The 53,924-nt window shown below is 39.9% G+C and carries 51 protein-coding genes and 2 rRNA genes; 27 read left to right on the top strand and 26 right to left on the bottom strand.

Annotation, left to right across the window (positions count from 1 at the left end; translation table 11 throughout):
* A partial coding sequence (locus tag ATS76_RS07640) for a transposase (RefSeq protein WP_152995632.1) occupies positions 1 to 604 on the top strand: 604 nt, incomplete at its 5' end.
* Positions 605 to 642: 38 nt separating this feature from the next.
* Here the strand turns inward: ATS76_RS07640 and ATS76_RS07635 are convergent.
* From ATS76_RS07635 to ATS76_RS07625, 3 genes are all read right to left on the bottom strand, one after another.
* Positions 643 to 1,095 (bottom strand): hypothetical protein, encoded by a 453-nt coding sequence (locus ATS76_RS07635; RefSeq protein ID WP_152995631.1) that lies wholly within the window; start codon positions 1,093 to 1,095, stop codon positions 643 to 645.
* Between the two features lie 351 nt (positions 1,096 to 1,446).
* Positions 1,447 to 1,698: a Rho-binding antiterminator gene (locus tag ATS76_RS07630; protein ID WP_058551669.1), complete on the bottom strand. Its 252-nt coding sequence runs from the start codon at positions 1,696 to 1,698 to the stop codon at positions 1,447 to 1,449.
* A 10-nt stretch (positions 1,699 to 1,708) separates the two neighbouring features.
* Positions 1,709 to 2,548, bottom strand: coding sequence for a DUF417 family protein (locus ATS76_RS07625; protein WP_058551668.1), 840 nt, complete (start codon positions 2,546 to 2,548; stop codon positions 1,709 to 1,711).
* A 474-nt stretch (positions 2,549 to 3,022) separates the two neighbouring features.
* On the opposite strand from ATS76_RS07625, the gene xdhA reads away from it, so the two are divergent.
* The 8 genes from xdhA to puuE are packed head-to-tail and all read left to right on the top strand — an operon-like array spanning position 3,023 to position 12,101.
* Positions 3,023 to 4,531, top strand: a complete 1,509-nt coding sequence (gene xdhA / locus ATS76_RS07620; RefSeq protein ID WP_058551667.1) for a xanthine dehydrogenase small subunit — start codon at positions 3,023 to 3,025, stop codon at positions 4,529 to 4,531.
* Positions 4,518 to 6,857 carry a xanthine dehydrogenase molybdopterin binding subunit gene (gene xdhB, locus ATS76_RS07615; protein ID WP_058551666.1) on the top strand — a complete coding sequence of 780 codons (2,340 nt, stop codon included), beginning with the start codon at positions 4,518 to 4,520 and terminating at the stop codon, positions 6,855 to 6,857. The genes xdhA and xdhB overlap by 14 nt, the downstream gene beginning before the upstream one ends.
* On the top strand, positions 6,850 to 7,740 hold the full coding sequence (gene xdhC, locus ATS76_RS07610; protein WP_058551665.1) for a xanthine dehydrogenase accessory protein XdhC: 891 nt from the start codon (positions 6,850 to 6,852) through the stop codon (positions 7,738 to 7,740). Before xdhB ends, xdhC begins: the two co-directional genes overlap by 8 nt.
* Entirely contained in the window at positions 7,737 to 8,237 is a 501-nt protein-coding gene (uraD, locus tag ATS76_RS07605) for a 2-oxo-4-hydroxy-4-carboxy-5-ureidoimidazoline decarboxylase (protein WP_058551664.1), read from the top strand. The genes xdhC and uraD overlap by 4 nt, the downstream gene beginning before the upstream one ends.
* Positions 8,234 to 8,584 (top strand): hydroxyisourate hydrolase, encoded by a 351-nt coding sequence (gene uraH, locus ATS76_RS07600; RefSeq protein WP_058551663.1) that lies wholly within the window; start codon positions 8,234 to 8,236, stop codon positions 8,582 to 8,584. Before uraD ends, uraH begins: the two co-directional genes overlap by 4 nt.
* Before the next feature lie 2 nt (positions 8,585 to 8,586).
* Positions 8,587 to 9,951, top strand: coding sequence for a guanine deaminase (guaD, locus tag ATS76_RS07595; RefSeq protein WP_058551662.1), 1,365 nt, complete (start codon positions 8,587 to 8,589; stop codon positions 9,949 to 9,951).
* Positions 9,952 to 9,955: 4 nt separating this feature from the next.
* Entirely contained in the window at positions 9,956 to 11,167 is a 1,212-nt protein-coding gene (locus tag ATS76_RS07590) for a urate hydroxylase PuuD (RefSeq protein ID WP_058551661.1), read from the top strand.
* 1 nt (position 11,168) lies between these two features.
* The gene (gene puuE, locus ATS76_RS07585; protein ID WP_058551660.1) at positions 11,169 to 12,101 is read left to right on the top strand and encodes an allantoinase PuuE; all 933 of its coding nucleotides are present in this window, start codon (positions 11,169 to 11,171) and stop codon (positions 12,099 to 12,101) included.
* Positions 12,102 to 12,188: 87 nt separating this feature from the next.
* On the opposite strand, the gene ATS76_RS07580 is transcribed toward puuE, so the two are convergent.
* Positions 12,189 to 14,690: a S8 family serine peptidase gene (locus ATS76_RS07580; protein ID WP_058551659.1), complete on the bottom strand. Its 2,502-nt coding sequence runs from the start codon at positions 14,688 to 14,690 to the stop codon at positions 12,189 to 12,191.
* A gap of 507 nt (positions 14,691 to 15,197) precedes the next feature.
* Here ATS76_RS07580 and ATS76_RS07575 point away from each other — a divergent pair.
* From ATS76_RS07575 to ATS76_RS07560, 4 genes are read left to right on the top strand one after another with little or no spacing between them, the layout of a single operon-like run.
* Positions 15,198 to 16,700 (top strand): curlin, encoded by a 1,503-nt coding sequence (locus tag ATS76_RS07575; RefSeq protein WP_058551658.1) that lies wholly within the window; start codon positions 15,198 to 15,200, stop codon positions 16,698 to 16,700.
* Positions 16,701 to 16,743: 43 nt separating this feature from the next.
* The gene (locus tag ATS76_RS07570) at positions 16,744 to 17,139 is read left to right on the top strand and encodes a curli production assembly/transport protein CsgE (protein WP_058551657.1); all 396 of its coding nucleotides are present in this window, start codon (positions 16,744 to 16,746) and stop codon (positions 17,137 to 17,139) included.
* On the top strand, positions 17,129 to 17,554 hold the full coding sequence (locus tag ATS76_RS07565; RefSeq protein ID WP_058551656.1) for a curli assembly protein CsgF: 426 nt from the start codon (positions 17,129 to 17,131) through the stop codon (positions 17,552 to 17,554). The genes ATS76_RS07570 and ATS76_RS07565 overlap by 11 nt, the downstream gene beginning before the upstream one ends.
* Positions 17,554 to 18,327, top strand: a complete 774-nt coding sequence (locus tag ATS76_RS07560) for a CsgG/HfaB family protein (protein ID WP_006792598.1) — start codon at positions 17,554 to 17,556, stop codon at positions 18,325 to 18,327. Before ATS76_RS07565 ends, ATS76_RS07560 begins: the two co-directional genes overlap by 1 nt.
* Before the next feature lie 79 nt (positions 18,328 to 18,406).
* Here ATS76_RS07560 and ATS76_RS07555 read toward each other — a convergent pair whose 3' ends face one another.
* From ATS76_RS07555 to ATS76_RS07530, 6 genes are all read right to left on the bottom strand, one after another.
* Positions 18,407 to 19,096: a helix-turn-helix transcriptional regulator gene (locus tag ATS76_RS07555; RefSeq protein ID WP_058404740.1), complete on the bottom strand. Its 690-nt coding sequence runs from the start codon at positions 19,094 to 19,096 to the stop codon at positions 18,407 to 18,409.
* Between the two features lie 274 nt (positions 19,097 to 19,370).
* Positions 19,371 to 19,889: a hypothetical protein gene (locus ATS76_RS07550; RefSeq protein WP_058551655.1), complete on the bottom strand. Its 519-nt coding sequence runs from the start codon at positions 19,887 to 19,889 to the stop codon at positions 19,371 to 19,373.
* Between the two features lie 67 nt (positions 19,890 to 19,956).
* Positions 19,957 to 21,513 carry an EAL domain-containing protein gene (locus tag ATS76_RS07545; RefSeq protein ID WP_058551654.1) on the bottom strand — a complete coding sequence of 519 codons (1,557 nt, stop codon included), beginning with the start codon at positions 21,511 to 21,513 and terminating at the stop codon, positions 19,957 to 19,959.
* Positions 21,514 to 21,643: 130 nt separating this feature from the next.
* Positions 21,644 to 22,264 (bottom strand): SGNH/GDSL hydrolase family protein, encoded by a 621-nt coding sequence (locus ATS76_RS07540; protein ID WP_058551653.1) that lies wholly within the window; start codon positions 22,262 to 22,264, stop codon positions 21,644 to 21,646.
* On the bottom strand, positions 22,264 to 22,773 hold the full coding sequence (locus tag ATS76_RS07535) for a DsrE family protein (protein ID WP_058551652.1): 510 nt from the start codon (positions 22,771 to 22,773) through the stop codon (positions 22,264 to 22,266). The genes ATS76_RS07540 and ATS76_RS07535 overlap by 1 nt, the downstream gene beginning before the upstream one ends.
* A 65-nt stretch (positions 22,774 to 22,838) precedes the next feature.
* Positions 22,839 to 23,312, bottom strand: coding sequence for a flavodoxin family protein (locus tag ATS76_RS07530; RefSeq protein ID WP_058551651.1), 474 nt, complete (start codon positions 23,310 to 23,312; stop codon positions 22,839 to 22,841).
* Positions 23,313 to 23,390: 78 nt separating this feature from the next.
* Between ATS76_RS07530 and soxR the strand changes: the two genes are divergently transcribed.
* The 3 genes from soxR (at position 23,391) to ATS76_RS07515 (ending at position 25,707) form a co-directional block, all read left to right on the top strand.
* Positions 23,391 to 23,852 (top strand): redox-sensitive transcriptional activator SoxR, encoded by a 462-nt coding sequence (gene soxR / locus ATS76_RS07525; protein WP_058551650.1) that lies wholly within the window; start codon positions 23,391 to 23,393, stop codon positions 23,850 to 23,852.
* A gap of 138 nt (positions 23,853 to 23,990) precedes the next feature.
* Complete coding sequence (locus tag ATS76_RS07520) at positions 23,991 to 24,632, top strand: hypothetical protein (protein ID WP_058551649.1); 642 nt, start codon at positions 23,991 to 23,993, stop codon at positions 24,630 to 24,632.
* A complete protein-coding gene (locus tag ATS76_RS07515) occupies positions 24,622 to 25,707 on the top strand; it encodes a rhomboid family intramembrane serine protease (protein ID WP_058551648.1) in 1,086 nt (361 codons plus the stop codon). Before ATS76_RS07520 ends, ATS76_RS07515 begins: the two co-directional genes overlap by 11 nt.
* A gap of 53 nt (positions 25,708 to 25,760) precedes the next feature.
* Here the strand turns inward: ATS76_RS07515 and ATS76_RS07510 are convergent, their stop codons facing one another.
* Complete coding sequence (locus ATS76_RS07510) at positions 25,761 to 26,147, bottom strand: DUF1294 domain-containing protein (RefSeq protein ID WP_058551647.1); 387 nt, start codon at positions 26,145 to 26,147, stop codon at positions 25,761 to 25,763.
* A 52-nt stretch (positions 26,148 to 26,199) separates the two neighbouring features.
* On the opposite strand from ATS76_RS07510, the gene ATS76_RS07505 reads away from it, so the two are divergent.
* On the top strand, positions 26,200 to 26,730 hold the full coding sequence (locus ATS76_RS07505) for a hypothetical protein (RefSeq protein WP_058551646.1): 531 nt from the start codon (positions 26,200 to 26,202) through the stop codon (positions 26,728 to 26,730).
* A 62-nt stretch (positions 26,731 to 26,792) separates the two neighbouring features.
* On the opposite strand, the gene ATS76_RS07500 is transcribed toward ATS76_RS07505, so the two are convergent.
* Positions 26,793 to 27,335, bottom strand: a complete 543-nt coding sequence (locus ATS76_RS07500) for a carboxymuconolactone decarboxylase family protein (RefSeq protein WP_058551645.1) — start codon at positions 27,333 to 27,335, stop codon at positions 26,793 to 26,795.
* A 111-nt stretch (positions 27,336 to 27,446) separates the two neighbouring features.
* Between ATS76_RS07500 and ATS76_RS07495 the strand changes: the two genes are divergently transcribed.
* Positions 27,447 to 28,034: a TetR/AcrR family transcriptional regulator gene (locus tag ATS76_RS07495; RefSeq protein WP_058551644.1), complete on the top strand. Its 588-nt coding sequence runs from the start codon at positions 27,447 to 27,449 to the stop codon at positions 28,032 to 28,034.
* 81 nt (positions 28,035 to 28,115) lie between these two features.
* Here ATS76_RS07495 and ATS76_RS07490 read toward each other — a convergent pair whose 3' ends face one another.
* The 5 genes from ATS76_RS07490 to ATS76_RS07470 form a co-directional block, all read right to left on the bottom strand.
* Complete coding sequence (locus ATS76_RS07490) at positions 28,116 to 30,236, bottom strand: methyl-accepting chemotaxis protein (protein WP_058551643.1); 2,121 nt, start codon at positions 30,234 to 30,236, stop codon at positions 28,116 to 28,118.
* A 103-nt stretch (positions 30,237 to 30,339) separates the two neighbouring features.
* Entirely contained in the window at positions 30,340 to 31,557 is a 1,218-nt protein-coding gene (gene arsJ, locus ATS76_RS07485; protein WP_058551642.1) for an organoarsenical effux MFS transporter ArsJ, read from the bottom strand.
* A gap of 29 nt (positions 31,558 to 31,586) precedes the next feature.
* Complete coding sequence (locus tag ATS76_RS07480) at positions 31,587 to 32,597, bottom strand: ArsJ-associated glyceraldehyde-3-phosphate dehydrogenase (RefSeq protein WP_058551641.1); 1,011 nt, start codon at positions 32,595 to 32,597, stop codon at positions 31,587 to 31,589.
* Positions 32,598 to 32,635: 38 nt separating this feature from the next.
* Positions 32,636 to 32,989: a metalloregulator ArsR/SmtB family transcription factor gene (locus ATS76_RS07475; protein WP_058551640.1), complete on the bottom strand. Its 354-nt coding sequence runs from the start codon at positions 32,987 to 32,989 to the stop codon at positions 32,636 to 32,638.
* 186 nt (positions 32,990 to 33,175) lie between these two features.
* Complete coding sequence (locus tag ATS76_RS07470; RefSeq protein WP_029773654.1) at positions 33,176 to 33,604, bottom strand: organic hydroperoxide resistance protein; 429 nt, start codon at positions 33,602 to 33,604, stop codon at positions 33,176 to 33,178.
* 135 nt (positions 33,605 to 33,739) lie between these two features.
* Here ATS76_RS07470 and ATS76_RS07465 point away from each other — a divergent pair, with 135 nt between their 5' ends.
* Positions 33,740 to 34,198: a MarR family winged helix-turn-helix transcriptional regulator gene (locus ATS76_RS07465; protein ID WP_058551639.1), complete on the top strand. Its 459-nt coding sequence runs from the start codon at positions 33,740 to 33,742 to the stop codon at positions 34,196 to 34,198.
* Here the strand turns inward: ATS76_RS07465 and ATS76_RS07460 are convergent.
* The gene (locus tag ATS76_RS07460) at positions 34,187 to 35,086 is read right to left on the bottom strand and encodes a LysR family transcriptional regulator (RefSeq protein WP_235590918.1); all 900 of its coding nucleotides are present in this window, start codon (positions 35,084 to 35,086) and stop codon (positions 34,187 to 34,189) included. The genes ATS76_RS07465 and ATS76_RS07460 overlap by 12 nt on opposite strands.
* A gap of 110 nt (positions 35,087 to 35,196) precedes the next feature.
* Here ATS76_RS07460 and ATS76_RS07455 point away from each other — a divergent pair, with 110 nt between their 5' ends.
* From ATS76_RS07455 to astB, 3 genes are all read left to right on the top strand, one after another.
* Positions 35,197 to 36,213 (top strand): zinc-binding alcohol dehydrogenase family protein, encoded by a 1,017-nt coding sequence (locus tag ATS76_RS07455; RefSeq protein WP_058551637.1) that lies wholly within the window; start codon positions 35,197 to 35,199, stop codon positions 36,211 to 36,213.
* Positions 36,210 to 37,313 carry an L-dopachrome tautomerase-related protein gene (locus ATS76_RS07450; RefSeq protein WP_058551636.1) on the top strand — a complete coding sequence of 368 codons (1,104 nt, stop codon included), beginning with the start codon at positions 36,210 to 36,212 and terminating at the stop codon, positions 37,311 to 37,313. Before ATS76_RS07455 ends, ATS76_RS07450 begins: the two co-directional genes overlap by 4 nt.
* A 576-nt stretch (positions 37,314 to 37,889) precedes the next feature.
* The gene (gene astB / locus ATS76_RS07445) at positions 37,890 to 39,236 is read left to right on the top strand and encodes an N-succinylarginine dihydrolase (RefSeq protein WP_058551635.1); all 1,347 of its coding nucleotides are present in this window, start codon (positions 37,890 to 37,892) and stop codon (positions 39,234 to 39,236) included.
* 65 nt (positions 39,237 to 39,301) lie between these two features.
* Here the strand turns inward: astB and ATS76_RS07440 are convergent, their stop codons facing one another.
* A complete protein-coding gene (locus ATS76_RS07440; RefSeq protein WP_058551634.1) occupies positions 39,302 to 40,156 on the bottom strand; it encodes a mechanosensitive ion channel family protein in 855 nt (284 codons plus the stop codon).
* A 367-nt stretch (positions 40,157 to 40,523) separates the two neighbouring features.
* Between ATS76_RS07440 and ATS76_RS07435 the strand changes: the two genes are divergently transcribed.
* Positions 40,524 to 41,204 carry an SDR family oxidoreductase gene (locus ATS76_RS07435; RefSeq protein ID WP_058551633.1) on the top strand — a complete coding sequence of 227 codons (681 nt, stop codon included), beginning with the start codon at positions 40,524 to 40,526 and terminating at the stop codon, positions 41,202 to 41,204.
* Between the two features lie 138 nt (positions 41,205 to 41,342).
* Here the strand turns inward: ATS76_RS07435 and ATS76_RS07430 are convergent, their stop codons facing one another.
* On the bottom strand, positions 41,343 to 42,494 hold the full coding sequence (locus ATS76_RS07430) for a DUF4062 domain-containing protein (RefSeq protein WP_160327115.1): 1,152 nt from the start codon (positions 42,492 to 42,494) through the stop codon (positions 41,343 to 41,345).
* A 237-nt stretch (positions 42,495 to 42,731) separates the two neighbouring features.
* Between ATS76_RS07430 and ATS76_RS07425 the strand changes: the two genes are divergently transcribed.
* Positions 42,732 to 44,045 (top strand): M20/M25/M40 family metallo-hydrolase, encoded by a 1,314-nt coding sequence (locus ATS76_RS07425; RefSeq protein WP_058551631.1) that lies wholly within the window; start codon positions 42,732 to 42,734, stop codon positions 44,043 to 44,045.
* 65 nt (positions 44,046 to 44,110) lie between these two features.
* Here ATS76_RS07425 and ATS76_RS07420 read toward each other — a convergent pair whose 3' ends face one another.
* The 3 genes from ATS76_RS07420 to ATS76_RS07410 all read right to left on the bottom strand — a co-directional run bounded on the left by ATS76_RS07420 (position 44,111) and on the right by ATS76_RS07410 (position 46,771).
* Entirely contained in the window at positions 44,111 to 44,908 is a 798-nt protein-coding gene (locus ATS76_RS07420; protein WP_058551630.1) for a response regulator transcription factor, read from the bottom strand.
* A gap of 133 nt (positions 44,909 to 45,041) precedes the next feature.
* On the bottom strand, positions 45,042 to 45,758 hold the full coding sequence (locus tag ATS76_RS07415; RefSeq protein ID WP_058551629.1) for an SIR2 family NAD-dependent protein deacylase: 717 nt from the start codon (positions 45,756 to 45,758) through the stop codon (positions 45,042 to 45,044).
* Positions 45,755 to 46,771 carry a Kelch repeat-containing protein gene (locus tag ATS76_RS07410; protein ID WP_058551628.1) on the bottom strand — a complete coding sequence of 339 codons (1,017 nt, stop codon included), beginning with the start codon at positions 46,769 to 46,771 and terminating at the stop codon, positions 45,755 to 45,757. The genes ATS76_RS07415 and ATS76_RS07410 overlap by 4 nt, the downstream gene beginning before the upstream one ends.
* 425 nt (positions 46,772 to 47,196) lie before the next feature.
* Between ATS76_RS07410 and ATS76_RS07405 the strand changes: the two genes are divergently transcribed.
* From ATS76_RS07405 to ATS76_RS07395, 3 genes are read left to right on the top strand one after another with little or no spacing between them, the layout of a single operon-like run.
* A complete protein-coding gene (locus tag ATS76_RS07405) occupies positions 47,197 to 49,257 on the top strand; it encodes a TonB-dependent receptor plug domain-containing protein (RefSeq protein WP_058551627.1) in 2,061 nt (686 codons plus the stop codon).
* Between the two features lie 9 nt (positions 49,258 to 49,266).
* Entirely contained in the window at positions 49,267 to 49,797 is a 531-nt protein-coding gene (locus tag ATS76_RS07400) for a YfiR family protein (RefSeq protein WP_082664330.1), read from the top strand.
* Position 49,798: 1 nt separating this feature from the next.
* On the top strand, positions 49,799 to 51,811 hold the full coding sequence (locus tag ATS76_RS07395) for a putative bifunctional diguanylate cyclase/phosphodiesterase (protein WP_058551626.1): 2,013 nt from the start codon (positions 49,799 to 49,801) through the stop codon (positions 51,809 to 51,811).
* 7 nt (positions 51,812 to 51,818) lie between these two features.
* Here the strand turns inward: ATS76_RS07395 and ATS76_RS07390 are convergent, their stop codons facing one another.
* From ATS76_RS07390 to ATS76_RS07380, 3 genes are all read right to left on the bottom strand, one after another.
* Positions 51,819 to 52,454: a methyltransferase family protein gene (locus ATS76_RS07390; RefSeq protein ID WP_058551625.1), complete on the bottom strand. Its 636-nt coding sequence runs from the start codon at positions 52,452 to 52,454 to the stop codon at positions 51,819 to 51,821.
* Positions 52,455 to 53,070: 616 nt separating this feature from the next.
* A 5S ribosomal RNA gene (gene rrf, locus ATS76_RS07385) occupies positions 53,071 to 53,185 on the bottom strand.
* A 201-nt stretch (positions 53,186 to 53,386) separates the two neighbouring features.
* A 23S ribosomal RNA gene (locus ATS76_RS07380) occupies positions 53,387 to 53,924 on the bottom strand; the annotation flags it as partial.

The raw sequence follows: 53,924 nt of genomic DNA, 5'->3' as shown, positions 1-53,924 counted from the left end.
TGCACGACTAGACAGTATTAAAAATGCGATGCCATTAACTTTGGACGAAGGAGTAATTGTACCTAATCAAATGCTCGTTGAAGTGCTTATCACGCAATTTAAAGTGTTATTAAAGGGCATTGAAAAGCTCGATAAAGCAATAAAATCGGCTTATAGAGCCCAGCAGGATAAAAAGATATTTGATAGCTTACCCGGCGCAGGTCCACAACTCGGCCCACGTTTACTTGTTGCTTTTGGAAGTAATCGTGCGCGTTACAATGATGCTGCAGAACTTCAAAAGTACGCGGGTATAGCGCCTGTTATTGAGCGCAGTGGTCAAAAAATGTGGACGCATTGGCGTTATAGTTGCCCCACTTTTTTAAGGCAAACATTTGTAGAATGGGCAGGCTTTTCTATTCGTTATTCATTTTGGGCTAAGGCGTATTATGAGCAACAAAAAGCCAAGGGTAAGCCGCATAATAGCATTATTAGATCACTGGCATTTAAATGGATAAGGATTGTATTTAGGTGTTGGAAAACGAATACACCCTACGATGAATCGACATATTTAGCAGCATTGAAACGCAGAGGCTCACCACTTTTAAAATTTGCAATTAATAGCTAAATTTTACTAGTCGTCCACCTCAGGGCGTGTTGTTATATTTACTTAATACCAATAAAAGTTAATTGAGAAACCTGACTACCGTTAAATAAAGTATCTGATGTTTCAAATGATAAGTTAATCAATTTATTACCTTTAAGGCGAACAAATACATAGCTACCATAGCCTTTTGGTGCACCGTCTACTTTATATATATAAAAATCGCAGCTATTTTCGTTGGGTTTGTATATACCTACTATTGCAATTTTTTTGTGAAGTTCATCAAGAGTAAAAGTATAAGCAGATATGTTTTTAGATATATCGCTTTCTTTAATACCGTTAGATTTTAACTCATTAGCCAGAAACTTTAGATTAAACAAAACAACAGTATCTATTTGTGACTTTAGATCAGAAACATAGTTTGGATATACTTGCGAATTAGCTGTATCACAAGTTTCAGCTATTACATTAAAAGCCATAAAGAAGGTAAATAAAAATGTGATCGATAGCTTCACTAAACTTCCTTGTAAATATAACATCTTATTGAACACCACTTTGGTGGGTTATAACATCCCAAAACGGCGCATATTACATCGCCCAATAATTCCACTAAATAACTGCAATGTAAACAAGCAATTAGGCATGCATTGAAAAAGCCTTTGTTACTTTGCACCAAAACGACTTTTAATAATGTTATTGGACAAAGTCAAAATAGCTGTTTATGTGAACAGTTTATTCTAAAGGTAAATTTTGGCTTTGGGCATTTAGCACGTATGAGTTAAAGCATTGGCTAGATAAGCGAGCCTTATCATATTGATGATACAGGCTCGCTGAGGTATTTATGATAAAACGAATAGGTAAGGTATTTACTGAAAATCAAAGTCAATGTGGTCAAAGTATGGATTACTCTCACGCGCTTTAAGAACGCTGATTGTAGTAAGCACAATAAGTTGCAGCTCGCTGTTTACGTTAACAACTATGCATTCGTCTCTATTAGCATTGCGTTTTGTATCAGTTGCTACCCCACACACAACATCGCCATTTTTTAATATAAGCTCAATGCTTAAATGGTGGATACAGGCAACTTCGATGTAGTCGTATTGATGGCAACTGATCATACAGTTCTCTTTATTTAGCTGGTTTAAATAGCATTAAAGTGGCAATAACCACTAAGTTGCCTACATACCATAAATCTTTAATTACAAATTGCCCTAAACGCCCTAATAACGTGCTTGAGCTAAACGCACCGTTTGCGGTAATTAAAAATGTTTGGGTCATTAAAAACACACTTAAACACGCTAAGCCACTAACAATAATGAGCTTTTTATTGTTAAGTAAAATGCCTATGCCAATTAGCACTGCAAATAACACATCAAACCCACCAATTACGTTTGATGCGCCTTGCACACTAAATACCGTGTATAACCACGACATAAACGGTGAGGTTTCTACCAGGCTTACAATGGCTTTGGCTTCAAACTCATAAAACTTCATGCCACCAATCCACAGTAAAACCATAGCAACCGGTATAAAGTTTAAAAGTACGTGTTGTTTGTCTGTTAGCTTATTTTTATAAAACAAAAATAAATACAAAGGGATGACTGCAAAGTATTTAATAATGCCTTGCCCACTGCCAATAATTGGAAAGCCGCCTAACTGGGCCATCCAACGGTTGCTGGCTAATAAAGTAAGTAAAGGCACTATGCTAACAATTAACGCGAGAACTAATGCTGGTGTAGGCTTTATTAATTTTAAATGCGCGGCTAGAGTGGCAAGTGCTAATGCAATCATAGTGCTTCCGGTTAGCAAGCCTATCATTTTATTATTTAGTGAAGTATCGAACCCATAAAATTCAAATGTTGCTACAAGTGCATTTGGGTTTGCACCCAAAGCAAACGATACGCCAAGCAATCCAAAACTAAGAGCAAGTAAAGTGGTGAGTGCGTTATTTGTGTGTGTTAAGTTCATTATGAGCCTATTAAATCTGTAATGGCTAACTAAGACCTCGTTTTTTCTAAAAAGCATTCAACCTAGCTAAAAAACATCTTCGCTTATGTAATTTTAAATAATTATATAAATGCACTTTTTAAAAGCACATAGCTTGCAAGAAAAAACATATCCTATTGGTCAAGTTAACACATAAAAGCGATTAAAAAGTCATGCAAAAAATAACAAATTAAAACTTAACTACTCGATAAAAACCAGATAATAGCAATTAAAATAAGTAACTTAAAACCTTTTTACAACTTTATAAACTTCATTTAAAACCTTATTTACTCTCTTCAAAAGTAAAAAGCTAACCGATCGGTCAGATTTGGCATATTAACTGCAAAGTACTCATTATAATAAAACAGCTTTTTTCTTACTTGCGCAATAACAATACGAAAAAGCAGACAATAAACCTTATTAAAAACAAGGTGTTAAAAAGCTAAGGGGGCCTGTGTGATTCAGTTTTTATTAAATGACACGCCAATAGAAGTACAAGAATGTTCGCCAAGTCTCACCATTTTGGACTGGCTACGCACCAAAAAAGGGAAAGTGGGCACCAAAGAAGGGTGTGCTACAGGCGATTGCGGCGCGTGCACAATTTTAGTCGGCGAAGAAAAAACAAACTCAAACGGTAACCCAGTTTGGCACTACCAAACCATGAACAGCTGCCTGCTTTTATTAGGCAATGCACACGCAAAACACATAGTAACCGTAGAGGCTATAACAACGGGGCTGTACCCAACTCTTGATGACTTACACCCAGTACAACGCGCATTAGTAGAGTGTCATGGTTCGCAATGCGGTTTTTGCACCCCAGGTATAATAATGAGCATGTTGGCGCTTTATATTAATAACCCGCGTTACCCCGGTAAAAAAGCCGCTATTCATGCTTTAGGTGGTAACTTGTGCCGTTGTACTGGTTACAGCCCTATTTTACTAGCGGTAGAAAAAGCCTACAGCTATGAGCGCAAAAATGAGCCTTACTCAGCCATGGCAGCTCAGTTTAAAGCCTCACTTAATACGCAATATGATGACGACGTTCCATTTTTAAAAAATGGTCCTCGCAAATTCTACTTGCCACAAAATGCTAAGCAGCTTGTTGAACTAAAAGCGCTTTACCCGCATGCACACTTGGTTGCTGGTGGCACCGATTTTGCCATTGAGCTTAGCCAAAATATGCTATTACCCGATGTAATAATATCCCTAAGCCAAGCTAAAGAGCTGTGCACATTAAGCGATAATAACGGAGAGCTACATATTGGTGCAGCACTCCCTTACAGCCAGTTTGTAGATACTTTTTACAATTACTACCCTGAGTCTAAAGAGCTGTTTGAACGCCTTGGCTCTAACCAAGTACGTAACAGTGGCACCTTAGGTGGCAGCATAGGAAATGCCTCTCCTATCGGCGATCCAGCCCCATTATTAATTGCACTTAATGCCACTCTAGATTTATTAAGCGCAGCAGGCACACGCACTATAAACGTGGCCGACTACTTTGTTGATTACAAAAAAACAGTAATTAAAAGCGATGAAGTCATTAGCAAAATTACAGTGCCAAAACGCCCAGACTCGTTAAAGCTTGCGTGCCATAAAATTTCAAAACGCTTTGAAGATGATATATCTACCGTGTGTTTAGTCCTAGCTATTGAGCAAGCACAAGGTGTAATTAGCAATGCCCGCTGCGCCATGGGCGGTATGGCTGCAATACCCAAACGCGCCACGCACATAGAGCAAAAGCTTAATGCTCAGCCCTTACAAGTAAGCACGTTTATAGATGCCGCTAATGCTATAAATGATGACTTTGCCCCCATGAGCGATGTTCGCAGCAGCGCACATTACCGCACTACGGTAAGCAAAAACTTGCTACAACGTATTGGTATTGAGTTTTGCGGTGCACAGCCTAGTAGCAATAAAAATAATAACAACATTGCCATTACGAGGATCTCACATGCGTCACTTTGAAATGGATAAACTAAAAGCCCAAGGCGGAAGTGTTGGCCAATCTAAGTATCACGAAAGCGCAATAAAACAAGTATGTGGTAATGCAAACTACGCCGACGATAACCCAGAGCCTCATGGCTGCTTACACGCCTATCCTGTACTTGCGCCCATTACCAGCGGCTTTATTAAATCAATTGATACAAGTAAAGCGCTTGAAATTGCAGGTGTTAAGCGTATTTTATCGGCCGATGATGTACCAGGTAAGCTTGATATTGGCCCAGTATTTCCAGGTGATGTACTGCTTACTAGCCATGAAATTCAATACCACGGGCAACCTGTGCTGGTAGTCGTTGCCGACAGCTACGCCATTGCGCGCCGCGCTGCTCGCTTAGTGATTATAGAGTGCGAGCAAACCACACCCATACTGGATATTAAAGAAGCGATAAAAAAAGAGCACTGGGTAAGGCCGCCACATTCACTACAGCGTGGTAATAGCGAGCAAGCCATAAATAATGCAGCCCACCAGCTTAAAGGCGAAATACACATAGGCGGGCAAGAACACTTTTACCTTGAGGGACAAATAGCACTTGCTCAGCCCGATAACGACGGCGGGATCCATGTTCAATGTTCTACGCAGCACCCAACAGAGGTGCAGCACTTAGTTGCCAAAATTTTAAAAAAGCCATTTAGCTTTGTAAACGTAGAAACTCGCCGTATGGGCGGTGCCTTTGGTGGTAAAGAAACCCAAGGTGCACCGTGGGCTTGCCTTGCAGCGCTTGCGGTTTATTACCTTGGCTGCGCAGTAAAAATGCGCCTAGCCCGCAGCGACGACTTTAAACTTACCGGTAAGCGCCACCCATTTTATAACCGATACCATGTAGGGTTTGACGAAAATGGCCTAATTGAAGGCGCTGATGTAACTGTAAATGGGTTTTGTGGTTATTCGCCTGACTTATCTGATGCCATTGTAGACCGCGCAATGTTTCATGCCGATAACGCGTATTACTACCCAGCCGCCACCATTAAAGGTAATCGTTGCAAAGTTAATACCGTAAGCCACACCGCATTTAGAGGATTTGGTGGCCCGCAAGGCATGATCATGGCAGAGCTAATAATGGACGATATTGCCGCTAAATTAGGTAAAGATCCGCTTGAGATCCGAAAACTTAATTTATACAAAAAAGGCCGCGACACCACGCCGTATCATCAAACAGTAGAGCAGCATATTTTAAAAGATATGATTGCCCAGCTTGAGGAATCGGGTGATTACTGGGCGCGAAAAAAGGCCATTAAAGCCTTTAACGCATCATCCCCTATTATCAAAAAAGGCCTTGCGATGACGCCGGTAAAATACGGTATATCGTTTACCGTACAGCACTTAAACCAGGCGGGAGCACTCGTGCATGTATATAGTGATGGCTCGATACATTTAAACCATGGCGGCACCGAAATGGGCCAAGGGTTAAACACTAAAATAGCGCAAATAGTAGCCCATGGGTTTGGTGTTGATTTTGACGCCATAAGCATAAGCGCAACCCGTACCGATAAAGTACCAAACACCTCGCCAACCGCTGCTTCAAGCGGTACCGACCTAAACGGCATGGCAGCGCTAAATGCTGTAAACACTATAAAAGAGCGCTTAACACACTTTATAAGCGAGCACTTTGAAGTAGACAGCCAAAGTGTTGTATTTAAAGATAACCTAATTACCTTTAACAAAGGTGAAATTAGCTTTAGCGAACTTGCAAACCTTGCTTACATGAACCGTATATCGCTTTCATCAACGGGTTATTACGCCACGCCTAAAATTCATTACGATAGAGCGAAAGGCGAAGGCCGCCCATTTTTTTACTACGCACACGGCGTAGCACTGAGTGAAGTAGAAGTAGATACGCTAACAGGCGAAAACACCGTAACCCGTGTTGATATTTTGCACGATGTGGGCAGCTCAATTAACCCAGCACTTGATATAGGGCAAATTGAAGGGGCTTTTGTGCAAGGTATGGGCTGGCTTACCACCGAAGACTTACAATGGAATGATAAAGGCCAGCTTGCAAGCTTTGGCCCTGCTAACTATAAAATTCCGGCTATTGGCGATACCCCTGCCGAATTTAACGTCAATTTATATAATTCGGCCAACCCAGAAACCACCGTATTTAGATCAAAAGCAGTTGGCGAGCCGCCGTTTATGCTGGCCTTTAGTGTGTGGAGTGCGATTCGTAATGCCATAAGCAGTGTGGCCGATTACAAATACACTGCCCCACTTGATACGCCTGCAACACCTGAGCGTGTATTAAACGCAATTGAGCAAACCGCTAGCTGGTTTAAGGAACGTCAACATGGCTAATTTAAATGAGTCGTTTCAGGGTTTTCATACTCAAAACTGGGCGCAAGCTATAAACGAGCACGAACAAAGCGGCACTAACTATGTTATTGCGACAGTGCTGGGAACCAATGGCTCAACCCCACGAGGCACAGGCTCTAAAATGGTAATAAGTGGCGAGCATATTTACGACACCCTTGGCGGTGGCCATCTTGAGTACGTAGTAATAGAAAAAGCCCGCGAACTGCTTGCCAAAGGTGAGGCGGCGCAAGTGATAGAGCAATTTAACCTAGGTGCAAATTTAGGCCAGTGCTGCGGCGGAGCTGCCACCGTGATGCTTGAGTGCATGCAATGCGCGCGCTTTACCCTCGACATATACGGCGCAGGCCATGTAGCACAGGCGCTTATTGGTATATTGGCGCAGTTACCTATGCGTATACGTTGGATAGATAGCCGCGCCGATGTATTCCCACAGAACATTCCTAATAACGTTATAAAAGTGGTTGATGAAGAACCAACAGAGCAAGTTAAACGCGCACCAAAGGCTAATAATTTCTTAATATTAACCCATAACCACCAGCTCGACTTTGCACTCACACAAGCCATTATTAAACGCGCTGATGCCAATTGGCTTGGCGTTATTGGCTCTGATACCAAAGCAAAACGCTTTAAGCAGCGCTTAGCTCATCGCGATTTTACCACCGAGCAAATAAAGCAAATGACCTGCCCTGTTGGGCTTGAAAATGTAACGGGTAAGCTCCCAATGGAAGTGGCAATTTCAATTAGTGGGCAGCTAATTGGTCTTTACCAGGCTATTCAAGCCCATGCGCCTAAACGCCAAGGTGTGCAATGGCGTTCACTTAAAAATGCCTTAATTAGCACCACGCAAGAGGAAGTAGATGCATGAGTAGCTTAAAAATTAATAACCTAAATGAAGCGCAAGCTTACCAAGCCTTAGAGCACTGTTGCGCCGCCCCTAACTGGGTAAGCGGTATGCTAAATACCATGCCATTTGAGAGTAAAGAGCACCTATACCAGAGCGCGCAAAGCGTATGGGAACATCTCGCTGAGAGCGATTATTTAGCCGCTTTTGAAGGCCACCCGCAAATTGGCGATTTATCAACATTAAGTAAAAAGTACGCCGCTACAGCGCAAAAAGCGGGGCACGAACAATCGGGAATGAGCAAAGCAAACGAGCAAACCCTTAAAAAAATGATTGCGCTAAATAAAGAATACCTCAGTAAATTTGGCTTTATATTTATTGTGTGTGCCAGCGGCAAAAGTGCTGAGCAAATGCTTGAACTTATTGAGCAGCGTATACACAACACTCGCAGCACAGAGCTTAATATAGCTGCGGGCGAACAAGCCAAAATAACAAAAATAAGATTGGAGTCCCTAATATGAATAAAAGTATGAACAAAAGCCCTATTACTACCCATATTCTCGATACCAGCACAGGTAAACCTGCAGCCGATGTAGCTGTACAATTGTTTGTATACACTAATAACAAGTGGGAATTAATTGCCCAAGGTAAAACAAATAGCGACGGGCGTATTACCGACTGGCTAAATACAGACGTAGAATTTGCAACCTATAAGTTGGTATTTGATTTAGATAGTTACTATAAAAACCAACCTACTCCAGCGTTTTACCCAGAGGCGCAAATTACCTTTAGATTACAAGATCAAAAACATCATCACATTCCATTATTACTTAGCCCATTTGGCTACTCTACGTACAGAGGTAGCTAACAATGAGCACGCAAAACAATAATAAATTAACCGTAATTTGTGCCAACATACTCGACTTTGTTGACGACCCAGCCATAGCGGGCGACACCGCCCATCGCTATTTTGAAAAAGGCGCGTTAGTTATTCAAAACGGCAAAGTGGTTGACCTTGGTTACGAGCAAGACATACTGCCAAGCTTAGATAAATCAGCCACTCTTATTCGCCACGATGGCAAATTGGTTATGCCCGGCATGATAGACACGCACATACATTTGCCGCAAACCGAAATGGTCGGCGCGTATGGCGAGCAGCTTTTAAGTTGGCTTACCGAGTACGCCTTCCCAACCGAAAAAAAGTTTGCCAGTGAAGTGTACTCAAGTGAGGTTTCAAACCGCTTTTTAGATGAGTTATTACGTAACGGCACCACCACCGCATTGGTATTTGGCACGGTGCACCCGCAATCGGTTGATGCCTTTTTTAGCGAATCTCAAAAACGTAATTTACGCATGATTGCCGGTAAGGTGATGATGGACAGAAACTGCCCTGACGATTTATCTGATTGCGCGCAAACCAGTTACGATCAATCAAAAACACTCATAGAAAAATGGCACAATGTTGATAGGTTAAGCTATGCGGTAACGCCACGTTTTGCGCCTACATCAACCCCTGAGCAACTTCAAAAATGTACTCAACTATTAGAAGAATACCCCGACACTTACCTACATACGCACTTATCTGAAAACAAAGACGAGTGCGAATGGGTAAAAGGGTTATTCCCCGACGCAGATGATTACTTGAGTGTTTACGAGCAAGCTAAAATGGTGCGTAAACGCTCGGTATTTGCTCATAGTATTCATTTATCTGAGCGCGAGCTTTGCTGCCTTGCAGATAACAACGCGGCTATTTCGCACTGCCCTACTTCTAACTTATTTTTAGGTTCGGGCCTTTTAAATTTAAAAGCCTGTGAAGAGCACGGTATTAACGTAGGTATGGGTACCGATGTAGGCGCAGGCACAAGTTTTTCTATGCTACAAACAGGTAATGAAGCGTACAAAATTCAACAGCTTCAAGGTCAAAAGTTCTCGGCTTTTAAAGGCCTATATTTAGCGACGCTTGGCGGCGCACGGGCGCTAGATTTAGAAGGCACCATAGGTAATTTTGCAACCGGTTGTGAAGCCGACTTTATAGTCATGGATTACGCGGCTACTTCATTTTTAAAATTTAGAATTGGCCATGCTAAAACACTACACGAGCAACTTTTTGCCATGATGATGCTAGGCGATGATCGCTGTATTGAGCAAACCTACATTATGGGTAAAAGCGTTTATAAACGCGATGATAAAAAACAGTTTACAACCACCCACACACCGCAATTAGAAGAGGCTTAACCTAATGGAAAACTATTTATTTGAGCTTGCTCATTTAGTCCTGCGTTATTTTCATGTAATTGCAGGCATTGCGTGGATTGGGGCGTCGTTTTATTTTGCGTGGCTTGATAATAACTTACAAACCCCGCCACAATGGAAACAAGACAAAGGCATAAAAGGCGATTTATGGGCCGTGCACGGCGGTGGCTTTTACGAAGTGGCTAAGTATCAAAATGGCCCTGAAAAAATGCCCCACACCCTGCATTGGTTTAAATGGGAAGCCTACACAACGTGGATCTCCGGTATTTTATTATTTAGCCTACTTTATTATGTTGGCGCCGATGTTTACCTAATCGATAACAGTAAAAGTGAGCTAAGTAAATTTGCCGCTATTGGCGCGTCGCTTGGCTTTATTGGCTTAGGTTATGGTGTTTATCGTTTATTGTGCAAAACCCCGCTCGTTGAAAACGGTAAAGCGTTTATTGCTGTGGTTATTGGCCTATTGGCCCTTTGGACTTACGGGGTTGACCAGCTATTTAGTGACCGCGCTGTGTATATTCATGTTGGTGCGCTTATTGGTACGTGTATGGTTGGCAATGTGTACCACATAATTATGCCAGGGCAGCGCTACATGGTAAGCGAAGTAGAAGCTGGCCGTATTCCCGACTCCGCACCGGGTTTAAAAGCAAAGCTGTGCTCTATTCATAACAACTATGCCACGTTACCAGTGGTATTTATTATGCTAAGCAACCACTTTCCATATACCTACAGCCACAACTTTGGCTGGCTTATATTAATTGCGTTATTTGGTATTGGCATGTGGATACGTCATTACTTTAACTTAAAGCACCAAGGTATTAATAAACCTTCAGTGCTTGTAAGCGGTATTGCCGCCTTTTTTGCCCTAATGCTGGCTATAGCTCCGTGGCCTAGCAGCCCAACAAATACAGGCGAAAGCGCGCCTTTACAAGCCAGCATTACCGACACTCAAGCGTGGGATATAATCAGCAAGCACTGCACACAGTGCCACAGTGAAACACCTACATCAAAGCTTTTTCAAACAGCGCCGCTTGGCTTTAAGCTCGACTCTATTAATGATGTAAAAAAAGCCAGCACGCTTATTCATACCCGCGCGGTTATAACCAAAGACATGCCATTGGCAAATATGACCAAAATGACTGATGCTGAACGCGAAACGCTAGGCTCTTGGCTCACAGCACTTAAAAAGGAGCAATAACATGAGCGAGCAATTTAAACACTACCCGCGCGATTTAATTGGTTATGGCTCACAAGTACCCCATGCAAATTGGCCTAATAAAGCCCGCATTGCTGTACAAGTGGTATTAAATTACGAAGAAGGCGGCGAAAACAGTGTATTACATGGGGATGCAGCGGCCGAAACATTTTTATCAGAAATAGTCAGTGCCCCGCATGTAGAAGACCGCCATATAAGCATGGAGTCCATTTACGAATATGGCTCCCGCGCGGGTGTATGGCGTTTACTTAAACTCTTTAAAAAATACGATATACCGGTCACCATTTTTGCTGTGGCAATGGCCCTTGAGCGCCATCCCGATATAGCTAAAGCCTTTGTTGAAGCTGGACACGAAATAGCAAGCCACGGCCTGCGCTGGATTAATTATCAACATATAGATAAGCAAACCGAGCGCGAGCACATGCAAAAATCCATTGAAATAATTCAAACGCTTACCGGTAAAAAACCCAAAGGCTGGTATACCGGGCGCACAAGCCCAAATACTGCAGCCCTTGTGGTAGAAAATGGCTCGTTTTTATATGACGCTGACGATTACAGCGACGATTTACCCTTTTACAGTATTAAAGAAGGTAAGCCACAGTTAATAGTGCCCTACACCCTTGATGTAAACGATATGCGCTTTGCTGCGGTGCAAGGCTTTAATGCCGGGGATCAATTTTATAACTATTTAAAAGATGCCTTTGATACGCTTTATGAAGAAGGCGACCCACAAGGTGAAAACGCCCCAAAAATGATGTCGATAGGGCTGCATTGTCGCTTAATTGGCCGCCCTGGGCGCATAAAAGCCCTCGCACGGTTTTTAGAGTATGCCAGCTCGCATGAGCAGGTATGGTTTGCCACGCGCGAGCAAATCGCCGAGCACTGGCTTAAAACCCACCCCTATAAAAAAGCCTAGTTGTAGTCTATTTAAAATTACACTTTAATAACTTAAAACAAAAAAGCCCAGCATAGCTGGGCTTTGTTTACTCTAAGGGGGTGTTACTTAATTAAATGTTACTGTTACGATGTTAGAACATACATTTTCAGAAACACACAATTGGTAATCGTAGCTTGATAGTGAAGCACCACGCTCATAATCACGGTAGCGGCCGTTATCCGACGTAGTATCAATTAGTTCACCATTACGGTAAACGTTCATCGATTCAGCTCCCACTGTGTCCCAGCTAAGATCTACACGCATAGTACCCAAGCGTGATTTATTAGCGCGTTTTAATGTAAGCTCAATATCTACATCACTAACAACAACCGTTTGCATATACGTACTCGTATTACCTTCGCTGTCTGTTACGGTTAATTCAACGTTGTAGCTGCCAGAGCCAGCATATACATGAGTTGGGTTTTGATCAGACGATGTTGCACCATCACCAAAGTTCCAGCTCCACTGCGTAATATCGTTATTAGCATCAGTGCTTGCATCTGTAAACATGGCCGTTAAGCCCTCTATTTCAGCGTCAAAATTAGCTTGTGGCGGCTGAGGAGTAACCTCTCCAATCGCAATAAAAGTAAGAGACCAGCCATTAATGTTACCAACATCAGCACCCGCAGTATCTACAACATGAAGTGTCCAATCCCCAGTTGCAACTTCGCCGTTAAAGGCGCTTGATGTGAATGTTTTAACAATATCATCGTCACTGCCACCTTCATTACTCTGTAAAGTAACTTCTGAACCTTGAGCTGATGTTAACGTTAATACCAAGTCACCAGACCAAGTGTGTGTAATGTTTACATCGGCAGAAGTACCAAAAATAGTTAAATCATCAGCAACGGTAATTACAGAGCTTGCACCTTGTGGATCGTTATCTGGAATAGATATGTTTTCATCACTGCTATATGTAAAATCGTTTAAGCCTGCAGGTTGTAGCATTAATGACACAGTTTGTGTTTTTAACTGCTGATCTGTACTTGCCTCAACAGTAAAGTCATAATTGCCCCAAGGCGTGTCATCAAACGTATTTACAGTTAACACAACCTCATCACCTGGGCGTGCCGTAGAAGCACTTAGTGAAGCCCCCTCCAAACTAGAACTAAGCAAAAGCGCTATATCGCCATCCCATTGCGCAATCGAACCAATCTCAAACGTGTAGGTAACTGTATCGCCTACGGTTGCTTGCTGAGTTGTAGGAGTAACCGATAATTTAAAGCCAGGTGTAGGATCAGCATCTAATAATGCCTGGTTTGCATTTAAACGCGTACCTGCAACTGTTTTACCTGTTAAAGCAGTATTAGCATCGCCGCTGCTCATTAGCAGCTCTTTTAACTCTACTGTTGTTAAATCTGGGTTTACTGAAAGAACAAGAGCAGCCACACCTGCAACATGTGGTGTTGCCATTGAAGTCCCAGAATAAGTAGCGTAACCGCCACCAGGAATAGTTGAAAGAATAGCGCTACCCGGCGCGCCCATATCAACACTTTCTAGGCCCCACTGCGAAAAACCAGACATATTATCACTGCTATCTGTACTTGCGATTGATAGCACACTGTCGTTTTCGTAGTTAGATGGGTAGTGCGGGTTTACATCGTTATCTACTGCGTCATTCCCTGCTGCTGCTACGAATAAAATGTCTGCGTCTTCACTGGCCGTTATTGCATCGGTTAAAGCTTGGCTATAACCGCCTCCACCCCAACTATTATTTAGTACGCGAAGGTTAACACCTGAGTTTTTAAGACCAACCATGTAGTCAATACATTTAATGGCATCTGACGTTGAACCACTACCTGAAGCATCTAAAAATTTACAACCAGCGATAGATACATCATGGTTTACACCCACAATACCTTCGTTATTGTTGCCACTTGCACCAATGGTTCCTGAAACATGCGTACCATGCCCTTGATCGTCCATTGGGTTGCCTGAGTTAGTAATTGCATTGATGCCATGAACATCATCAACATAACCGTTACCGTCGTTATCAATTCCATCGCCAGCAATCTCACCAGGGTTAACCCAAGCATTTGCTAAAAGATCGGGGTGACTGTAATCAACACCTGTATCAATCACACCAACAACCACATCTCTACTACCCGTAGAAATTGACCACGCTTCAGGTGCATCAATATCGGCGTCAGCTACACCACCGGTTTGACCTTCGTTATTTAAACCCCATAGGTCACCAAAACGCGGATCATTTGGCGTAGTGGCAATACTTACACGGTAGTCTGGTTCAACATATTCAATAGCCTGATGAGTTTTAAGGCGTTTTATTGCCTCTTTAGTACTCATACCCGTTACTTTAAATTTAGCTAAGCGGCCTGAAAGTAAAGACTTATAGTTATCATCAACCTCATCGCTGTTCATGTCAGAGATTTTAGCTCTCACTAACGAACGAGCTTGCTTACGCATTTTAGCTGACACATTTTTTTTGTATTTAACAATAAGCGAATCACTGCTTGCAGTTACTGATTGTTTAATACTTGTTTCAGGTAGTTGCGCAGCAGCCAAACAAGGAACAAGCGCAAGTGTAATAATAGATAATTTTGTTTTCATTGTTCTATCCATAGTTGATTGAGCTTAAAAAATTTTAAGCAAGTTTACCGACAACATTGAATAAGAAAGATCACATGGCATGTACCCAGCAAACTAACAAATCAAAAATTACTCAAGTATTTAAATTGGAAACAATAAAAAATCAACATTTTTGACCAGAGTCGTCATAAAAAAAACATTCAAGGCAGCCTTTTTTATGAACTTATTAATTACAAGCAGCCAGTCAAGTAGCTCAACAATTTTTACTGGTTTTTTAGCAAAATACTAAAAATAAAAATAAAAACAGCATAACTAATTGTATTTAATAGATATAAAAATCGGTAAAAAAAGATGATTTAAGAATTTATGATTCAAGAATACAGTGAATGTGCATTTAGAAAACGCGACACAACATTGAATAACGTTTGATCACAACATTATACCGGCACGGCATGCTGGAACTACGAATACTCTATAAAAACAAAATAACGTAGAGCATTCAGAATTTTTATTTCAAGGAGAATAATAATGAAGTTAAACAAATCACTTATAAGCTGTGCAGTAGCAATTGCAATGGGCACCAGCTTTACTTCTTTTGCAAATACAACAACTAAATCAGGGTCAGTATCTGATTTGAGTACAAAAGTGTCTGTACAAAGCACCAGCAATTCAATGGTCCTTGCACAAACCCAAGTAGGTAATACAGCATTACTTTTACAAGATGGTGATGGTAATACAATGCAAGTTACCACTATTGGCAACGACAACACGACCGAGGTGTCGCAATTCCAAACAGGTAACGTTGTAGAAGTAACCACCGTTGGCGACAACAATGTGCAAACATACTCACAAGATGGTTTATACAATGGGGCTTTAACTACGGTCACCGGCAACAATAATCAGCTTTATGTTTCACAAGAAGGCGAAGGTTTATTTTTTAACAATGAAGCAATCAATTCTATTGTGGGTGATGACAACACTGTTGATATTGAACAAGGTACAGGTGGTCATTGGTTTTACAACATGGACATGCAAGGCAGTGGCAATGAGGTAAGTGCATTACAAACTGGTGAATGGCATGAAGCTGTAATTACAAGCGCTACAGGCGACGATAATGCAGTAATGGTAGAGCAAAATGGCTTTTATAATACATTCAGAGTGTCCTCGCTACAGGGTAACGATAACGAGTTAGATATTGAGCAAGACGGCGATCAAAATGCTGTAACACTTACAGAGCTTTACGGTGACAATAATGAGTTTGGTGTTGAGCAAGAAGGCGCTGACAATACTGTTAATTTCACTGCTATTGTTGGTAACGATAACGAAGTAGGTATAGACCAAGAAGGCTTAGCTAATAATGTTGATTCAGCTTTATTTGAAGGCGAAAACAACGAAGTAATGGCGATGCAAAATGGTGACTTAAATACAACAACTGCTGAGTTAATTGGTAATGATAACGAACTTACAGCCATTCAAAATGGTAGCGAGAATGAAGCATACATGGGCGTGTTAGGCTCAGATAATGAATTTACAATTAGCCAATTTGGCGACGTTAACTCTGCTCATTTAGTAAACTTTAATGGCTTGGGTAATGATGTAAACCTTACCCAACTGGGTGAAGAAAACATCGCGGTTGTTGAATCGTCTTACCCTGACGTTTCGCTTACATCTAACGAAAACGACATCGAAATTACGCAAGACGGCCTGCAAAATGAAACCATGGTGACACTTGCAGGTATTCTTGATAGCAACTTCAACCAAATTGATATTGCGCAAAATGGCGACTTTAACCTTATCGACATGATGGTAGAAGGCAGTGGCCACAGCATAGATATTTCACAAGAAGGTGAAAATAACTGGGTTGTAGGTACTGAACAATCACCGTTTTTAGTGGGTGGTGAAAACGTCACATTCAATGTCACTCAGCTAGGCAATGACAATATTGTTGAAGGGGGTGTTATTGGTGTTAATAGTACCGTAACGGTTACTCAAATTGGTGACGGTAATACAGCCACAATTACACAAATGTAATTAATAACAATAAAGGGGAGCTTCAACTCCCCTATTTTAAACTATGAAAATAAATAAAAAAATAAATCTCCTGCTCTTACTCGCTTTGTATTTGGCCCCTCCAAGTGTTGCTGCAGATGAACTTGAAATTGACGGGTTATTACTTGATAGAAGCATTAGCCGATTTGGCCATCAATTTTACTATGAATTTTCAAATTACTGGCGAGACTTGCCTTCAACCGCTGGTTTTAACATTGAAATCAAAGAAACGGTAATACCCAAAGCAGGCACAAAGCTTACTCTTGTAATGAACAATCAAACTATATATGCAACCTATTTAGGACGCAGATTAGAGCCATTAGACGCACGCGTTGAACAAGCGGTCTATACGGTAATTGATGCAATGGCTCGCTCAAACATGGCTACATCTTCTAAGGATATGGCTTTAAATGGATGGTAAAATGAAAAAAATAGTATTTACAATAATAACAACATTATCCTTTTGCGCATCAGCAACTGAAATGGTTTACACCCCTATAAACCCTAGCTTTGGCGGCAACCCACTCAATGCCAATATGTTATTGAGTAAAGCGCAAGCTCAAAATAAACATAAAGCGCCTTCAATCGAAAAAGGCTACGCTGAACAATTTCAGGACTCGCTTGAGCGCACCTATCTAAACCGTATGGTTCGTGAAATAACAGACATGGCCTTTGGGGAAGACATAGAAGATAGTATTTTTGACCAAGACTCAATTTTTATGAGTGGCGATTATCAAATTGAAGTCATCACCAGCACCGCTGATACCATTACAGTCAAAATAACAAATATTATTGATGACACCGTCGTGATTATTGAAGTACCGAGGTTTGGATAATGAAAAAAATAATAACAATAGCAATACTATTACTGCTAAGCGGTTGCTCAACATTAGGCAAATTAATTCCACCGTCACAACAAAATGCAATGAGCCTTGAGCCGACAGAAATATTTAGCGACTTAAAAAACTTACCAAAACCAGCAGGCAGTATACCCGTATCAGTTTACTCATTTAGAGATCAAACAGGCCAATACAAACCACAAACAAATGTAAGCTCTTTTTCTACTGCCGTAACACAAGGGGCTAATTCTATTTTAGTGCAAGCGCTTCATGAGTCAGATTGGTTTACGCCGGTCGAACGTGAAGGTCTGCAAAATATATTAACAGAAAGAAAAATAATTAGAGCAGCCCAATCAGAAAACCCAAACAGTGTTGAACTCCCTCCATTAACCACCGCTAAAATAATTTTAGAAGGCGGTATCATTAGCTACGATACCAACGTAAAAACAGGTGGTTTAGGGATGGAATATTTTGGTATTGGTGCTTCTGAACTTTACAGAGAAGATGCTATATCAATATATTTACGTGCTGTAGACGTACGAACAGGGCAAGTACTCTTGAGCGTTGCCACCAGCAAAAAAGTACTAAGCCAAGAAATGAGAGCTGGCTTTTTTAGATATGTAAGTTACAAACGCCTAGCCGAAGCTGAGGGTGGCTTTAGTGACAACGAACCCATGAGTATATGCGTTACCCAAGCAATAGAAAAAGCATTGACTGACCTGGTTACAAAGGGAATTGATAAAGGCTTGTGGGCTCAAAAAGCAGCCTAATATTTTATTTTAAAAACTAAAAAGGCTACTTAATGTAGCCTTTTTTATTTAATGTTTACTGAATTTTTGCCGCAACTAGCTACTTTGCCATTGGCAATAATACTGCCACATACCGCTGGGCCCAATTTGCAAGCTCTACCCTATTGCGTGAATTTGTTTTTTTAAAAGCACTGTATAAATGCGTTTTAACAGTGTGATCACTTATATTAAGTTTATCCGCAATTATATTATTACTAGCCCCTTGAGCTATTAAATGAATAACCGATTTTTCTCGCTTAGTTAGATGAGCGTAATCATCCTGCTTTAAACTAATATCGTCTTGTAGAGAGTTAAAAGATGAAGCAACTAATAAAATATCGCTAAACGCTTTAGAAATTACTTTTCTGGTAAACCACAATTCATCCGATGTGACCCTAACTAACCCTTTAAAAATAACTTCTGGGGCGTCCGATTTATAAAAAACGCCATTTATGTGGTTCATTAATAAATTTTTTTCGCAAACGGCTTCTTGCTCAACATTAAATAAAACAACCTTATGTTTTTTAGCCAAACAGAGTAAATCAGCAGGAAGTAAATCTAACCAATTATTTTTAGCACCATCAATTAAATATAAATCAAACTTGTCGCGTGCGTCTTGTTTAGGTAATGCATCATCCATTTTTATGTCACCAAAAATAGCCTGCATTGTTTTTAGTATAATGGTATAGCTTTCACAGTGAAAAGAAGATTGAAAGGTTGTTTTTACAAATACGGTGTGAGGTTTGAGCATAAATTTCATCCTTGAAACATTTATACTAGGTTAACTAAAATACATAAATATTACAATGAGATTTTGGCATTAAAAACAAACAGGGATAAACCAATAACAAGTTAATACACCAACAATAACAGTGGGTTACAAAACAAACGCAAACATACTTCATATAATATACTGCTCTGATCTGTTAAAAGTATATAAGATCATTATTCAGTAACTGGAATGATATTTATATATGCCGTCACATAAATACTTTTATAAATAACGGCAAAGACTTTAAGTAAATCTAAATTTTTTCTTTAAGCTTATTAAGTGCGTCTACCGAAAAACCACGGTCGTAAAAGTATAATATTTTTCCTGTCTTATCTATGAGCATAACGCGAGAATTATTAGGGCTTTGGTTACCAGTAAACTTTTGCACCGCTTCACCGTCTTTATAAATCGTGATAACACCACCCCATAACTCTTTAGGAATACCTTTGCGCATACCATTATCAATAAACGTACTAAACATACGTGGTGCCATGCCCGCAATGGTAGGTAGTTCATAAGTAGGAAGCGTCACACCGGCCATATCTAGGCCAATTAACCAGCGATCAATATCAAATTGACTATCTTGTTTATAGCCTATTAACAGTAACGTTTTTTCAGCGTTAAAATCACTCGGAATAATAAATTCTTTTTTCTCTAAACTTTCGCCAGTGATTGTTGGAAATTGCTTTCCAACAACTTGCTGATTGGGATATTGCGATGCACAACCACTTATAAGTAGTAGCAAAAATACTGTTATTACTGGTTTAAACATTTTATTTGGCCTATTTTTACAATAAATTTAGTGACTTATACGCAAACAAAAAGAGCGTCGATCTTTTTTAAAGCGCATGCTGCGCAATATAATGTTTAAATTTATCGACCTTCATTGGCCGGCCATATTTCCACCCTTGACCGTAATGCACACCAGCTGTTTTTAACATAGTCTCTTGCTCTGTTGTTTCTATTCCTTCAGCTACACAGGTGTAGTTAAACTTACGCACTAACTCCATAATATTCGGGATCATAGACGCTTTTAAACCTTGCGTTGCTATATCTTGAACAAAGGTGCGGTCTATTTTTAACTGATGAAAACTTAAATTTTGTAAGTTTCTCAAATTGGAGTAACCCGTTCCAAAATCATCAAGCGACAAGTTAAAACCAGACTCAACCAATGTTCTAAAATGCGCATGGGCAATACTGGTATCGAGGTACTCGTCTTCAGTTATTTCTAAGCAAATAGTAAATCGCGAATTAATGAGTTCAGGCTCTTGTGTTAATAGGGATACATTGCCAAGTTCTACATCACAAGGAAATATATTAATAGACACTTTAAAACCCGTTGGTAAATCATCTAATACTGTAAGCTCTTCAATTACTTTTGCTACCATTGATTGGGTAAACGACCACGTTAAATTATTCTTACGTATCACCGGAATAAATTCATCAGGGTAAAGCGACCCGTATTTATCTTGAAAACGAGCTAGCACTTCACAGCCAACTACATTACCCGAATGCAAACAAATAATAGGTTGGTAAGTCCAATAAAATGAGCCTTTAGCTACCCCTTTGCGCACTCTGTTATTAATAGAACGCCGAGCGGCAATTTGGTAATCAACAATAAGAGCACTCGACACACCCGTTAGGCAAGTTAAAATGAGTGAAATAATCAGTAAAAACTGATTGTCGGCAAAAAATTGGCTCCAAGGAGTTCTAACTGCAACACAATACCCTTTATTTTTTTCACTGCACATAAATGCAGTTTCAAACGGTATTTGTTTGTTGCTTGCAAGCTCTTTACTTAATCCACTTTTACCCGCCAAATGAAATGCATCTGAACTCGACTTATAAGTAATTTCCCAATACGGGGCTGCAATATTGCTGCGACTGATAGCTGCGGTATCCATAATTAAATTATAGTTACCCTGCCTTACAATCACGACCTGCATTATTCGCTCTTTAAAAAGTAAAATTTTTAATTTAGGTTCGAATCGAACTCTAATGTTATTGTCGTTATTACTTTCGAGGTTGTTGCGAATGTAATCGGGGGTTCTATCGTTTATGGGGGTTTTTAGTACACCCGAGCCCGTGGTACAGACAAGCTGATTATTTTTAAAAAAGCCAATATCTACAACATACTTGGCATCAAAAAGTGCACGTCGCATTTCAAGGAGGTTTTCGTTGCTACATTCTGAGAAATTAAATGAATTTAAAGGAAAAAGAATTTGACGGCGCTCGCTTACAGCAGCATCTATGTGGCTAACAATTTGTTTTGCATCTTTTTGTATTGCAGCTGCTAATTTGTGCCCAGCAAAATACAATAAAACTAAGCTACCCAATACAAAAACCAAAACACCGGTTAAAACTGCAATTAATGACTTTTGTTGGTATTTTTTCATTATGTCCTTATTGCCTATAAAGCATTCACTATCAGTGTGTTCTCCATCATTACATAATCAGCCTTAAATGCAAATAAGCTCACAATATTCATAGTAAATAGCGTACTCATAATTTAAACGTTAGCGTTCATTACGCATAAGCTTCATTTATTAAATTACACATCAAAGCCGCTACTTTAGCGTGCCCATCAGCATCAATATGCACCCCATCAATAGCTGAAACAGTAATACTTTGCTGTAAGTCACAAAAGTAGTTCTTTTTAGCACGGGCAATATTTTCAAACTCTTTTTTTAATGCCACGTTTTTACTCGGTGCGCCCTCGTAAACATGTTTATATTGTCCTACACACTTTACATAAGCAGGGCTTAAAATTATAAGCTTGGGTTGTTTATTACCTTCATAAAACTCTTCAATACTGTCTAGTAAGTTTGTTAAGCCTTGACCTATTTGCTCAGGCGTTAATTTAAAGCGCTGTTTTAAATCGTTAGTACCCAAGGCAATAATTATAACAGCCAAAGAGTGCGCTTCTAAAAGCGGCTTTAAATAACTTACACCCGATAGCTCCCCAATAAATGGCGGGTTATTTACAAGCGTACGGTTAGGCTGCCCCGCCTCTATCACTGTAAATTGATCGCCCAACATTTCAGCTAACACCAACGGCCATCTAACCTTGCCCTCAAAACGCTTTCCCGTTACGGGGTTTAACCCACATGTATTTGAGTCACCAAAACATAAAATAGCTTTTTTCATTAAAATGGATTCAAAGTATAGCCTTGCTGCTGAAGTTGAGCATGCGCGGTCATAGCAGATAAAGACATGGTAACACCCTGTATAAGGTGTTTCGGCGCTACTTTAAAATGCGTAGCCGACTGCCCGCATACAAATACTTGCGTGTTGTTTGCCAATAATTGTTTAATTAAGCTCGTGTTTTTATTATTAACGTTAAAGCGTTTTTTATATTCATCGTTCGATAAAACATCTTCACTTGCACCACCATGAATAACTAACGCTAATTTAATGTTCTCTGGTTTAACGCCATGTGCTACATGCATATTTATAAAGCGAGCAAGTGAGTTCATTGCATTATTTTGCTCCCCTTTTTTAGCGGCATCGGCCACATCAAACGCTATTTTGAATTGAGTCGAATTATTAATTTGCGCATGTTCTGGCACGTTATAATAATAACCAAAACCACTAATAGGCTGCTCATTAGCGAAAGATAATGGGCTTAATATTAAAAATAACAGTAAGTATTTCATAAACAATCCGTTTGTTTTTTTGTTTATAAATAAAGTACCAGATGCGTTGAAAAAAAGGCAGTTATTCACGCTAAAGTGTGCGAACTTTTATGGTGGTGCGTTAAAAAGCGCATGCCTAAATAACTAAATGTATTTTTAAACATCGCAACAAAGGCATCTGGCGCCTCACTTGACGACGCATTAGACAACAGTGAAAAATCTTTACTGCGCAGTAAACGCAACTTTGGTTTTAAATGCTCGTCATCCATGTAGTCGGTAATTCTATCTATAAATGTTTTCATTTGTGTTGTGGTGCTATACCAATAAACTGGCGAGGCAAATACCCAATGGTCGTAATGTAAAAGTGACTCAAAAAGCGAGAAAAACTCATCATCACTGTAGTTTTTACTGTAACTGTAAGGCGGTATTTTAAATTTATCTAAACATACAACATGCACCTCATTTTGCTCTGCAAAACTATTAACATGTGCTGCTGTGTTACCATTTTGTCGTGCCGATGAATAAATAATAATGGTGTTACGGCTAAGTTTTTGTTGCATTTTTCCAGCTCCTTTTTTAATGTTGAAGAAAGCTTAAAACCTTAAGTTATATTGAGGTCAATACATGGAAAAAGATTAATGCCTGCTGAGCAAAAAAAATTGATCGACGCTACTTTAACAGTAGGCTACGTCGCAAAAAGAAGTGGTGTGAAGGTGTCTACATTACACTTTTACGAAACCAAACATTTAATAAAAAGCTGGCGAAACAGCGGCAACCAACGCCGCTACAAACCCGACGCACTTCGCCGAGTGGCCGTAATAAAAGCAGCACAAGCCATGGGCATTTCGCTAGACGATATAAAACAAACACTTGCCTCACTCCCCGATAACCGCACGCCCACTAAAAAAGATTGGTCTGCACTTTCTAAACGCTGGCAAGCTCAATTAGATAAACGCATAGCGTATATGCAACGTGTACGCGACCGCGTAGATGGCTGTATTGGCTGTGGGTGTTTATCACTTAAAAGCTGCCCTATTTATAATAAAGACGATCATTTAGGGAGTGAGCAAAGTGGAGCAGTATTGTTAAACAGCGGATAATTTAATCAAAAAATTATGATTGACCTATAAAATAATAAACCAGTAATAATTTTAATTAGCTAATACAATATTGATTATAGGCAGAGCATTCTTTAGAATGCACTGCTTAAAAAGGAAGCAATACAAAAGGATTTTGCAATGACCCCTACAACTCCCTCTACCCAGAGTGAAACAAAAAGCCCTGCAGCTACTCAAAAGTTAGCTCAGGCTCTCAGAACCGTTGATAATAAAGAACTAAAAAGTACAGGCTTTTGGTTAAATCAGTTTTTTATGGTGATCTCGACAATTTTTGGTGTTTATCTGGCCGCACAAAGTGGCTTAGAGCAAGCCTTAAAATTTGATTCATTTAGTAAAATAGAAGATAACTACTACCTCAGAACATCTTTATTTGATGAAGTTAATGATAATGTAAATACCGTTGCAGAGTACGCCGAACGCTTATCAAAAAGCCCACCAAAATCTGAAATGGAATTTTTTAAGCCTACCTTAGAGAAGTATATTTGGAAAACAATGCAGTTTTCGCCTACTACACTCGAAACACCCAGTGAATTTTTGACTAAAATTCGTAGGTTTTATTCTAGAGCCGAATTTCTAATTAACGCTGCCATTGAAAGAAAAATGTCAGCTAAACAAGCTGCAATAGAGCTAAAAAAAATAACTAATTTAATTAAAAATGAAACATTACCCGCCTTAAAACAAAACGCGGAACAATTAAAAATGGAATTAAAACAGAATAATATTTCTGTCGGATCACTAAAGGAATTAACAAATGCCAATTAAACATTGCCCTCATTGTAAAACCCATGCTTTAGAAGTCACAAATTATCAAGGTGAAGAAATAGATATATGCCGTGAATGTGGCGGCCTTTGGTTTGAAAAAAATGAAGTTAATCGTATGATTGACGAAATTAACGATGGTCCTGTAGGTGACAAATTTGAAACAAGCTTTGGGGACTCTTTAGGTATTTCAGAACTTGACTGCCCTGATTGTAATAAAAGTTTAGAACGTTTTCATTTACTTGAAGCTTTCCATACCGAAATTGATGTTTGTAGACACTGTGATGGTACGTGGATTGATAAAGATGAACTAGAAGGTGTTGAAAACAGCCCAGAATTAAAAGCGAGCCTAAGCGAATTAAATCAAAAAGTAAGCTGGAAAACATACTTGTTTCAATTTTTAACTCAAATGCCTGTTGAATATAATATAAAGCCCCAACAAAAGTCTTGGGTTACTTATGGTTTAATTGCACTAAATACATTGATTTTTGCTTTATATTTTTTCAATAAGGAAACATTTGGCATTGCTCTTGAACTTTTTGCCATGACGCCCGCAGATATAAGTCAAGGTAATAGGGTATGGACCCTACTAACTTGTGTGTTTCTGCATGGTTCAATAATGCACCTACTTGGTAACATGTACTTTTTATATGTTGTCGGTGACAACTTAGAAGATGTTTTAGGCCATAAGCGCTTTTTAATCTGGTTTTTAGTGTGTGGATTACTGGCGTCTATTACCAGCTATATTGTCAGCCCTTCGTCTGCAATACCAAGCGTGGGTGCAAGTGGCGCAATTGCTGGCCTTTTTGGCATGTACTTAATGTGGTTTAGACACGCAAGCCTGACATTTATGATAATTATATATCAAAAAAAGCTCTCTGCAGTTTGGTTTTTTGCAATTTGGTTAATTATGAATATATTTGGCGCATTAACAGGACCTGATGGTATTGATTATGGTGCACATATTGGTGGCTTTGTTGCCGGATTATTGATTGGCTATTTCTTAAAAAATACAATTTTAGAACAAAACCCTATAATTCGCTTACTCAATCAAAGCGAAGCACAGCTAAAACGCTAATATTGTGATTCAATCACCTCCCCACTGATTCAGTTGTTTCTCAGTGGGGGGGGTTAAAGGCTTAACTTAGCCATTTCCAAATACCCAAGAAACTCTAAAGCAAAAAAATATAAAACTATATTTAATAAAATGCACACCCAAAGTATAGTTATAAAACGCTTTTTTTGTGATTTATGACGTAATAATTGCTGAGCAATTAACGCCCCGGGCCACCCTCCACATAGTGCTAATAAATGAAGAGTTCGTTCGCTTGTACGAGTTACTTTTTTATTTACCGACTGCTTAGCTTTGTGTTTATCCCACGCATACATAATAAATGTAACGACACTAAGCGTACTTATGAAAGTTGGCGCAAAAATAGTTATGCCCCATTTAAAATGTGCAACCCATAATATGAATATAAAAAATAAGGATAGAATTATTAAGGTTTTCTTTATCAAGTAATTATCGCCTATACTGGTTTGTATCAGTTCAAATAATAAGAGAATAATTATGACATATTTTAAAGTGCTATTTTTTACTTTGTGCTTTTTAGCTTTTACAACCCACGCAAAAGAACAACCACTTAAACTTGATAAACACCTTAGTATATTTCAGCCTTATTTAGGGGCGTGGCAGGCCGATTTTGATGTTGCACCAGGCACTAAACCAGTTCAAGACGTAGGCTTATGGGAGCGTGCGCTTAATGGTAAGGCAATAAGAACAAAACACTCTATTAATGAGGGTGAATATGGTGGCGAGTCGATGATCTTTTACGATAGCAAAAAAGACTCATTAGTTTTTTATTATTTTACAACAGCCGGTTTTTATACAAAAGGCACTATAAAAGTACTCAGCCCTACGCAGTTTGTTGCTTACGAAGAGGTTACAGGTAGTAAAGAAGGCATTACTAAAGTGAAGTCGACCAGCGATTTAAAAGATGGGAAATTGGTTGTGTCTACCTCCTATTTAAAAAAAGGTGAATGGACCAAACCAGAGTCACGCATTTATACGCGTAGCAATCAAGCCGTTAAATTTAAATAGCGACCGTTGTTTACAGTACAAAAAAGGCAGCCTCGCTGCCTTTTTTGTTAATTAATACGCGATTATTTTGCGAATTTTTTAAATGGTTCGTCCACTGGCGTATTTGCTAGATGGTTAGTGTAGTTGCTCATTACCTTTTGCGATAAACCTACAATAATTTCTAGTAGTTGCTGTTGGCCGTAACCGGCTGCAAAAAACTTTTCAATTTGCTCATCGCTAATTACGCCACGTTCACGCGTCATAGCTAGTGTTGTTTCACGTAGTGTTTCTAGTTTTGCATCTGCAAGTGGTGTTTTGTTTACTAGTGCATCAACAATACCTTGGTCAACTTTCATTGAAGCGGCAATTGCGCTGTGCGCTGGTACACAGTAATGACACTCATGCTCAACGTTAATTGACTGCCATACTACTGTTAGCTCTTCTGCGTTAAACGAGGTGTTTTGAAATAAGTCGTGCAGTACTTGGTAACCTTTTAATAGCGTTGGTGCTTCAGCCATTACTGCGTGTAAATTAGGTAGCATGCCAAATGCAGCAACTGAATCGGCTAATAAAGGTTTTGATTCTTCAGGTGCGTTTTCTGCTGTGTATAAAGTAAATTCTGCCATTGTTAGCTCCAAAAATAAGTTGTTTTAGTAACGTCGAAGCACATATTATTTGATTTTGAGCGACTGCTCAAGTTAAAATTGAGCAAATGTTCAAATTAATTGAGAAACAGCATGGTCAACAAAGTTAAATTTGAGCGCGAGACTGTTGTCCGCCTTGCCAGTGAGCTTTTTTGGGAAAAGGGATTTAATGCCACTTCGACCCGCGATCTGCAAGATGCAATTAATATGCGTCCAGGTAGTATTTATTCTGCGTTTGGCTCAAAGGAAGGGTTATATATTGAGTCTTTAAAAAATTACACCATGCAAATAGAAGATCAAATAAAAACGTGTTTATTGGCTTCGCCTACTATTATTGGTGGTTTACAAACGTTTGTTGAAAATGTCATCATTAAAGATAAAAAAAATGCCCCGAGCGCCATTTGTATGCTAGTAAAAGCAAATTGTGAGTTTGCCGATGAAGACAGCTGTTTGTATTCATTAAGCCTTGATTTATCAGACAAGTTTGAAGATTATTTAAGCGATTTATTTGCACAAGCCATTGCGCGTGAAGAGCTAAAAGGCGAGGTTAGCCCAAAAGACTACGCCCGCTTTTTTAAAGTGCAATTTACAGGGCTACGCGGCTACTTTAACCGCCCGGGTGTTGAGGAGCTTGCACAACCTATGATCGATCAAATGTTTAAGATCATGAAAACGCTCTAAACCCCTTAGCTCAATTAATGGCACAAAAAAACGGCGGTAATGTAATTACCGCCGTTTTTACTTTTTAGGGCTTAGTATCTGTTAGGTTTTTAACTTATTGAGCTCGCTGTCTTGTTGAGCAACCAACTTATTGAGTACTTCGCTGCTGTCGCCAGCCTGCGAAGATAAACCAGATAACTGAGAAGCTGCATCAGAAATAAGCGTTAAATTACGGTTTATTTCCTCTGTTACTAGGCTTTGCTCTTCAGCGGCTGTTGCAATATGCGTAATTTGATTAGTTATTTCATCAACTTTTACAACCACACTGTGCAGCGCGTCAAAGGCAACCGATGTTTCGTCAACCGCGTTTTGTGCTCTTACAACGCCTTTTTCTATTACAGTGGAAGCATTACCAACCTCATGCAGTAGGCTGTCTATTAGATTGCTAATGTCATCGGTAGATGAACGGGTTTTAGAAGCAAGTGCGCGTACTTCATCAGCAACAACGGCAAAACCTCGACCGTGTTCGCCAGCACGTGCAGCTTCAATGGCTGCATTGAGTGCCAGTAGGTTAGTTTGCTCTGAAATAGTTCTGATCACATCTAAAATTTGCGTTATGTCTTTACTGCGCGTGGCTACTTTTTCAACCGCTTGGTTTGCCTCTTTTATTTCTTCTGACATGGTTTTAACTTGCGTCATAGCCGACGACAAGCTCGACTCACTGCTTACCACTAAGCCGTTAATTTCGTCAGCTTGCTGCGCCGATTGCTCAGACGCTCTTGCGACTTCAAGTGCCGTTGCGCTCATTTCGTTCATAGCGGTAACTACGCTTTCTATTTCTTTAAACTGCGCCTGCACATTATGTTTTGTGTCGATGGCTATATGCTGGGCAATTTCGCCTTGTTGTTTGGTTTGATCTGACACGGCCTTAAGCTCAGCAATTAGGTCGCGTAATTTAGTTAAAAAGCGGTTAAAACCACCAGCCAGTGCAATTAGTTCGGCATGGCTGTCTACATGTAAGGTGTGTGTTAAGTCGCCTTCTGAACTGGCTAGGTTATCAACGCGTTCTTGTATTTGTTCAAGCGGGGCTATAACACCTGCTACAACAAATTTCATAACCACAAAAGCAACACCCGCAATAATTAAGCCGGTTACTAAAATAATAGTGCCCAATGCTGCTGCGGTACTTTGCATATTTTCGCTCAAAGCTTGTGGGCCAGCCAGTGCTAAATTTGCAGGTACTTCAATAATAAGCGACCACTGAGTGTCTGCAAGCTTTATATTTATTGGGTAATTAACCAGGTAAGTGTCATCCGCTTTTAAAAGATTGTTTTCACCTCGTACCTTTTCAACTTTACTGGTAATTGTGGATGACATTGCTTCTTTGTAAGGTCGGCCAAGCTTGGTTTTGTAGTGGCTACTGCCTACGATTAAACCAAAATCACTTAATAATGTTACCTTGGCTTGACCGTTATAGAGCTCTTTTGAAAGCTGCTCTGTTAACTCTTGAAAAACCGGTAACGTTAAATCAACGCCAGATATACCAACAAACCGACCATCTCTGACAATAGGAACCGTAAGAGACGTCATCATTTCTGAATTGCCTGGCGTAATTTCGTATAGGTAGGGTTCCATAATACAGGGCTTAACGTTGTCTTTAGCACACAAATACCATTCAGACTCTCGCAGGCCAAATTCATTAAGCTTAGTGAAATATTTTTCGGCAGGGTCGTCTACAACTTGCTGCTCAACCACGCCTGCTTTACTGCGTGTAAAGTAAATTTCGAGTGTACCAGCACCATCAACAGAGTGACTGTAGCCGCTTGTAAATTGAGTATCTTTAGAATCATAACCGTTTACTTCAAACTGGGAGTAGATGGAAGAAAGCGATTCATTGTTATTTAATATGGATTGATTAAGATTAACAACGGATTCGCGACTAAGTGCATCATTACCCGCCGTGCCACTTAATATGGCAGCGAGTGAAAAAGGGACGCGGTATGCCTCGTTAATAAACCCTGCAATTCTTTCACCATAAACAGCCGCATTAGCACTTAGCTTTTCTTCAACTTCTGCCACTATGTATTTTTCTGACTGGGTTGATAGCTCATCGTTGCTTGATGATAGCTGCCACCACAAAACACTAGAAAGCACCAAAACTGTTATAAATATACTGCCTACTGTAATCCACAGTAGTTTTTTTGCTAACGATATTTCTCGCATTGACCCGCCCTTTGTTTAAACTTCACATACAGTTTAGACGATTTTACTAATCAAGCTATCGATAACTGCTAACAAAATTTAATTTAATACAATACGTTGAGTTTTAACGCTTGGCTAAAAAAGCAGTCGTCACTGAAGCAATTAGTAATAGCACCACACTCACCCACAAACAGGCACTTAATCCATAAACTTGGAATACCCAACCAGACAACACAGTCCCTAATAAACGCCCCACTGCATTGGCCATGTAATAAAAGCCCACATCTAACGACACCCCATCGTTTTTAGCAAAACTTACAATTAAAAAGCTGTGTAGCGATGAGTTAATTGCAAACACAGCCCCAAAAATAAGTAGCCCAACTATTAAGGTTATGTGTACCGCTATGTTAAGTTGCATTAAAACCGCTAATACTAAAGTAACCATGCTCAGTAACACCACCCACCAATATGCAGTGGCACTTGCTTGTTTATGAGATTGGCTGTGTCCTGTAATACGTGGTGCCTGAGATTGCACTAGTCCGTAAGCAATAACCCACGTTGCCATAAACCCACTTACCCACCAATGATCCCACTTAAACTGAGCCGCTAAATAAACCGGTAATGCAACCACAAACCACACATCACGCGCTGCAAATAAGCACAAACGCGCTGCACTGAGTAAATTAATTGCACGAGATTTTGAAAATAACTCTTTAAACTTAGGTTTAGTTTTAGCTTTACCAATATCGCCTTTTAAAAACACTAAACTTATTACCCACGCTATGCTGAGTAATACAATAAGCCCAACTAAAGCGCCAATAAACCCAAATAAACTTAATAGCAAGCCACCTAAAAAAAAGCCAACGCCTTTAAGTGCGTTTTTAGACCCCGTTAAAATAGCAACCCATTTATATAATTGCGCTTGCCCGCTGTCGCCTTGAGGAACTAAATACTTAATCGCGCTTTTGGCGCTCATTTTATTTAAGTCTTTTGCAATACCACTTAGTGCTTGCGCTACCATGACATACGCAACTGTGAGCCAATCACCCGGTACACACAGCATGCCTAAGGCAACAATTTGCACCCCTAAGCCTATATTCATAGTTTTATTTAACCCAAGTTTGGCACCTAACCAACCGCCCACTAAATTGGTGATCACACCAAAAATTTCGTAAAACAAAAACAGCATGGCAATGGCCAGTGCACCATACCCTAACTGATGAAAATGCAGTACTACCAGCATACGCAGTGCGCCATCGGTTAAGGTAAATGCCCAGTAATTACCGGTAATAATTAAATACTGTTTTATTGCTGTAGGTAAATTAGCAAATTGCTCAAACATGGTTAAAGCCCTTTAAACCTTATAAATGGTTAAACCAAGTCGCTTTTAGCAACTTTAAGCATTAGCTCGGCGGTACGATTAGCGTAGCCCCATTCGTTATCGTACCAAGCGTATAATTTAAGCTGGGTATTATTTATAACCATGGTAGAGAGCGCATCAATAATGCTACTACGTGGATCGGTTTTGTAATCAATCGATACCAGCGGTTTTTCTTCGTAACCTAATACACCTGCAAGCTCGTTTTTAGACGCCTGAGCAAACCATTCATTCACCTCTGTTGCAGTAACTCCACGCTCAAGCTCAAATACACAGTCGGTAATAGATGCGTTAGTTAACGGTACGCGCACGGCATGGCCATTTAACTTACCTTTTAGCTCAGGGAATATATGCGTAATGGCTGTTGCACTACCGGTTGTGGTAGGTATTAAACTTGTCCCGCACGAACGAGCACGGCGTAAGTCTTTATGTGGCGCATCAATAATAGTTTGGGTATTGGTAATATCGTGAATAGTGGTCATTGAGCCGTGCTTAATGCCTACTTTTTCTTGCAGTACTTTTACAATAGGCGCTAAACAGTTAGTCGTACACGAAGCCGCTGTCACAATTTTGTGCTCATCTGGGTTATATAAATCATCGTTAACGCCCATAACCACATTTAAAATACCGTCTTCTTTTACCGGAGCGGTTACCACAACGCGCTTAACACCTTGTGCTAAATATTGATTTAACAGCTCAGTGGTTTTCATTTTACCGCTGGCTTCTATCACTACATCGCAATCAGACCAATCAGTATCGCTAATGGTTTTGTTATTGGTAACGGCAATAGTATGTTTAGCCACACTAAAGCTATTCTCGTTTGCTGTAACGCTGTGCGCTAAACGCCCGTGCACTGAGTCAAACTCTAATAAATGGGCATGTGTTTTAGCATCGCCCGCTACATCGTTTACTTTAATAAATTCTACTTCTGGCCACTCTAGTGCTGCGCGCAGTGTTAAACGTCCCATACGGCCAAAGCCGTTAATACCTACTTTAATTGTCATAATAAATACCTTTAGTAAAGTTATACCAATTTGCTAAATTAACAGCAGCTTGCTGCACGCTCTGGGCGATTACCCATTGCATTGAGTCGATTTAAATCGTCGTTATAAAACGCAGAATTTTCGTTTTGTGTTTGTGTTATTACACTAAGAGCCCACTGTGGCAGGGCTTTATTAATGCTGTAGTACACCCATTGATTTTGCTTACGGTCGCTCAATAAGCCACATTGCCTAAGCTGCGCTAAATGGCGCGACACTTTAGGCTGACTAAGTTCAAGCGCGGCAACAAGCTCACACACACATAGCTCTTGCTCATGGCTAATTAATAACATGGCTTTTAAGCGCGTATCGTCGGCTAAGCATTTGTAAAATTGAAGTGGGTTGAGTTGTTCCATAGCATCCTCGTTTTGTTAGTGTGCATACAATAAAACAAAATCATAATATATGAAATAGTGAATATACGATTTTCCGTATATTTATTTAAAGCCCGCTTCAATTAATGTGACCTCTAGTAAATTGCAGCGCACAAAAAAGCCCAGTGGCAAACCACTGGGCTATTACAATGCTAAGTAATCAGTTAATTAAATAACCGAAAGCTCTACTTCAATGTTACCGCGTGTAGCGTTTGAGTATGGGCATACTTGGTGTGCTTTATTTACAAGTTCTTGCGCTGCTGCTTTATCCATATCACCTAGTGATACAGCTAATTTAACTGCAATGCCAAACCCGCCTTCAATCGCGCCAATAGATACTTCAGAGTTAATGTGTGTATCACTTGGTAGCGCAATTTTTTCGCTACCTGCTACAAATTTTAGTGCACCAATAAAGCACGCTGCATAACCAGCTGCAAATAATTGCTCTGGGTTAGTGCCTTGCCCGTCGTCGCCACCTAGCCCTTTTGGGGTTGATAAGTTTACATTTAAACGGCCATCGTCTGATTTAGCTACACCTTCACGGCCACCGGTTGCAGTTGCTTTTGCTGTGTAGGCAACGTTTTGTAATACATTCATAGTGAACTCCAAAGTTTATCAATTAATTTAGTTTGCATGCAAAATAATAGGCCAAGTAATTAGAGATTGCAAATACTTTGCATGCAAATTAAAATGTTTTTTGAGTTGAAGGTATTAACGCACTAGGAGTTGGGTATGTCATTTGAGCAATTAAAATTAAAAAATCAGCTGTGTCATAGGCTATATATGGCATCAAATAGCATTGCACGCGCTTACCGTGAGCCTTTAGCTGCACTTAATTTAACGTATCCGCAGTATGTAGTAATGATGGCGCTGTGGGAGCAAGACAAAATAACCATCGCGCAGCTAATAGATAAAACCGCTATTGATGGCGGCGCTATGACCCAAATACTCAAAAAAATGACCGAAAAGTCTCTGCTAGCAGTTATTAAAGACGAGCACGATAAGCGTAAACGCCTAATTCAGCTTACCCAAAGTGGGCAAGCCCTTAAAAACGACGCCGCTGATATTCCAAAAAATATATTATGTAAATTTGAAAGTGTAGATCCCACACAAGCCAAACAGCTTATGCAGCTGCTTGACTTAGTGGTAAACGATTTAAATACTAAAAGCGACGATGAGTTAGCCAACTAACGCGGTTATTTTTTGTTGAATAAACGCCCTAAATGCCGTGATCACCGGGGTCATTAGGCGCCGGTCGGCGTACATCATATAAAGCGGTAGCGGATCACTTTGCCAGTCAGGGCATAAATGAACGAGCTCCCCACTTGCTAAATCATCAATTACATCCAAGTACGATTTATACGCAATGCCTTTGCCCTCTAGTGCCCAGCGCCTAACCATTTCGCCATCGTTTACTATGTGTTGGCAATTTAGCTGCACTTTTTGTACCGCGCCATTTTTATAAAACCGCCATTCTTTAAATACTTCGCCAAAGCGCATAAACGTAATAGTGGTGTGCTGCGTTAAGTTTAGGGGGTGTGTAAGCAACCCATTGTTTGCTACATATTCAGGAGAGGCAACTAAAATACGCGCATTATTTAAAAAAAGTGGCGCTGCAATTAACTGCGAATCTTTTGGTACACCAAAGCGCAGTGCAATATCAATTGATTGGCTGTAAATGTCGCTTACTTCGTCACTTAAGTGCAGTTTAAGTTTTACATGCGGGTATTGCGCTAAAAACTCATTAAGCCATTCACTTAGTTTATTACGCCCTAAATCGCACGGGGCCGATACCTGTAGTGTCCCTGTTACTTCGCCCACAGCGGTTTGTACTGCAGCTACCCCTTGTTGAATAAGCGAAAGTGAATCTTTGGCGTAACTTAAAAACTGCTCCCCTGCCACACTTAATCGTAAACTGCGGGTAGAGCGAATAAACAGCACGTTTCCTAAATCTTTTTCTAGGCGCTTAATAGCCGCACTTACCGCCGCTGGGGTTTGCGCGTTTTGCCGTGCGGCTTCAGAAATACTGGCACAACTGGCTACATCTATAAAGGTTTGAATATCGTTAAATGATCGCATATTTTCAATTAAAATTTGAAAGTGCTTTAGTTTTTCATGTCTTTTTCTATTTTTCAACTGAGCTATAGTGCTTACAAATTAAAAAGTACTTAAAATCATCAGGAACCCACATGAAAGCATTTGGCTACAGCAAAAACTCTAAAACGCTTACACCCAGCTCCATACAAGCAATTGAACTTGATACCCCAACCGCCACCGGGCACGACCTACTTATTGAAGTAAATGCTATTTCAATAAACCCTGTAGATACAAAAATACGTGCCAATGTAGCGCCAGAGCAAGGCTACAAAGTATTAGGTTGGGACGGCGTAGGCGTTGTAAAAGCCGTTGGCGAGTCGGTTTCGTTATTTAATGTGGGGGATCGTGTATTTTACGCCGGCGATTTATCGCGCCAAGGCAGTAATGCGCAATTTCAATTAGTTGATGAGCGTATTGTAGGGCGCGCACCTAAAACATTAACCGACGCACAAGCCGCAGCGCTGCCACTAACCAGCATAACCGCCTACGAAATGCTGTTTGATCGCCTGCAAGTGCCTAAAAATAAGCAAAATACTCAGCAATCTATTTTAGTTATTGGCGCCGCTGGTGGCGTTGGCTCTATTTTAGTACAGCTTGCCAAGCAGCTTACTGGGCTAAACGTAGTAAGTACTGCATCACGCGAGCAAAGCGTAACCTGGCTTAAAGAGTTAGGAGCCGATCATGTACTCGATCATTCTAAAAACTTAAACGAGCAGCGCAAAGAACTGGGGTTAGCTGAGTTTGATTACGTTATTGGCTTAACCCATACCGACCAATACCAAGACCAAATAGTGGAGTGTATTAAACCTCAAGGTAAATTTGCGCTAATAGACGACCCTACATCGTTCGATATTTTAAAATTTAAGCAAAAATGTATTTCAGTGCATTGGGAGTTTATGTTTACCCGCTCGCTATTTACTACAGCTGATATAACAGCGCAGCACACCTTACTTAATGAAATTAGTGAGCTTATAGACTCAAGTACACTTAAAACCACGCTTGGGCAAAATTTAGGCCCAATAAACGCTGCTAATTTATATAAAGCGCACCAAATTTTAGAATCGCACACCTCACGCGGTAAACTTGTTTTAGAAGGCTTTGAAGCATGAATCAGATTAAAAAAATACTTTTAGCAGCAGCCTGTAGCACCGCGTTTTTAACAGGCAGTGCATTTGCTAATACCCTAAATACTAACACCGATTTAAACACAGTCGCCACATTCGACGCCCAGCACCCACCGGGGAATATTGCTATTACACCATCGGGTCGTAAGTTTTTATCGGTACATGGTTTTTACGGCCAAAAACAAAAAATTATGGAGCTATTAAGTGATGGCACCACCAAACCCTACCCTAATGAAGAATGGGCATATGCGTATAAAAACGGCAAAGGCTTTTACGATGTACTTGGCATAAATGTATCAGCCGATGGCGTGTTATGGATGCTTGATACATCAGGCCCTGATCATGCTGGGCGTTTAGTCGGTTGGGATACCAATAAAGAGCAGCTGCATAAAATAATTTACTTAGCTAAACCCACCATTACCGACACCTCGTTTTTAAACGATTTAGTCATCGATAATAAACACGGTGTTGTATACATCGCCGATACCGCACAAGGCAGCCAAGCCGCTATTCTTACCGTAAATTTAAAAACTGGTGAGGCGCGCAGAGTATTACAAAATAGCCAATACACCACAGCCGAAAACATCGATATGGTCATTGAAGGGCGCACCATGAAACTAGGTGGCCAACCAGCTCGTTTAGGCGTAAACCCAATCACACTCGACCCAAGTGAACAGTGGCTTTACTTTGGCTCTATGTCTGGCATGTCGGTTTACCGTATTGCCACAAGCGATATTAACAATAAAAACCTGAGCGCAAGCGCTCTTGAGAGTAAAGTTAAACGTTACGGCACCAAGCCAATTTCCGACGGTATTATTGTTGATGGCGGCGGCAATGTGTATGTTACCGACATTACCAACGGCGCAATTGGCGTAGTAAAACCAAGCGGTAAATACCATGTATTATTTAAAGACGAGCGCTTAAGCTGGCCAGATGGCTTTAGTTATGGCGCCGATCATAAAATATATTTTACCGTTAACGACCTACACCATTCGCCAGTATTAAATAATGGTCAAAACGAGAGCCACGGTAAATTTAAAGTCATGTCGTTCAAACCAATAGTAAAAGGGCAAGTTAGTCGTTAAACAGGCTTATGCTTGTATTTTACTTCAACCAGCCCCGCTTATTTTTTGCTGGGCTGAGTTGTTTTTATGATCCAAAAAAGTGCAAATATTGACTATTCTTACCTATTTTGGTACTAGTTTAATTGCACAAAATAAAGCAAATAAATTAAATAGCTGATTTATATTCATAAAATATTCAACTTAACATTGGCACAATTCTCCCTTAATTAAACACGTGTTTAGTGATTCAATAAGGAATAACCATGATCAGTTTTTACCATACCCTCTATCTTTTGTGGCGTTTAGACATTAGCGTTTGGCAGGTAAACGAGCCAACCAATACACATACTACTGCCGACAAAGAACGTGCCTATGTTAAGTAACACGGTAATGTACAAAAACGCAGCGTAAGCTGTGCAAATAAGCCCAACTGCATTTTTGTACATTATTTAATTTTACACCCTGCCTATAAAATAAAACCTTCCTACTAAATAAAACGTATTAGATTAAATATTTAAAACCAATGACTATACGCTTTGCAAGCGCAGCTATTGCATTGTATTGTTGTTATATATTAATTATTTTTTTGGAAAAAGTATGCGCGCCTTAGAAGTGAATTTTGATGGATTAGTGGGCCCAACCCATAACTATGCCGGTTTATCGTATGGTAATGTTGCCTCATTAAATAACGCGACAAGCTTTTCAAACCCGCAAGAGGCCGTATTACAGGGCCTAGAAAAAATGAAAGCCATGCACGATAAAGGCCTAACACAAGGTGTGTTTGCGCCCCACGCTCGCCCCGATTTAAACGTGCTTCGTCGTTTAGGCTTTACCGGTAACGACGCACAAGTCATTCATAAAGCATTTAAAGCCGACCCTATTTTATTACGTGCATGTTATTCCGCCTCTGCAATGTGGACTGCAAACGCAGCAACTGTTTCACCTTCGCCAGATACACTCGATGGCAAAGTGCATTTTACGTCGGCTAATTTAAATAATAAGTTTCATCGCTCGCTAGAGCCTGCTACAACTACCCGCTTATTAAAAGCCATGTTTAATAACGATAGTTATTTTACACACCATACTCATTTACCTGATCAAGGCTTTTTTGGCGACGAAGGCGCTGCAAATCACACCCGTTTTTGCGACAGCCATGGTGAGCAAGGCCTAGAAATGTTTGTATTTGGCGCTAGCGCCTTTAACAGCCAATTACCTAAGCCGGTTAAGTTTCCTGCAAGGCAAACACTAGAAGCCTCAGAAGCTATTTGTCGTTTGCATAATTTAAAAGAATCGAGCCAAATTTTGCTTCAGCAAAACCCCGACGTAATAGACCAAGGTGTGTTTCATAACGATGTAATTGCCGTTGGCAACGCAAATGTATTACTTTGCCACCAGCAAGCATTTTTAAACCAAGAGCAAGCACTTCAAGACGTAAAAGCTGCGTACGTTGGTAATAAAGAATTTTATATAATTGAAGTACCATCAAATAAAGTTAGCATCAACGGCGCAGTAAGCAGTTACTTATTTAACAGCCAGCTAGTTAGCTTAGATGATGGTTCAATGCTGTTAGTTGCCCCGCAAGAGTGTCAACGTAATAGTGCAGTAAATGCCTACATTGAAGAAATGATTATGGCCGATAACCCAGTAAACCAAGTACAGTTTTTTGACCTGCGCCAAAGTATGCAAAATGGTGGTGGTCCTGCCTGCTTGCGTTTACGTGTAGCTCTTAACGAGCAAGAACTTGCTGCGGTAAACCCAGAGGTTATTTTAACCGATACTAAATACACTCAGCTTTGTGATTGGGCTAAACGCAACTACCGCGATAAATTAGGTGCAAACGACTTCGCTGACCCTGCTTTACTCAACGAAAGTTACCAAGCGCTAGATGAGTTAACCCAACTGCTTAATTTGGGTTCAGTATACGACTTTCAATTAGCGCGTTAAATTTTTTGAAACCAAAATAGCGAGCCTTGGCTCGCTATTTTTATTTGTTTTTGTGCTAATAGAGTTTAAGTTTCTTTACTTACTGTTATTGCCGATGCCATCGACTCAGATATATGCAGCGTTCGCTGCGGAAACGGAATACTCAACCCCGCGCCTTCTATGGCCTCTTTAACGCGTTTATTTAAATCCCACACGGTTTGCCAGTAATCGCCATTTACAGCCCATGCACGTAATTGAATATTTACTGCGCTTTCGCCTATTGAAGTAACCATTACTTTAGGCGCTGGCTCTGCCAGTAGTCGGCTCTCTGATTCGGCGAGTTCTTTAAGTACATTTAAGCCCACATCAATAGAGTCGGCGTACGAAATACCCACCACTATATCCATGCGCCTTTTACCGTTACGGGTAAAGTTTTTAATGTTGCCGCCCCATACTTTACCGTTAGGTGATGCGATATAAAGGCCGTCGGTGGTTTTAAAAATGGTCGTAAATAAGTTTATTTCTTTTACTGTGCCAAGTGTGCCGCTTGCATCTACAAAATCGCCTATTTTAAATGGCCTAAGTATTAATAACATAATTCCTGCAGCAATATTACTTAAGGTGTTTTTAAGCGCCAAACCAATCGCTAAACCCGCCGCGCCCATTAGCGCTATTAAGCTTGCCGTATTAACGCCAAAAATATCTAAAATAAACAGCCCAGCAATTATGTAAACTAAATACCCCGCAATGCTCGATAAAAGCGGCAGTAGCGTTTCGTCTACTTTTTTTAATGGCGACTTAGAATTTTTAATCGCTTTTTTTACCGAGCGCGCAATAAGTGCACTCGCAACTAAAATAGCCAAAGCTAATACCACTTTGTAACCTAAAGTGATGATAGTTTCTGAATGGCTTTGCCAAAACACAATAAGTTTATCTTTCATATTTGTTCCGATAAAAAAGCTGTCACACAGCAAAATTTAAATGAGCCAAGTTAGTTTTAACTCATAATTTAACGTTAACGACCAAGTAACTGTTGACCCTACAGGATTATTTTCACTCTATTTAGTGCCGATTTAATCCAACGCAAGAACAAAAAACAAACGCGCTAACAAAAAGCCGCGCGAGTATATAGCCATAAATAAAATTAACCTATATTTTTTATACACACGGCAAAATAAAATTATTAAATGAGCCGCTGTATGTTCAATTTAGGTTAACCTCAACCTGCTATGGTAAATCTTACTCAATGCATTATTTAACTAATCGAATTTCTATAATTTTGAATAGGTAACCATAGGAGAAGTAATAATGGCGAAAGAAAAAATAGTCCTCATTACAGGTGCTTCAAGTGGCATAGGTGAAGCAACCGCCAAAACGCTCGTTAATAACGGCCACAAAGTAATACTTACAGCCAGAAGCGAAGACAAATTAACTAAATTAGTACAATCATTAGGTGAAGATAACGCACTGAGTGTTCCCGCAGATGCCACCGACTTTACCGAGCTTGAAAATGTAGTAACAAAAGGGCTTAAAAAATTTGGCCGACTAGATGCCGCATTTGCCAATGCAGGTATGGGCGTTTCAACAGCAGGTACCGAAAAAGGCGATCCTAATGAATGGTCAACCATGGTAGACATAAACATTAAAGCCCTGCTGTGGACGGCAAAAGCAACCTTGCCACATTTACGCCAAAACAAAGGCCACTTTATATTAACCAGCTCAGCCGCTGGTCGTAAGCCTATTAAAGGATCTATTTACGGTGCAACTAAATGGTTTGCTTACGGGTTTGGACAAAACTTAGCTGAGGAAATGAGCGAGTGGAATGGCCGCTGTACCACCATAGCCCCAGGCATGGTAAACACCCCATTTTTTGATGAAGCTAAACCCGACAAACTCGACCCACAAGATGTAGCCGACGCGGTATTGTTTGCAATAGAGGCAAACCAGCGCAACAGCGTACGCGAAATTTATTTAATGCCAACTAACTAACTAACGTTGATTGGTTGAGTTTGAGCTGTCAGGTTTAATGCCAATGGCGTTAAACCTGATGGTTGTTTGTATTTAATGAAATAGAAAGGTGAAATAGCATAATTTCAATCAACAAAAGATGCAAAAAGCAAAGTCCTGTTAAAGCTTGCCTTCATCTAGTTCCAACTTCTGTTGTAAATATATCTCTTCTAAATACTCTTCAAATTGCTTATTAACGTGAGCCACTGGTCTGTATCTTCTACTGTCTCGATCTTCTAGGGTCACATCAATAATCGCTTTACGGCTTTCTTGATCAATTTGTATAAAGCTTCCCCAATCTGTCTGTATTTCTTCCATAATTCCAAAATGATATCGACACTTATAAAATGTACCATCTGTCTTGATTAAGAATAATTCTGGTCTCATCCGTTCATCACTCTCAACCTGCTTGATGCCAGTGATTCCAAATTCTTTCAGAAGAGCTGTCCATGACAAGTCTGATGTTAAGAGCTCCTTAATATTTGAGGCCGGCAATGAAGAAAGAAAGGTAAGCAAATGCCTATAACGAATAGCTCCCCTAGCAGTATCTCTAAGATCAGGAGTCGCGATAGATGCCATTACTACTGACTTCAAATCTTCTAGTCTTTCAGAAAAATCTCTATAACGCCTAGACTCAACTTCCCTATTTCGGTGTTCAGATAACAACCTTTGGAAAAGTTGTGACCATTGACCAACAAGATTATCCTTTATCTCATCAAGCCTAGAAAAAGGTAAGATACTGTTATTATGAGTCCGGTGTGTAAGGTAGTTTATGAATTCAAAAATATATTTTGCTGTTTCTTTCTTTTGTATCGAAGGGAACTCTATTGCATCAATAACCTCAGGCTTCCCTTTATTCTTTTCATAAACATGATGATCATGAAAAACTTTCTCATCAACAAATGCATATATAGGAATTGAATGTTCAGCTGCTTTTAGTATTTCAAGCTGTGTAATCGACAATTTATCTTTAGACTCTAGTAGCTCTGCTTTTGAAGAGGTACTTTTCAAGTGTTCAAAGTCGAAGTTTTCTAATATAGATGGTATACCCGTACCTCCAAACCTCGAGCCTATAATTAGGACAACCATATCGCAGTTTGGTACTTCCTTTATGCAACTATCATGAGTATGAGATCTTGGGTCGTACAAGATATCAGCATAATCACTCATTACTGGTTCATGCCCAAGTGATTTTATAAATGGGCGAAGTTCTGAGCGTACCACTCCCAGATCGTAACAAGTAGACGAAACAAAAACTCTTAATTTTGCCAATTTATCCTCCTTGACAGCTAATAAACGTAGTTCGGAGAACGGATAACCGTCTCCCAAAGTAACAATCCTTTATTATTAGCAAATACAGTAGGTGATTACCATTTATAAATATTATGATATCTCTATCTCGCGCTAAGTTACTATTAAAGTTTGCTACTCCCTCTTCTGCTTCCCCTATTGAATACTCTGTATTTTTACTTCATATTAGCTGAACTATTCTCCAATTATTAGGCTGTTATGTCACTTTTAAAATTTAGCCAAGCACTTATATTTACCCTTGCGAGTACCCTACCGCTTACAAGCCATGCGGCGCTTGATAAAAATGAGCTTGAAATAGTAAAACAAGTTGAGCAAAATATGCCGCAAGCGCTTAAAGAAATAGAACAAGCGGTAAACATTAATAGCGGCTCACTTAATATTGAAGGTGTAAAAAAAGTAGGCGCGCTTGCAAGTGAGCAACTAAAAGCGATTGGCTTTAAGGTTGAGTGGTTAGATGGCAGCACGTTTAACCGTGCAGGTCATGTACTCGCTACGCATGAGAGTAAAAACCCCAATGCAATAAAAATACTGATGATCGGCCACCTTGATACTGTGTTTGCCAAACACGATAACTTTACTACCTATAAACAAATTGATGAACACACAGCGAGCGGCCCGGGTGTAGCCGATATGAAAGGCGGCAATACCATTATAATTACCGCCCTTAAAAGCTTACAAGCCCTTAATTTACTAGAAAACGTGAGCGTAAAAGTACTGCTTACCGGCGATGAGGAAAGCAGCGGTCGCCCACTTAGCTTATCTAAACAGGCCATTGTTGATGGCGCAATATGGGCAGATGTAGCGCTTGGCTATGAAAATGGCGATAACAATATTAAAACCGCGATGGCAGCGCGCCGTGGTTATACCGGGTGGACATTAAATGTAACGGCCAATGCTGCACATTCATCGCAAATATTTAGTGAAAGCGTGGGCTATGGCGCTATTTACGAGGCCTCGCGTATTTTAAATGACTTTAGAGAGCAACTTGCCACGCAACCTAATTTAACCTTTAACCCGGGGCTTATTGTAGGCGGTACAAATGCCGATTACGACAGTGCTAACTCGTCAGCCACAGCGTTTGGTAAAAGTAACGTAATTGCGCAAACCGTGCATGTGGAGGGTGATTTACGAGCGCTTTCGCCAAAGCAGGTAGAAGGCGCTAAAAAAGTGATGCAGCAAATAGTGGCTAAAAGCTTAAATGGCAGCCAAGCCGAGCTTATTTTTGAAGACGGCTACCCACCAATGGGGCTCACCGAGGGCAATAAAAAGCTGCTTGCACTGTATAGCCAAGCAAGCCAAGACTTAGGTTATAACAAAGTGGTGGCCGCAAACCCTCGTAATGCCGGCGCGGCTGATATTTCGTTTGCTGCAAACCATGTTGATATGGCGCTTGATGGCCTAGGCCTAATGGGCAGTGGCGCGCACACTAAAAACGAAACCGCCGATTTAACCTCGCTTAATAAAAACACCGCTAAAACAGCGCTGCTTGTATACAGATTAGGCCAAATGTAAAAGTATTTAAAACGAGTGCTGTTACTTTTGCACACGTTCAAATACATGTGATGAAAAAATGTCTATCACGACATTATTTTGAAAAGCAAATCTCGCACTGTGGCGGGTTCAAACGGTTTATCGCAAATGGCATCAACGCCCGCTTGCGCAATATTGGCTAGGTGGGTGTCGTTTGCCTCTGAGCTCACCATTAAAATAGGAATATGCGAGTAAGCATTTGAGCCACGCACTGTTTCGGTTAACTCGCGACCATCCATTTCTGGCATGTTGTAATCGGTAACAATCAAGTCGAATGACTGTTCGTTAAGTTTTTCAATTGCTTGTTTGCCATCTTCTGCTTCAACCGGGGCTGGAATTCCCATACCAGCAAGCACACGAATAATATGCTTGCGCGCAAAACGACTATCATCAACAACAAGTACACGTAAAAGTGTGACATCAAAGTGCTCTAGTTCGACCTCTTCTTCTGTAATTATGTCGAGCGTCGCTTTTAATGCGCGTGTAATTGCATCTGCACTGAATGGTTTAGGTAAAATGGCTAATACACCCGACTGCCTTAATTGCTCAAGGTATTTTTTATTGCGTTCGCTCGAGATCAACATAAACGCTTGGCTTTCTGTGCGCGGGTTCGAACGAATGCTTTGTAACAAAGAGTCTGCAGTACCATCGGCTAGGTACATGCTACTAATAACTAAATCTGGGTGATACTTTTCTAGCAATGCTAACGTTTGCGCTTGATTACTTGCAGTTTCTACTTGCGTTACACCACATTGAGTTAGTGATTTAATTATCAGTTTTTGCTGAACCTCTGACGGCTCTACTAATAATATTGATAAATTGGCTATTGCAGTTAAATCACTCATGTAACTCTCTTAGGTCATGTTATTTTAAACGATTTCGGTTTACAGTTTCATTATAAAACAACATGTATCACTGGGGTTAACAAAACGCATATTTTTATGTATTTATTTGTAAGTTTTAAATTACATAAATAAATTAGCAATGCTGGATATACTCAAGTGCAGTCATTTTTTTATAGCTTACATTTGGGTGTAAAGCATGCGCGGGATTAGGATCTACCACCTCAATAGGTATGTCGTAAGTTCGAGCTATTTCAATTGCCATTTGAGTGATATTGACACTAAATGAGGTACCCATAAATACCATTTTATCGGCATTGAGCATACGCTGCTGTGCTTCGGATATTCTGTAAAGCTCGGAGTAGTATTCATCAAATAATAAAACAAAGGGCTTAAATGAATGGTTTAACTCAGGCGTTTGGTTTTGAATATTAAATAGCTCAAAAAGAGAGTCATGCAGGCGGCTTTCGTCTACGCTATCCCATGGGGTCATTAGCGGTTTAACTGCTTCGACTTGTTCATGAAATAACGTCATTTGATCGAGCCTGCCGTGTATAGCTATGTAATTTTTGTTGCCCGCTTTGCCATCAAGCCCATCTATATTTTGGGTTATTAAGTTTTTATCGCTAAGCCAGTGGTGTACGTCGTTAGGGCCATGGTTACGATACGTTGCAAAGCGGTTGTAATACCAGGCTAAAAACTCGCGCGGATTGTTTTGATACATAGCACGCGTGGCCATTTCCATGGGCGTATAGTTTTTACTGCCTATCGTCCAAAAGCCATCTTCGCCCCTAAAAGTAGGTATACCACTAGCAGCGCTTACCCCTGCGCCTGTAATATAAAGCGTATTCACTTTGCTACCTCATAACCTGTTACATCGCTTATTACTTGTTGTTGGTTGTTCATACCTCCAACACGATATAAAGCCCCGTTGTGCTCAAGTAGCCCGCGGTGATCCATGGTGCCTCCGGCTAAAGGCGATAGAACTTGCCATGAATTTTGCTCAATATTAAAACGCCACACGTGTTTACTTGCCGGTGCTGGCTTTTTATCATAACCAATGCCGTTATAGTTATAGGGGTTGTTAGAACCAGCCATCATGTAAATGTTGCCATTGTAACTTGTAGCAGCCATACGGTAATGCGACTCACCTGTAGGATGAGGTAACGTGCGCCAATCTATTTTTTGCACATTGTTATCATCTATTGTGCCTTTTAAACACTGCGCAACACCTGCAAAAGAGCGGCGTGAATCTGGGTTTGCTTGGGTTTTAACGCCATCGCATATAACAATAGTGTTACCACTAATAGCAGCAGCCTGGCCAAATACTGGCTCGCCTAAAAAAGGTGATGCCTGTTGCCATGTGTTAGTTTGGGTATCGTATACCTGTACTAAATTTACGTTGCCATCGTTATGCCAGCCGCTAATAAGGTAAATGTAGCGCTCTTTGTAGCTCAGCGCTACACTGTCATCTACCGGTACTGGCATACTTGCAAGGTGTTTGTATGTATTGCTTTTTATATCAAAACGGTACACATCGGGACTTGAAATTTCAGTATGGTCGCTATCTACCGTATAACCACCAAATACATAGGCGTATTCACCTAAGCCCACTGCAGTACTTGCTAAACGCCCTTTTAGTGGCAAACTTGAAGGCACATTCGCTTGCTGCTGCCATGCGCCCTCACCTAATTTAAGTGAAAACACCTTGTTGTGTACATCGGTATGTTGTTTGTTTTTACCCAGCCCCATAAAACTTAAAAAGTAGCTTTGGTTTTGTACTGTAACCTTAGCTACGGCATTGTTTGCAACGGGCTCAGGTAAAACAGGAAGACTAGCTAGCAGTACAGAAAAAATAAAACTCATAAAATATTCTGGTAATAATTAAATGCAGCAAGGTTAATTTATTTTTTAACCCTGAACCAGTATTGATAGGCCTTATTGAGAATAAATTTAATTACGCCACCATTAGGGATCACCATCATTTTAATTTATCAAAGCATTTTGTATGCGAAACAACCTGATTTAGGTTGCAAAAAAAGCAATCAAACATGGACTTAATACTTTTGCTTTAAGATAATATATATGATTAATCATTTAAACTTACACTTAATAACGATGTTATTTTAATCAAAATTGCTATATGAGCTAATGATATACTAATAAAAGTAGTCTAGATTTTTATTAATGACGATAACGTATTTTCTATGTTTAAAGCTTTTACGATGTTAATGTAATGTTTTAAAAAGCAACCTCGCTTATATAATCTTTGACTAGGTAGGAGATCCTTAGTGAAATTCTCGTATCAATCACTATGGCCATTTTTATTATTATCGCCGCTTGTAATTGCAGACCCTTTTGAAGACGCAGATCTAGACCTTAGCGCATTGATGGAAATGGATGTGCAAGTAACGTCTGCAATGAAGCGAGCACAGTCTGCATTTAATACCGCCTCGTCACTCTATGTATTAAGCAAAGAACAAATATATAAGTCGGGTGCAAACTCAGTACCTGAAGCGCTAAAAATGGTGCCAGGTCTTATAGTTAGGCAACTTGATAATAACCAATGGGCAATTTCTTCGCGCGGTGTTGCGTCTCGATTTTCAAGTAAGCTTTTAGTTATGGTTGATGGGCAAAGCTTATATACACCTAAATTTGCTGCTGTCTACTGGGAAACACTTAACGTCCCACTTTATGATATTGAACGAATAGAAGTTATTCGCGGTCAAGGCGGCTTGTTGTGGGGCACAAATGCAAATAATGGTGTTATCAACATCATTACTAAAAACAGTATTGATACCCGTGGTGCTTATGTCGATGCGACTACGGGTAATCAAATAAATATTGATACCAATGTGCGTTATGGCAACGATTTAGCTAATAAAGGAAGCTATCGTATTTATGGCCATGTAAAAAATGCCAATGAATCAAAAAAAGGAATTTCGTTAGAGCCTACCGACACAGCAAAACAACATTCTTTTGGTTTTCGTACTGACTTTACACCTAGCGATGAATGGTCGGCATTAGTTCAAGGCGACGTTACTCACTCAAACCTAGGCCAAAACTTTCGTGGAGTCATTGACGCAACTAATAAAAATGTTTTATTTTCGGATGACTTATCACGCACAGATTCGCGCGTTATGGCGCGCCTTGAAAATAGAATATCACCAGATGCCAATCAAATGTTGCAAGTGTCGTGGTTGAAGCAAAGTGGTAATCAGACCTATATAAAAGAAAATTTTGAATCAATAGACATAGACTACCAAATGAACTTTTTATATGACTCTTTGCAGCTAGATTGGGGGCTAAATTATAGGTATAACAATATCTCTTTTGACGAGAGCCTATTTTTAGACAGTGATAAAAACCTTAGCAACCTTCAACAGTATGGCGGGTTAATTCAGGCTCAATACAATGTAATACCTAACTCTCTAGACCTTATTATTGGCACTAGGCTCGACCACAATGATTTAACTGGTTGGGAAAACCAACCATCAGCTAGGGTTATTTATAAGCCACAAGAAAATCACCTAATTTGGGGAGCCATATCTAGAAGTGTTCGTACACCAACCCTTATAGAGTTTAATGATGACTATAAAGTGAATGGCACGGTTGTAGAAGAGGCGCTCGGAGGAAGTACTGGGATTAGAGCTATTGATGAATATGCGATTGCAACTTTCCTCAATGGCAACGACAACGTTGAATCAGAAAACTATGTTTCATACGAGTTGGGCTACCGTTTTGAAAGTGAAAACACCTCTGTGGACTTTTCTGCATTTCATACCGATGCCGATAATATAGCTGCAATTAGATTTAACACCGATCCTAATCAGTTTTTGCCCGCGATACGTTTTTTTCAACTCGGTCAATTTGAACAAGCCGCATTTGCGCTTACTCAAACCCGTGTTGACCTTGATATTGTCTCAGAGGGTGAAACAACGACTAACGGGGTTGATATAGTCGCCACTTGGCAACCTTTTAATAACCTAAGTACAGAACTAGGGTATAGCTACACAAAAATTGCTTACGATTTACCGGAGGGAGTCAATCCGACTATAGGTTTTGACTCAACCAACAGACAAATATTTAGCAAAGTGAATTATACGTTTTTTAGCGATCATAATATTTTTGCAACGCTTAGAGTTGAAAACTCAGACGCTTATAACACTGATCGTTACACGACAATGGACATAACGTGGAATTATCAAATTAACCAAACGTGGTCAACCGCGGTCTCAGGCAAAAACTTATTTGCAGGCTCTCACATAGAATATGATAACACTCGTGAAACCTACACATTACCAAACTATATCGATGAATGTTTTACGTTATCAATTAAAGCTCGTTTTTAAGAAAATATAATGTTGAAATTGAGACTTTTATTTAGCAGCCTAATTATTGTAATAGCACTATTTTTTAGTGCTATTAGTGCTGCTACAGAAAAAGAATATATGCTCAAAGCAGGCTTTTTATATAACTTTGCTCGCTTTGCGAATTGGGAAACACCAACCTACGCCAATGGTAACTTTACAATGTGTAGCCCAGATAAGGCATTTATTGATATTGCTGATAGTGCACTCACCAAGCGCAGTATTAAAAAGCGCCCTTTAATAAATAAACACATTAAACTTAACAACAGCTCACTGAAACAGTGTGACATAGTATTTATTACATCAAAAACATACCAAGACTGGATAAAAACACCTAGTTTAACTTTTCAAAATATTTTATTAGTGGGAGAAAGTGACGGGTTCATAGAAAATAATGGGCACATAAGGTTTTTTCTCTCAAGCGGTAAGGTCCGCTTCGAAATATCACCTAAAAATCTTAAATCAAGTGGCTTAACAATAAGCTCTAAAGTATTGCGCCTTGCCCGTGTTGTGGATAGTTAAAATGAAAAGTCTGTTCACCTTAGACACTATTAGTAAGAAGCTACTTTTTATACTTATGAGCGTAGCGTTTATTTCAAGTAGTATTGTGACAGTAGCATTTGGTACATACGAATTAAGCAGTGCCAAAGACGAACAAATAGAAAGTCTGAATTCTTTATCAAACATGATGTCGCCCAATATAACCACCGCACTTATATTTGAAGATTTAGAAGCAATTCAAGAGCTAATAAAGCCTATTCTTACTCGTACCTATGTTATGTCTGCTATTGTTACCAATAGAACGGGAGAAATTGTAGCAACAACAAATTCGCACATGTTTTCTGATAATATTGAGCATGCTGTTGAGGTGAAAAAACAACTTACTTTAGATGGTAACAATGTTGGTGAATTAATAATTTATGCCAACAATAGCTATATAAATAATCGCATAGCGTTTTATGTAAAGTTTATCATTGGTCTTACACTACTATCCTTTGCTGTAAGTCTAACTATTTCATTGTTATTAAGACGGCGATTTCTAAGCCCCATTTTATATTTAGCTCAAACAGCTAACAATATCACCAAATCAAATGACTATAGCTTACGCGCTGAGCAGCTTTCTAATGATGAGGTTGGCGAATTAACCGTTTGTTTTAACGATATGCTCTATACGATAGAACAACGCGAACACGCCCTTGAAAATCAGGTTAAAGCGCGTACGCAAGAGCTTGAAAATGCTAACAGCGAGCTTCACCGCTACGCATATCAGGATGGCTTAACCGACTTGCCTAATCGTCGTTTTTTCTACGAAGAAATACAAACTCTTATCAAAATGGATAATACGAGCTTTGCATTGATATTTTTAGACCTTGATGGTTTTAAAGAAATTAACGATAGCCTAGGCCATGACTATGGCGATTTACTCTTACATCATGTGGCCAATAGACTCAAAGAATGTATTAAAAATGAAGATATAATTGCAAGATTAGGTGGGGACGAATTTACATTAATTTTAAAGAGCGTTGATAACCTGACATCGGCTGCTAAAGTTGCTAATAAAATTAAGCAAGCATTATTGAAACCAATACAATTAAAAGAAGAAACGGTATGTGTTACCGCAAGTATTGGGGTTACTCTCTATCCTGAGCATGGTAATACAGTAGAAAAGCTAGTAAAACGTGCTGACCAAGCAATGTATTTGTCTAAAAAGAAAGGCCGAAATAGATACGAATTTTTCTCTTACACAATTGAAGATAAAGCGATTGAAAAGCGAAAACTAATAGAAGAAATAGCGGATGCCCTTAAAGAAAATCAATTTGAATTGTACTACCAACCTATATTTTCAGTAGATGGAAAAACTGTAGTAAAAGCCGAAGCATTGATACGTTGGAATCATCCAAAACGAGGATTAATCGGGCCTAATGAGTTTATACCCATAGCAGAAAAAAATGGATTAATAACTGATATTGGTAAATGGGTTAAGTTTCAAGCAATACAAGACTGTATTTTATTTAATACACTTTCAAATAAGCTGATCCAAGTAAGCATCAATACCTCACCACTTGAAATTGATCGTTCAGGTGAATGGGTTGATCAATGGATACAGGATAGTAAGCAATATAACTTACCCGCACACTCAATTTTAATTGAAGTGACAGAGAATACTTTAATGGGTACTGACGCAGAGTTTAAAAGACAGTTAAAGCACCTAAGTGAATTTCAGATAGATGTTGCTATTGATGACTTTGGTGTAGGGTATTCATCACTGGCTTATTTACAACGGCTAGATATCGACATACTAAAAATTGATCGCTCGTTTATACAAGACATAGAAACAAATGAAAACAGCATTGCTCTGGTAAAAGCTATTATTACAATGGCTCATAACTTAAATGTAGAAGTCGTTGCTGAAGGCGTAGAAGATCAAAAACAATATTGGTTACTGAAACAGTTAAATTGTGACTACATCCAAGGATACTTTTTTTCAAAGCCTGTATCTAAACAAGAATTTGTTAAATATTTTATCGATAAATAACCACTCTCTAAAACCAGCGGGGTACAAGCTGCGAATATTGCTTATACTCAGCAGTAAAGCTCTCGGATAAATGCTTTTCTTCTACCAATGTTTGCCTGTGAATAGCTACAACTCCAACGATTAAACATACCAAACTAAATATACTCGGTAATGCTAAGAAAAACCCTACTTGAGCTGCTATAACACCCAAATACATAGGGTTTCTAGAAAACTGATAGAGCCCTTTTGTTTTTAATATCCGTGGACCGTTTGGATCAACTCCAGAGCGCCATAGTGAGGCCATATTAAAATGAACTATCATTGACAAAGCAAACCCAGCTGTGAGCAGCGCATTACCAAACATAACGCCAGGCCAACCATTCAGACCAGTAAAAACACCTAGGTAATTATCAAGCGATGGTATAAACACCCGCAATACACAAATAAACCATATTAACGCTCTAAAAAACTTAAACGCGGTGTGATTCCACCAACTTGCACAATACTTAACCCCAGAAAAAACAATGCTTTCTTTGGAAGTACGTGTCATATAAATAATTCTAAATGTATAAAAAACAGCTACAAAGGTATAAAACAGAGCAAGATAAATACGAGTAAACTCTATTAAAGAAGATGAGTCATCAATAAGTAAGGAGAAAGACATAGAAGACCCTGAATGAGTGAAAGCGTTAACGAAAGGAGAGCATAAAGCCCATAAAGCTTATTAACAAGCAAAGTAAAACAAAACTAGTAATAACTTACTTTTATAGCAAGTATTAACCACTACGCTTTATCAAATCGCTAGTATTTTTATATTATCACGCTCCTTAAGTAATTACATGAGATAGTCCCCCTAAAAAAATAATTAAGGCTTTAAAAATAACAATGAAATGGGACACCATCATTGTTTTAGTACTGCCTTGCGGGGACTCACCTTACGCTGTTTAATTTAGTGTATCGGAATACAAATACGGTGAAGTACAGGATGTACGAGAGCGGCTACATTCAGTTCGGCATGGCCTCTTGGCTATTTACCAAACCCCAGACAGCAAAAAGCCCGACTCTTTCGAATCGAGCTTTCTTGTATTTGAAGCCCGGTAATGTCGTGGTGCCAACAGCCGTGGAGAGTCACATAGCGAATGCTTCACTATCGTTGGCCTGGGCTCGTCTTCGAGCTGTTTTGTTTGACTATTGAGTTCGACATGAGGTCTTGGCTATTTACTAAACCCTAGAAAGCAAAAAACCCGTCACATTGCTGTAACGGGTTTCGCTTATTTGAAGCCTGGTAATGTCCTACTTTCACATAGCAAATGCTACACTATCATCGGCGCTGTTTCGTTTCACTACTGAGTTCGGCATGGGATCAGGTGGGTCCAAAACGCTATTGTCACCAAGCAAATTAGGTGCAAAGGATTTATGACAAGCACGTAGTGCTTCTTTTTCCTTTGCGCAAGGTGCCTCAATGTTAACGCTACGCGCTAAGAGTCACCTCATAAATTTGGAAAATATCTGATAATATTTTTTAAGTCTGTCAGTAATCTACTTTAGTCATTAACTTCTGTCTTAAACTATCACACAAAACGCGTTTGGCGTTGTATGGTTAAGCCTCACGGGTAATTAGTACAAGTTAGCTTAATGGCTCACACCACTTCCACATCTTGCCTATCAACGTTGTAGTCTTCAACGGCCCTTCAGAGACTTTAAAAGTCTAGTGAGAACTCATCTCGAGGCCTGCTTCGCGCTTAGATGCTTTCAGCGCTTATCAGTTCCGAACGTAGCTACCGGGCAATGCCATTGGCATGACAACCCGAACACCAGCGGTTCGTTCACTCCGGTCCTCTCGTACTAGGAGCAACCCCTCTCAATTCTCAAACGCCCACGGCAGATAGGGACCGAACTGTCTCACGACGTTCTAAACCCAGCTCGCGTACCACTTTAAATGGCGAACAGCCATACCCTTGGGACCGACTTCAGCCCCAGGATGTGATGAGCCGACATCGAGGTGCCAAACACCGCCGTCGATATGAACTCTTGGGCGGTATCAGCCTGTTATCCCCGGAGTACCTTTTATCCGTTGAGCGATGGCCCTTCCATTCAGAACCACCGGATCACTATGACCTACTTTCGTACCTGC

The sequence above is a fragment of the Pseudoalteromonas sp. 10-33 genome (assembly GCF_001469195.1).
In the GTDB taxonomy this organism is placed as follows: domain Bacteria; phylum Pseudomonadota; class Gammaproteobacteria; order Enterobacterales; family Alteromonadaceae; genus Pseudoalteromonas.
Note: the sequence above shows the minus strand (reverse complement) of the source record. Positions and strands in the feature narration are given on the sequence as shown.

What these genes read in the sequence shown, in the direction of transcription:
- ATS76_RS07530 (WP_058551651.1), bottom strand. Translation starts at nt 23,312, where the DNA reads ATGCAACAAAAACTTAGCCGTAACACCATTATTATTTATTCATCGGCA.
- ATS76_RS07540 (WP_058551653.1), bottom strand. Translation starts at nt 22,264, where the DNA reads ATGAAAAAAGCTATTTTATGTTTTGGTGACTCAAATACATGTGGGTTA.
- ATS76_RS07440 (WP_058551634.1), bottom strand. Translation starts at nt 40,156, where the DNA reads ATGAAAGATAAACTTATTGTGTTTTGGCAAAGCCATTCAGAAACTATC.
- ATS76_RS07550 (WP_058551655.1), bottom strand. Translation starts at nt 19,889, where the DNA reads ATGTTTAAACCAGTAATAACAGTATTTTTGCTACTACTTATAAGTGGT.
- ATS76_RS07390 (WP_058551625.1), bottom strand. Translation starts at nt 52,454, where the DNA reads ATGTCTTTCTCCTTACTTATTGATGACTCATCTTCTTTAATAGAGTTT.
- soxR (WP_058551650.1), top strand. Translation starts at nt 23,391, where the DNA reads ATGCCTGCTGAGCAAAAAAAATTGATCGACGCTACTTTAACAGTAGGC.
- ATS76_RS07555 (WP_058404740.1), bottom strand. Translation starts at nt 19,096, where the DNA reads ATGCTCAAACCTCACACCGTATTTGTAAAAACAACCTTTCAATCTTCT.
- ATS76_RS07465 (WP_058551639.1), top strand. Translation starts at nt 33,740, where the DNA reads ATGTCATTTGAGCAATTAAAATTAAAAAATCAGCTGTGTCATAGGCTA.
- ATS76_RS07425 (WP_058551631.1), top strand. Translation starts at nt 42,732, where the DNA reads ATGTCACTTTTAAAATTTAGCCAAGCACTTATATTTACCCTTGCGAGT.
- ATS76_RS07455 (WP_058551637.1), top strand. Translation starts at nt 35,197, where the DNA reads ATGAAAGCATTTGGCTACAGCAAAAACTCTAAAACGCTTACACCCAGC.
- ATS76_RS07475 (WP_058551640.1), bottom strand. Translation starts at nt 32,989, where the DNA reads ATGGAACAACTCAACCCACTTCAATTTTACAAATGCTTAGCCGACGAT.
- puuE (WP_058551660.1), top strand. Translation starts at nt 11,169, where the DNA reads ATGAGCGAGCAATTTAAACACTACCCGCGCGATTTAATTGGTTATGGC.
- ATS76_RS07560 (WP_006792598.1), top strand. Translation starts at nt 17,554, where the DNA reads ATGAAAAAAATAATAACAATAGCAATACTATTACTGCTAAGCGGTTGC.
- ATS76_RS07480 (WP_058551641.1), bottom strand. Translation starts at nt 32,597, where the DNA reads ATGACAATTAAAGTAGGTATTAACGGCTTTGGCCGTATGGGACGTTTA.
- ATS76_RS07515 (WP_058551648.1), top strand. Translation starts at nt 24,622, where the DNA reads ATGCCAATTAAACATTGCCCTCATTGTAAAACCCATGCTTTAGAAGTC.
- ATS76_RS07400 (WP_082664330.1), top strand. Translation starts at nt 49,267, where the DNA reads ATGTTGAAATTGAGACTTTTATTTAGCAGCCTAATTATTGTAATAGCA.
- ATS76_RS07435 (WP_058551633.1), top strand. Translation starts at nt 40,524, where the DNA reads ATGGCGAAAGAAAAAATAGTCCTCATTACAGGTGCTTCAAGTGGCATA.
- ATS76_RS07590 (WP_058551661.1), top strand. Translation starts at nt 9,956, where the DNA reads ATGGAAAACTATTTATTTGAGCTTGCTCATTTAGTCCTGCGTTATTTT.
- ATS76_RS07570 (WP_058551657.1), top strand. Translation starts at nt 16,744, where the DNA reads ATGAAAATAAATAAAAAAATAAATCTCCTGCTCTTACTCGCTTTGTAT.
- ATS76_RS07410 (WP_058551628.1), bottom strand. Translation starts at nt 46,771, where the DNA reads ATGAGTTTTATTTTTTCTGTACTGCTAGCTAGTCTTCCTGTTTTACCT.
- ATS76_RS07420 (WP_058551630.1), bottom strand. Translation starts at nt 44,908, where the DNA reads ATGAGTGATTTAACTGCAATAGCCAATTTATCAATATTATTAGTAGAG.
- ATS76_RS07470 (WP_029773654.1), bottom strand. Translation starts at nt 33,604, where the DNA reads ATGAATGTATTACAAAACGTTGCCTACACAGCAAAAGCAACTGCAACC.
- ATS76_RS07490 (WP_058551643.1), bottom strand. Translation starts at nt 30,236, where the DNA reads ATGCGAGAAATATCGTTAGCAAAAAAACTACTGTGGATTACAGTAGGC.
- xdhC (WP_058551665.1), top strand. Translation starts at nt 6,850, where the DNA reads ATGGCTAATTTAAATGAGTCGTTTCAGGGTTTTCATACTCAAAACTGG.
- ATS76_RS07535 (WP_058551652.1), bottom strand. Translation starts at nt 22,773, where the DNA reads ATGAAATACTTACTGTTATTTTTAATATTAAGCCCATTATCTTTCGCT.
- ATS76_RS07630 (WP_058551669.1), bottom strand. Translation starts at nt 1,698, where the DNA reads ATGATCAGTTGCCATCAATACGACTACATCGAAGTTGCCTGTATCCAC.
- ATS76_RS07520 (WP_058551649.1), top strand. Translation starts at nt 23,991, where the DNA reads ATGACCCCTACAACTCCCTCTACCCAGAGTGAAACAAAAAGCCCTGCA.
- uraH (WP_058551663.1), top strand. Translation starts at nt 8,234, where the DNA reads ATGAATAAAAGTATGAACAAAAGCCCTATTACTACCCATATTCTCGAT.
- ATS76_RS07505 (WP_058551646.1), top strand. Translation starts at nt 26,200, where the DNA reads ATGACATATTTTAAAGTGCTATTTTTTACTTTGTGCTTTTTAGCTTTT.
- ATS76_RS07500 (WP_058551645.1), bottom strand. Translation starts at nt 27,335, where the DNA reads ATGGCAGAATTTACTTTATACACAGCAGAAAACGCACCTGAAGAATCA.
- ATS76_RS07625 (WP_058551668.1), bottom strand. Translation starts at nt 2,548, where the DNA reads ATGAACTTAACACACACAAATAACGCACTCACCACTTTACTTGCTCTT.
- ATS76_RS07460 (WP_235590918.1), bottom strand. Translation starts at nt 35,086, where the DNA reads ATGCGATCATTTAACGATATTCAAACCTTTATAGATGTAGCCAGTTGT.
- uraD (WP_058551664.1), top strand. Translation starts at nt 7,737, where the DNA reads ATGAGTAGCTTAAAAATTAATAACCTAAATGAAGCGCAAGCTTACCAA.
- ATS76_RS07395 (WP_058551626.1), top strand. Translation starts at nt 49,799, where the DNA reads ATGAAAAGTCTGTTCACCTTAGACACTATTAGTAAGAAGCTACTTTTT.
- guaD (WP_058551662.1), top strand. Translation starts at nt 8,587, where the DNA reads ATGAGCACGCAAAACAATAATAAATTAACCGTAATTTGTGCCAACATA.
- astB (WP_058551635.1), top strand. Translation starts at nt 37,890, where the DNA reads ATGCGCGCCTTAGAAGTGAATTTTGATGGATTAGTGGGCCCAACCCAT.
- ATS76_RS07450 (WP_058551636.1), top strand. Translation starts at nt 36,210, where the DNA reads ATGAATCAGATTAAAAAAATACTTTTAGCAGCAGCCTGTAGCACCGCG.
- ATS76_RS07495 (WP_058551644.1), top strand. Translation starts at nt 27,447, where the DNA reads ATGGTCAACAAAGTTAAATTTGAGCGCGAGACTGTTGTCCGCCTTGCC.
- ATS76_RS07575 (WP_058551658.1), top strand. Translation starts at nt 15,198, where the DNA reads ATGAAGTTAAACAAATCACTTATAAGCTGTGCAGTAGCAATTGCAATG.
- ATS76_RS07565 (WP_058551656.1), top strand. Translation starts at nt 17,129, where the DNA reads ATGGATGGTAAAATGAAAAAAATAGTATTTACAATAATAACAACATTA.
- ATS76_RS07580 (WP_058551659.1), bottom strand. Translation starts at nt 14,690, where the DNA reads ATGAAAACAAAATTATCTATTATTACACTTGCGCTTGTTCCTTGTTTG.
- arsJ (WP_058551642.1), bottom strand. Translation starts at nt 31,557, where the DNA reads ATGTTTGAGCAATTTGCTAATTTACCTACAGCAATAAAACAGTATTTA.
- ATS76_RS07545 (WP_058551654.1), bottom strand. Translation starts at nt 21,513, where the DNA reads ATGAAAAAATACCAACAAAAGTCATTAATTGCAGTTTTAACCGGTGTT.
- xdhB (WP_058551666.1), top strand. Translation starts at nt 4,518, where the DNA reads ATGCGTCACTTTGAAATGGATAAACTAAAAGCCCAAGGCGGAAGTGTT.